The organism is Pseudomonas sp. Z5-35 (assembly GCF_051131945.1).
Lineage (GTDB): Bacteria > Pseudomonadota > Gammaproteobacteria > Pseudomonadales > Pseudomonadaceae > Aquipseudomonas > Aquipseudomonas marvdashtae.
In genome coordinates this window covers 1,223,674-1,280,991 of record NZ_CP071640.1, presented here as the reverse complement: position 1 = coordinate 1,280,991, position 57,318 = coordinate 1,223,674, and the positions used below count along the sequence as shown (strand labels likewise).

The 57,318-nt window shown below is 61.2% G+C and carries 51 protein-coding genes and 1 pseudogene (2 of these 52 cut by a window edge); 21 read left to right on the top strand and 31 right to left on the bottom strand.

The features are described from left to right. On the top strand, nt 1-1,314 hold the end of the coding sequence (locus J3P95_RS06025) for a transglycosylase domain-containing protein (RefSeq protein ID WP_434578301.1). The gene continues 1,794 nt to the left of window position 1, outside the view; the window shows 1,314 of its 3,108 coding nt (coding positions 1,795-3,108); the start codon falls outside the window, past its left edge; it ends in the stop codon at nt 1,312-1,314. A gap of 24 nt (nt 1,315-1,338) precedes the next feature. Here J3P95_RS06025 and J3P95_RS06020 read toward each other — a convergent pair whose 3' ends face one another. The 8 genes from J3P95_RS06020 to J3P95_RS05985 all read right to left on the bottom strand — a co-directional run bounded on the left by J3P95_RS06020 (nt 1,339) and on the right by J3P95_RS05985 (nt 9,672). After that, nucleotides 1,339-1,836 carry a CS1 type fimbrial major subunit gene (locus J3P95_RS06020; protein WP_434561479.1) on the bottom strand — a complete coding sequence of 166 codons (498 nt, stop codon included), beginning with the start codon at nt 1,834-1,836 and terminating at the stop codon, nt 1,339-1,341. A gap of 77 nt (nt 1,837-1,913) precedes the next feature. Continuing rightward, nucleotides 1,914-2,405, bottom strand: a complete 492-nt coding sequence (locus J3P95_RS06015; RefSeq protein ID WP_434563726.1) for a CS1 type fimbrial major subunit — start codon at nt 2,403-2,405, stop codon at nt 1,914-1,916. A gap of 86 nt (nt 2,406-2,491) precedes the next feature. Beyond that, nucleotides 2,492-2,974: a CS1 type fimbrial major subunit gene (locus tag J3P95_RS06010; RefSeq protein ID WP_434561477.1), complete on the bottom strand. Its 483-nt coding sequence runs from the start codon at nt 2,972-2,974 to the stop codon at nt 2,492-2,494. A 44-nt stretch (nt 2,975-3,018) separates the two neighbouring features. Next, a complete protein-coding gene (locus tag J3P95_RS06005; RefSeq protein ID WP_434561475.1) occupies nt 3,019-3,762 on the bottom strand; it encodes a molecular chaperone in 744 nt (247 codons plus the stop codon). A gap of 59 nt (nt 3,763-3,821) precedes the next feature. Next, nucleotides 3,822-5,069, bottom strand: a complete 1,248-nt coding sequence (locus J3P95_RS06000; RefSeq protein WP_434578304.1) for a hypothetical protein — start codon at nt 5,067-5,069, stop codon at nt 3,822-3,824. 44 nt (nt 5,070-5,113) lie between these two features. Next, on the bottom strand, nt 5,114-6,370 hold the full coding sequence (locus tag J3P95_RS05995) for a hypothetical protein (RefSeq protein ID WP_434561471.1): 1,257 nt from the start codon (nt 6,368-6,370) through the stop codon (nt 5,114-5,116). A 155-nt stretch (nt 6,371-6,525) separates the two neighbouring features. After that, nucleotides 6,526-9,060 carry a CS1-pili formation C-terminal domain-containing protein gene (locus tag J3P95_RS05990; RefSeq protein WP_434578306.1) on the bottom strand — a complete coding sequence of 845 codons (2,535 nt, stop codon included), beginning with the start codon at nt 9,058-9,060 and terminating at the stop codon, nt 6,526-6,528. Between the two features lie 126 nt (nt 9,061-9,186). Continuing rightward, complete coding sequence (locus tag J3P95_RS05985) at nt 9,187-9,672, bottom strand: CS1 type fimbrial major subunit (protein WP_434561467.1); 486 nt, start codon at nt 9,670-9,672, stop codon at nt 9,187-9,189. Nucleotides 9,673-10,186: 514 nt separating this feature from the next. Here J3P95_RS05985 and J3P95_RS05980 point away from each other — a divergent pair. The 3 genes from J3P95_RS05980 to purT all read left to right on the top strand — a co-directional run bounded on the left by J3P95_RS05980 (nt 10,187) and on the right by purT (nt 12,938). After that, nucleotides 10,187-10,978 (top strand): siderophore-interacting protein, encoded by a 792-nt coding sequence (locus J3P95_RS05980; RefSeq protein ID WP_434578308.1) that lies wholly within the window; start codon nt 10,187-10,189, stop codon nt 10,976-10,978. 221 nt (nt 10,979-11,199) lie between these two features. Beyond that, complete coding sequence (locus J3P95_RS05975) at nt 11,200-11,667, top strand: preQ0 transporter (RefSeq protein ID WP_434578310.1); 468 nt, start codon at nt 11,200-11,202, stop codon at nt 11,665-11,667. Nucleotides 11,668-11,756: 89 nt separating this feature from the next. Next, on the top strand, nt 11,757-12,938 hold the full coding sequence (gene purT / locus J3P95_RS05970) for a formate-dependent phosphoribosylglycinamide formyltransferase (protein WP_434561461.1): 1,182 nt from the start codon (nt 11,757-11,759) through the stop codon (nt 12,936-12,938). Nucleotides 12,939-13,169: 231 nt separating this feature from the next. Here purT and J3P95_RS05965 read toward each other — a convergent pair whose 3' ends face one another. Beyond that, entirely contained in the window at nt 13,170-15,584 is a 2,415-nt protein-coding gene (locus J3P95_RS05965) for a glucose/quinate/shikimate family membrane-bound PQQ-dependent dehydrogenase (protein ID WP_434561459.1), read from the bottom strand. A 439-nt stretch (nt 15,585-16,023) separates the two neighbouring features. Here J3P95_RS05965 and J3P95_RS05960 point away from each other — a divergent pair, with 439 nt between their 5' ends. Beyond that, nucleotides 16,024-16,254, top strand: coding sequence for a VF530 family DNA-binding protein (locus J3P95_RS05960; RefSeq protein WP_003205228.1), 231 nt, complete (start codon nt 16,024-16,026; stop codon nt 16,252-16,254). A 24-nt stretch (nt 16,255-16,278) separates the two neighbouring features. Further along, nucleotides 16,279-16,893: a Pr6Pr family membrane protein gene (locus J3P95_RS05955; protein WP_434581282.1), complete on the top strand. Its 615-nt coding sequence runs from the start codon at nt 16,279-16,281 to the stop codon at nt 16,891-16,893. Between the two features lie 165 nt (nt 16,894-17,058). Here J3P95_RS05955 and J3P95_RS05950 read toward each other — a convergent pair whose 3' ends face one another. Genes J3P95_RS05950 through J3P95_RS05940 form a run of 3 tightly spaced genes read right to left on the bottom strand, consistent with a single transcriptional unit; the run spans nt 17,059 to nt 18,411 of the window. Next, nucleotides 17,059-17,274: a DUF1289 domain-containing protein gene (locus J3P95_RS05950; protein ID WP_434578312.1), complete on the bottom strand. Its 216-nt coding sequence runs from the start codon at nt 17,272-17,274 to the stop codon at nt 17,059-17,061. After that, complete coding sequence (locus J3P95_RS05945) at nt 17,271-17,795, bottom strand: gamma carbonic anhydrase family protein (RefSeq protein WP_434578314.1); 525 nt, start codon at nt 17,793-17,795, stop codon at nt 17,271-17,273. Before J3P95_RS05945 ends, J3P95_RS05950 begins: the two co-directional genes overlap by 4 nt. Nucleotides 17,796-17,811: 16 nt before the next feature. Beyond that, on the bottom strand, nt 17,812-18,411 hold the full coding sequence (locus tag J3P95_RS05940) for a CoA pyrophosphatase (RefSeq protein WP_186640912.1): 600 nt from the start codon (nt 18,409-18,411) through the stop codon (nt 17,812-17,814). A 147-nt stretch (nt 18,412-18,558) separates the two neighbouring features. Here J3P95_RS05940 and J3P95_RS05935 point away from each other — a divergent pair, with 147 nt between their 5' ends. Next, nucleotides 18,559-19,110, top strand: a complete 552-nt coding sequence (locus J3P95_RS05935; RefSeq protein ID WP_434561455.1) for an NUDIX hydrolase — start codon at nt 18,559-18,561, stop codon at nt 19,108-19,110. A 42-nt stretch (nt 19,111-19,152) separates the two neighbouring features. Further along, nucleotides 19,153-19,659 carry a L,D-transpeptidase family protein gene (locus J3P95_RS05930; protein ID WP_053124801.1) on the top strand — a complete coding sequence of 169 codons (507 nt, stop codon included), beginning with the start codon at nt 19,153-19,155 and terminating at the stop codon, nt 19,657-19,659. Between the two features lie 190 nt (nt 19,660-19,849). Here J3P95_RS05930 and J3P95_RS05925 read toward each other — a convergent pair whose 3' ends face one another. From J3P95_RS05925 to J3P95_RS05915, 3 genes are all read right to left on the bottom strand, one after another. Next, nucleotides 19,850-20,224 carry a DUF6124 family protein gene (locus J3P95_RS05925; RefSeq protein ID WP_434626641.1) on the bottom strand — a complete coding sequence of 125 codons (375 nt, stop codon included), beginning with the start codon at nt 20,222-20,224 and terminating at the stop codon, nt 19,850-19,852. Nucleotides 20,225-20,445: 221 nt separating this feature from the next. Continuing rightward, nucleotides 20,446-20,898, bottom strand: a complete 453-nt coding sequence (locus J3P95_RS05920) for a hypothetical protein (protein ID WP_434578317.1) — start codon at nt 20,896-20,898, stop codon at nt 20,446-20,448. Further along, the gene (locus tag J3P95_RS05915) at nt 20,882-21,520 is read right to left on the bottom strand and encodes a DUF6036 family nucleotidyltransferase (protein WP_434578319.1); all 639 of its coding nucleotides are present in this window, start codon (nt 21,518-21,520) and stop codon (nt 20,882-20,884) included. The genes J3P95_RS05920 and J3P95_RS05915 overlap by 17 nt, the downstream gene beginning before the upstream one ends. Nucleotides 21,521-22,052: 532 nt before the next feature. Here J3P95_RS05915 and J3P95_RS05910 point away from each other — a divergent pair. Genes J3P95_RS05910 through nagE form a run of 5 tightly spaced genes read left to right on the top strand, consistent with a single transcriptional unit; the run spans nt 22,053 to nt 29,237 of the window. After that, entirely contained in the window at nt 22,053-22,784 is a 732-nt protein-coding gene (locus J3P95_RS05910; protein WP_186643569.1) for a GntR family transcriptional regulator, read from the top strand. Between the two features lie 17 nt (nt 22,785-22,801). Next, entirely contained in the window at nt 22,802-23,908 is a 1,107-nt protein-coding gene (nagA, locus tag J3P95_RS05905; RefSeq protein ID WP_434578321.1) for an N-acetylglucosamine-6-phosphate deacetylase, read from the top strand. After that, the gene (locus J3P95_RS05900) at nt 23,889-24,911 is read left to right on the top strand and encodes an SIS domain-containing protein (RefSeq protein ID WP_434578323.1); all 1,023 of its coding nucleotides are present in this window, start codon (nt 23,889-23,891) and stop codon (nt 24,909-24,911) included. The genes nagA and J3P95_RS05900 overlap by 20 nt, the downstream gene beginning before the upstream one ends. A 54-nt stretch (nt 24,912-24,965) precedes the next feature. Further along, nucleotides 24,966-27,479 carry a phosphoenolpyruvate--protein phosphotransferase gene (gene ptsP, locus J3P95_RS05895; RefSeq protein WP_434578325.1) on the top strand — a complete coding sequence of 838 codons (2,514 nt, stop codon included), beginning with the start codon at nt 24,966-24,968 and terminating at the stop codon, nt 27,477-27,479. Between the two features lie 33 nt (nt 27,480-27,512). Further along, the gene (nagE, locus tag J3P95_RS05890) at nt 27,513-29,237 is read left to right on the top strand and encodes an N-acetylglucosamine-specific PTS transporter subunit IIBC (protein ID WP_434578327.1); all 1,725 of its coding nucleotides are present in this window, start codon (nt 27,513-27,515) and stop codon (nt 29,235-29,237) included. A gap of 187 nt (nt 29,238-29,424) precedes the next feature. On the opposite strand, the gene J3P95_RS05885 is transcribed toward nagE, so the two are convergent. Together J3P95_RS05885 and purL are read right to left on the bottom strand one after the other, a co-directional pair. Next, nucleotides 29,425-29,736 carry an NGG1p interacting factor NIF3 gene (locus J3P95_RS05885; protein WP_434561443.1) on the bottom strand — a complete coding sequence of 104 codons (312 nt, stop codon included), beginning with the start codon at nt 29,734-29,736 and terminating at the stop codon, nt 29,425-29,427. Between the two features lie 4 nt (nt 29,737-29,740). Beyond that, on the bottom strand, nt 29,741-33,637 hold the full coding sequence (gene purL / locus J3P95_RS05880; RefSeq protein WP_434578329.1) for a phosphoribosylformylglycinamidine synthase: 3,897 nt from the start codon (nt 33,635-33,637) through the stop codon (nt 29,741-29,743). A 287-nt stretch (nt 33,638-33,924) separates the two neighbouring features. Here purL and mltF point away from each other — a divergent pair, with 287 nt between their 5' ends. Beyond that, nucleotides 33,925-35,385: a membrane-bound lytic murein transglycosylase MltF gene (gene mltF, locus J3P95_RS05875; RefSeq protein ID WP_434561439.1), complete on the top strand. Its 1,461-nt coding sequence runs from the start codon at nt 33,925-33,927 to the stop codon at nt 35,383-35,385. A 215-nt stretch (nt 35,386-35,600) separates the two neighbouring features. On the opposite strand, the gene pdxJ is transcribed toward mltF, so the two are convergent. The 8 genes from pdxJ to lptF form a co-directional block, all read right to left on the bottom strand. Continuing rightward, nucleotides 35,601-36,344 carry a pyridoxine 5'-phosphate synthase gene (pdxJ, locus tag J3P95_RS05870; protein ID WP_434578331.1) on the bottom strand — a complete coding sequence of 248 codons (744 nt, stop codon included), beginning with the start codon at nt 36,342-36,344 and terminating at the stop codon, nt 35,601-35,603. A 49-nt stretch (nt 36,345-36,393) separates the two neighbouring features. Beyond that, a complete protein-coding gene (gene recO, locus J3P95_RS05865) occupies nt 36,394-37,083 on the bottom strand; it encodes a DNA repair protein RecO (protein ID WP_434578333.1) in 690 nt (229 codons plus the stop codon). A 77-nt stretch (nt 37,084-37,160) separates the two neighbouring features. After that, complete coding sequence (gene era / locus J3P95_RS05860; RefSeq protein ID WP_186610934.1) at nt 37,161-38,063, bottom strand: GTPase Era; 903 nt, start codon at nt 38,061-38,063, stop codon at nt 37,161-37,163. After that, nucleotides 38,056-38,745, bottom strand: coding sequence for a ribonuclease III (gene rnc / locus J3P95_RS05855; RefSeq protein ID WP_186610935.1), 690 nt, complete (start codon nt 38,743-38,745; stop codon nt 38,056-38,058). The genes era and rnc overlap by 8 nt, the downstream gene beginning before the upstream one ends. A 183-nt stretch (nt 38,746-38,928) precedes the next feature. Beyond that, entirely contained in the window at nt 38,929-39,783 is an 855-nt protein-coding gene (gene lepB, locus J3P95_RS05850) for a signal peptidase I (protein WP_186610936.1), read from the bottom strand. Between the two features lie 5 nt (nt 39,784-39,788). Continuing rightward, nucleotides 39,789-41,588 (bottom strand): translation elongation factor 4, encoded by a 1,800-nt coding sequence (lepA, locus tag J3P95_RS05845; protein ID WP_186640887.1) that lies wholly within the window; start codon nt 41,586-41,588, stop codon nt 39,789-39,791. A 188-nt stretch (nt 41,589-41,776) separates the two neighbouring features. Next, nucleotides 41,777-42,838, bottom strand: a complete 1,062-nt coding sequence (gene lptG, locus J3P95_RS05840; protein WP_434578336.1) for an LPS export ABC transporter permease LptG — start codon at nt 42,836-42,838, stop codon at nt 41,777-41,779. Beyond that, nucleotides 42,831-43,952 (bottom strand): LPS export ABC transporter permease LptF, encoded by a 1,122-nt coding sequence (lptF, locus tag J3P95_RS05835; RefSeq protein WP_434561433.1) that lies wholly within the window; start codon nt 43,950-43,952, stop codon nt 42,831-42,833. The genes lptG and lptF overlap by 8 nt, the downstream gene beginning before the upstream one ends. Before the next feature lie 412 nt (nt 43,953-44,364). On the opposite strand from lptF, the gene J3P95_RS05830 reads away from it, so the two are divergent. The 5 genes from J3P95_RS05830 to rlmF all read left to right on the top strand — a co-directional run bounded on the left by J3P95_RS05830 (nt 44,365) and on the right by rlmF (nt 50,883). Next, a complete protein-coding gene (locus tag J3P95_RS05830; protein ID WP_434561431.1) occupies nt 44,365-45,855 on the top strand; it encodes a leucyl aminopeptidase in 1,491 nt (496 codons plus the stop codon). A gap of 60 nt (nt 45,856-45,915) precedes the next feature. Then, a complete protein-coding gene (locus J3P95_RS05825; protein ID WP_434578339.1) occupies nt 45,916-46,344 on the top strand; it encodes a DNA polymerase III subunit chi in 429 nt (142 codons plus the stop codon). A gap of 7 nt (nt 46,345-46,351) precedes the next feature. Beyond that, nucleotides 46,352-46,726, top strand: coding sequence for a DNA polymerase III subunit chi (locus J3P95_RS05820; protein WP_434561427.1), 375 nt, complete (start codon nt 46,352-46,354; stop codon nt 46,724-46,726). 126 nt (nt 46,727-46,852) lie between these two features. Then, nucleotides 46,853-49,699 (top strand): valine--tRNA ligase, encoded by a 2,847-nt coding sequence (locus J3P95_RS05815; RefSeq protein ID WP_434578341.1) that lies wholly within the window; start codon nt 46,853-46,855, stop codon nt 49,697-49,699. A 164-nt stretch (nt 49,700-49,863) separates the two neighbouring features. Beyond that, complete coding sequence (gene rlmF, locus J3P95_RS05810; protein WP_434626383.1) at nt 49,864-50,883, top strand: 23S rRNA (adenine(1618)-N(6))-methyltransferase RlmF; 1,020 nt, start codon at nt 49,864-49,866, stop codon at nt 50,881-50,883. A gap of 72 nt (nt 50,884-50,955) precedes the next feature. Here the strand turns inward: rlmF and J3P95_RS05805 are convergent, their stop codons facing one another. Continuing rightward, nucleotides 50,956-51,237 (bottom strand): HU family DNA-binding protein, encoded by a 282-nt coding sequence (locus J3P95_RS05805; RefSeq protein WP_186640872.1) that lies wholly within the window; start codon nt 51,235-51,237, stop codon nt 50,956-50,958. A 395-nt stretch (nt 51,238-51,632) separates the two neighbouring features. On the opposite strand from J3P95_RS05805, the gene yejK reads away from it, so the two are divergent. Next, complete coding sequence (gene yejK / locus J3P95_RS05800; protein ID WP_434578345.1) at nt 51,633-52,637, top strand: nucleoid-associated protein YejK; 1,005 nt, start codon at nt 51,633-51,635, stop codon at nt 52,635-52,637. 57 nt (nt 52,638-52,694) lie between these two features. On the opposite strand, the gene J3P95_RS05795 is transcribed toward yejK, so the two are convergent. The 4 genes from J3P95_RS05795 to J3P95_RS05780 form a co-directional block, all read right to left on the bottom strand. Then, nucleotides 52,695-53,630, bottom strand: a complete 936-nt coding sequence (locus J3P95_RS05795) for a glutathione S-transferase family protein (RefSeq protein ID WP_434578346.1) — start codon at nt 53,628-53,630, stop codon at nt 52,695-52,697. A 79-nt stretch (nt 53,631-53,709) separates the two neighbouring features. Beyond that, nucleotides 53,710-54,030 (bottom strand): GIY-YIG nuclease family protein, encoded by a 321-nt coding sequence (locus J3P95_RS05790; RefSeq protein WP_434578348.1) that lies wholly within the window; start codon nt 54,028-54,030, stop codon nt 53,710-53,712. Nucleotides 54,031-54,074: 44 nt separating this feature from the next. Beyond that, nucleotides 54,075-54,545, bottom strand: a complete 471-nt coding sequence (locus J3P95_RS05785; RefSeq protein WP_434561415.1) for a nuclear transport factor 2 family protein — start codon at nt 54,543-54,545, stop codon at nt 54,075-54,077. Between the two features lie 84 nt (nt 54,546-54,629). After that, nucleotides 54,630-55,934: a CynX/NimT family MFS transporter gene (locus J3P95_RS05780; RefSeq protein WP_434561413.1), complete on the bottom strand. Its 1,305-nt coding sequence runs from the start codon at nt 55,932-55,934 to the stop codon at nt 54,630-54,632. A 265-nt stretch (nt 55,935-56,199) separates the two neighbouring features. On the opposite strand from J3P95_RS05780, the pseudogene J3P95_RS05775 reads away from it, so the two are divergent. Continuing rightward, a pseudogene (locus tag J3P95_RS05775) lies at nt 56,200-56,634 on the top strand (type II toxin-antitoxin system MqsA family antitoxin); the annotation flags it as partial. A gap of 59 nt (nt 56,635-56,693) precedes the next feature. Here the strand turns inward: J3P95_RS05775 and J3P95_RS05770 are convergent. Continuing rightward, nucleotides 56,694-57,318, bottom strand: partial view of an amino acid ABC transporter ATP-binding protein gene (locus J3P95_RS05770; protein ID WP_003178331.1) — the 3' portion only. 140 nt of this gene lie beyond the right edge of the window; 625 of the gene's 765 nt are visible here — the last part of the coding sequence; its start codon lies beyond the right edge, outside the window; its stop codon occupies nt 56,694-56,696.

The window sequence follows — 57,318 nt, the reverse complement described above, 5'->3', positions numbered from 1 at the left end:
CACACCTTCCACAACTTTCGCAAGGAAGACGACGGCCGCATACCCACGCTGCGTGACTCTTTGCGAGAATCCATCAACCTGCCCTTCATCCGCCTAATGCGCGACCTGGTGCGCTACGCCACCTACGCCGGCCCCAACAACAGTTCCGAATTGCTCAAGGACGACAAGGACCCGCGCCGCCAGGAATACCTGGCCCAGTTCGCCGACCGCGAAGGCACGTCGTTCCTGCTCAGGTTCTGGAAGAAATACCAGAAAAAGGACACCGCACAGCGCCTGGAAACCTTCCTCGACGGCATGCGCCCTACCGCAATCCGCCTCGCCGCCGTGCACCGTTATTTCTTTCCCAACGACAGCCAGGAAAGCTTCAACCGCTTCGTGCGCGCGCATCTGAAGTCGGCCAAGAGCGCCGAAAAACTCACCGACGAACGCCTGGAACGGCTTTATCAAAGTTACGGCCCCGGCGCCTATGACCTGCCTGACCAAGGCTTCATCGCCAAGGTCCACCCGTTGGACTTGTGGTTGATGGGTTACCTGCTGAACAACCCCGACGCCAAGTTCAGCCAGATCGTCAAGGCCAGCCAGTTCGAGCGTCAGGAAGTCTACAGTTGGCTGTTCAAGAGCCGGCACAAGAGCGCCCGCGACAGCCGTATCCGCACCATGCTAGAGATCGAAGCTTTCCTGGATATCCACCAGCGCTGGCAGCAAGTCGGCTATCCGTTCGACCACCTGGTGCCATCGCTGGCCACCGCCATCGGCAGCTCCGGTGATCGCCCCGCCGCGCTCGCGGAGCTGGTGGGTACGATCCTCAACGACGGCGTCCGCCGGCCGGCGCTGCGCGTCGACAGCTTGCAGTTCGCCGTCGGTACGCCTTATGAAACGCGATTGGTCAGTAACCCGGACAACGGCAAGCGCGTGATGCCAGTGGAAGTGGCCCGGGCCTTGCGCGGTGCGCTGTCCCAGGTGGTGGATGCCGGCACCGCGAAACGGGTGGCAGGCAGTTTCAAGTTGGCCGACGATACGCCACTGGCCATGGGTGGCAAGACCGGCACCGGTGACAACCGTATCGAAGCGGTCGGTTCCGGTGGGCGGGTGATCAGTTCCAAATCGATCAACCGCACCGCCACGTTCGTGTTCTACATCGGCGACAGCCATTTCGGCACGCTGACGGCATTCGTCCCCGGCGCGTCGGCCCAGAACTTCAAGTTCACCTCGGCCTTGCCGGTGCAAGTGCTCAAGGGCATGGCGCCGTTTCTGTCGGCCTATTTGCAGCCGGGCAGTCAAACCCAGTGCAAGCCGTTGGTGGCCGGCCCATGAGCGACCGCACCGCCGTGCGGTGAGCTAAATCGCTACCCGAGGCACCGCGTCGAAGATCACGGTAAAGCTGCCGATATACACCCCTGGATCGCGATCGGCAGGCATGCCATCGGCAAAGATGACCATTTCAGCCTGGGTGCCTGGTGTGGACGAGGCATCATCCACCACTTCCAGGGGCGTACCTCGCAGACGTACATCATTGAACGTGACACCCAGCTCAATCGCAGTCCTCCCGTTGCTCAACCAAGGCCGGTGGCCTTCCAGAATGTAGGCATGGACCGAGCCGTCGGTGTTTTTCACATCATACGTATGACGTATGCGGCTCATCCACTGGGTCACTTCGTTGTAGAGCATGACCTCGTTCTTACCGAACTCGGGGTCACGAGGCTGCACGTGGAATTGCTTGTTGGGAATATTCGCGGTGATGTGAATCGAGGTGCGTGCATCATCAGCTGCCAATACCGGCGAAGAGCCCAGGACGGCGGCCGCCAGTACGACCAGGGAGACCATTTGCTTGAACATGGTTGATACCTTTTTACAGAACCAAATGCAGACCGTCCCGCGACAAGGGCACTAGCCGCCGCCGGATCAGGCTGTCGTTAGAGAGTTACACGAGGCACCGCATCGAAGATGACAGTGAAGTTCCCGGTATACAGTCCAGGCAGGCGATGGATGCCCCAATTAACCGGGTTGATGACCATCTCCGCCTGGGTACCTGGCGTGGATGTGGCGTCATCTACGACTTCTTGAGGCTCATAGGACAACTGTACGTCGTTGAACCAAACACGCACAGGAATGATCACGCTGCCATTAGACAGGTCAGGGCGCCCCTCAAGGTAGGCATGAACCGAGCCGTCGGTATTCTTCACATCAAAGGTATGGCGTATGGAGCTCAACTCGTAGCTCACAGGGTTGTAATGCATGTACTCATCTTTTCCGAAATCCGGATTACGCGGCTGCACATGGAACTGCTTGTTGGGAATATTCGCGGTGATGTGGATGGACGAGCGTGCATCATCGGCAGCGAAGGCCGCCGGGCAAGCCAGGGCGACAGCGCCCAGCACCGTACTGGATATGATTTTTTTAAACATGGGTGTAGCTCCTTTTTCATTGTGGTTCATCAATAGCCCCTCCTTGGACGAGCAAGCCGGATTGCTCCGACAAAACATCCAGCCTCTTATGGCGCAACGGCATCGAACACCATGTGAACGGTGCCGTAGTAATCACCGGGCCTGTAGTTATCGCCGGGCTTGATGGCGGCGATTTCCAAGGGCACTTGCCGCCCCGGCCGGGCCTCGGTGGCCGACACGACCAGGGTCGAATCGAGGCTCAATTCAACGTTGTTGAAGCTCACCCGCAAATCAATGCGATCACGGCCGTTGGACAAGTAGGCCTCTTCGCCCAGGCGCGCGCCGATGGCGCCGGTGGTGTTCTTCACCTCGTAGGTCGCCCGCAACGGGCTGAGGTCGTTCGTGATGGAGCTGAACGGCAAGCGTTGCTCGCGCTGGACCAACTGCGGATCGAGCGGCAGCACATAGAAATCAACCGTCGGGATGGTCACATAGAGCTCGAACGTTTCCCGCTCCACGGCCGCCCAGGCCGCAGGCCAGGGCAACATCAGCGTGGTCAGTGCGAGGGGGCTTGCAAGTGTCTTGAGCATGGTCATTACCTGTGGCGTCAGCGACGGTTCGGCGACAGCAATCGTCAACCCTTGATTTCGACGGACTTCGTCTCGCCGCCTTCGATCAGCGTGAAGCGGTACTCACGCCCCGACTCCTTTTCAAAGAAAAACGTGCGACCTGCCATGACGTGGTGCTTGGTGGTGGGTCGGCAGTCGTTTTCCTTCTGCGCGTCACAGTCCTTGAATTCGTCGATGACCACGACGCTGTTGCCGTTGTTGCGCATCAGGTATCGGCTGGCGTTGTCATCGATCACCGTCTCGAAACGGGTGTTCTTGGGTCGCACGAAAAACACCGTGCCGTAGCCCGCCAGGACCTTGACCCCCGCCGCGACCCGGTCCTTCTTGTATTGCTCGCGTTCTTCCTGGCTGATGGCAAATTCGTCCTCCGCCTCGGGCACCACGGGCACGAAACGGACCCGGAAGTAACGCTCCTTGTCGCGGTTGCCCATGAACACCAGCCGCGTGCCCTGCATGCCGTTGGCCGGTACGATCAGGCGCGCCGGACTGGCCATCAGGCCGTCCTTGGCCTGGGCGCTGACCTGGTTCTGCAGCGGCACCTCCTGGTAAGTGCCGTCCTCGTTGTAGATGATTTCCAGGATGTTGACCTTGACGAACGCCGTCGACGTTCCGCCATTGAACACCCGCTTCATGTAGGTGCTCTTGTCACCGTCCAGGTAGTCGTAGACCACCCCGACCCCAATCTGCGGCCCGGCCTGGGCCACACTGCTGAACAGAAAAAAACCAATCCATGCCACTAACCGTTTCATCGTTTCTTCAACCTCATGCACTAAAGCAACTCACTGGACACTGCTGGTCGCAGGCCCATTCAAACTTCCGAATCCCAGATCACCGTGACGTTGCCGGTGTAGGTCCTGGCGCCACCGACCAGCATGTCGTCGACGTCACCCTGGGCGATTTCGAATGACAGGCTGGCCGCTCGACGATCGATATAAACGCTCGGCTGGAACAGCTCGGTGCCGCTGCCGTCACGCAGCACCCGGCGACGGTTGACCGGCTGCCCGTTGGCGTCGGTCAGGCCGGCGGGCAGCGTCACGCTGACATCCACCGGAACGGCATGAACGGAGCCGACCTCCGCGACAGCGCAGGTATTACCGTTGGGGTACTGGCACTCCAGCGACATCTTGAAGCGCGAGGACGTGGAAATATGGAACCGCTGATCCCGAAACAACCGCGTCGGCTTGCGCCCGCTGTTCAACCACCCTTGCCAGCCCTCCTGGGGCACCAGCTCTACCTGGTTGCCACCGGGGGGCACGTCGATCTTGAGGGCGTGATCGACCTGAAGATCGAAATTGAGCGTGAGCACCGAGTCATCCGCGACCATGACATCGCCCATGTCCAGGTCCAGCCCTGGCCCGATGGTGTAGGTCAGCGACCCGGTGTAATGCCCGGCCGACATTTTCAGCGGGTTGGGCGTGCGCAGTTCGTAGGCAAAATCCATTGAGTAATAACTCATCTGGGGAATCGGGTAATGAGCCGTCTTGGCACACACGCCTTCTGTCGGGGTCTTCCAGAAAAAGTCGTAAGTCACTCTGGAATAAAACCCCAGGCCGCTGTATTGGCAGGGTGATGGGGCCTCGTCCCAGGCCGCACCGCCCCACAACATCCGGTGTGCGAGAGCGAGGTTCGGCTCGCCACCGACCAAGGTGTCGACGCCGTCGGGAAGGCGCTGTTGCGCGCCAATACCCGACCAGCGCACCTCGACGGTTTCCGTCTCCCCCGTGCCCGAATGAGTCACCAGCACCGGGCGCCAGCTGGCGGGCACCTTGAACATCGCACCCTGCCGAGCATCTGCATGATTGGCCTGGATAGGCCGGCTCAAGTTGACCGTGATAGGCAACGAGATACTGAACATGCCCGAAGCCCTGCATTGCTCCGGATAACGCTGGCAGTAGCCGCTGACCGGGGTGGTGTTGACGAATGTGCTTTGCTGAGGCTTCGACGGGTCGGGCCTGAACACTGCGCTGATGTCCCGGGTTAGCGCACTGGCCATGGGGGCGCCGGCAGCCAGAAACGTTGAAACCACACAGCCTGCTAGTACTGGTGATCCTTTCATGGGTACGACCTCATTCAAATCCGTTGAATAGACCAAGCTTTTTCTTAGACTTCCGAATCCCATATCACCGTGACACTCCCGCTATAGGCCTTGGCGCCGCTGTCCAGCATCTGCTCGACACTGTTGCGGCCGATTTCGAAGTGCAGGGTTCCCGGCCCGCGATCGATATACTGGCCCGGTTGGAACAGTTCGGTGCCGCTGCCATCGCGCAGCAGCCGACGGCGGTTGACCGGCTGGCCGGAACCGTCGGTCAAGCCGTTGGGCAGGCTCACGCTGATGTCGACCGGCACGGTATGGCCAGAACCGGTTTCAGAAACCGCGCAGGTATTGCCACTGATTTGTTGGCATTCGAGTGCCATCTTGAAACGCGACGAGGCTGAGATATGGAAGCGCTGGTCACGGAATAACCGTGATGGTTTCCGGCCGCTGTTCAGCCAGGATTGCCAACCCTCCTGGGGAACCAGCTCGACCCGGTTGCCGCCGGGGGGGACTTCGACTTTGAGGGTGTGTTCGACAGTCAACTTGAAATCAAGGGTGAGTATCGCATCGGAAGGAATCATGACATCGCCCATGTCGAGATCCTGGCCCGGTCCAACGCTATAGGTCAGCGATCCCGTGTAGAGACCGCTCGACATTTTCAGGGGGTTTGGGGTGCGCAACTCGTAGGCAAATTCCAGATATTGGTAGGTAAAGCTCGGGATCAAAAAGCTCGCCTTTTTGGAGCACGCTGCTTCGACCCGGGTTTTCCAGAAAAAACGGTATGAAGTCGCGTTAAAGCCCCCACGACCGGTATATCCGCAAGGTGAGCCGGGATTCACCCAGCTATTACCATACCCACCCCATAACCGGTTATGTGCCAGCGAAAGGCTAATGTCCGGATTACCAATGAGGTTCAGCACGCTCGTTGGTAGTTGATACCTCGAGCCGATTCCTGAAAAACGCACTTCAACGGTTTCGGTTTCACCCGTCACCGCATGAGTCACGTGTGCGGTACGCCAATTGGCGGGCACCTTGAACGTTGCGCCTTGCCGATAGTCGGTATGATTCGCCTGGATAGGGCGGCTCGAATTGAAGGTGATAGGCAACTGAATGCTGAAGATCTTCGTCGCTGCGCAATCCGCCGGGAAGTCGGTGCAGTAACCAGAAATAGGCGTGGTATTGGTAAATTGATTCAGGTTTGGCTTCGAAGCATCGGGCCTGAATATGGCGGTGATATCCCGGCTCACGGCATTGGCCGCAGGCACGCACGCAAACAACAACACCGAGACGACGCTGCGTACTGCAACCGATAAGGGTTTCATTTATACAACCTCATACAATCAAGACAAATCGCCGCAAAATAAGTAGGTGGGCCATTCACTTGTGGGAGCAAGACTTGCCCGCGATGCAGGCGCCCCCTCTCTTCAGGTGAACCTGCGTTATCGTTAAATCGCGAGCAAGCTTTGCTCCCACGGCCTCACGAGCGTTGTTTCGCACTGCCAGCCTCGGCCACCGTCGTGTCGGCCAGGGTATCCGGGGTGCAGCGCAGATCGCCGATCATCAACACGTCCCCTTCGCGGCTCGCGCTGTCGGGATCGAGACGGAAACGGCAGAACAATTCATTGCCGTAGCGCACTTCCAGGGTCGGGTTGCCGGCATTCATTTCCATCGAGAAGAACCCGTCCACTTCGCTGATCCCGCGACTGGCGTGGTTGATCACGTGATGGCCCTTGAGCGGCTGCCCCTGTTCGTCGAGCAGGCGACCCAATACAGTCACGGTGCGCATCACAGCGATCCTGCGGTAGTCCACGCCGCCCTTGTTCAAGTGATAACGGGTGCGGGAAGGCTCGATGTTCGCCGCCGGCGGATGCAGACCCTCGAAATCGAAGGTCACCATGCTGTTTTTGTAAGCGGTGATCGGCACGAAGTTACGGCCCGGACGCAGCACAGTGCTGCCGCCGGTCAAGTCGTCGGCGCGCAAGGCGATTTCGTCCAGGTCGGTTTCCACATCGACGATCATTCCCGCGCCGCGCCCTTGGGGCACGCCGGTGAACGCGGCTTTCGTGCCGCCCACGGCCACCGTGCTGCTCAGGTTCAAGCCGCCGGTGAGGTTGTCGTTATAGGACGAACGCTGGAGGAAACCGTCGCCGTAAAGCGAATCGGTCTGGAAACTGGCGAGGCCGGACAGGCCCACGCCATAGGTGTCGGCCAGCACCGTGCCGGAGACGCTTTGCAGGACGTGATCTTCCAGATTGCGGCGATACGACAGCGACGCGTTGTTGTCCCGCTCGCCATCGCGCGAGGTGCGGGTACCGACGCTGCCCGACCAGTACTCACCCGGCCCACCCAAGGCCACGCTGAGACTCAGGTCCAGGCCACGGTTGCGCTTGTCGGCGGTGCTGGAAGTGCCCGGGCGGTCAAACACCGACAGCCGCCAGTTGGCATCGCTGCCGCGCAGCTTGGCGCGCTGGGTCCAGCCCAGGTCCAGGCCGGTGCCCTGGACATTGCCTTCGCTGTAGGCGAGCCGGCCGTTGAGGGAGGTCTTGTTGCTCAGGCGATGGTTGACCGACAGCGATGAGTTGCTGGTATGGCCGACGAACACATTGCGCTGGCGGATACGGGTGCCGTCCGGCAGGGTTTCATAGGTGTTGCGGGTGTCCAGCCAGCTGCGATTGTGGCTGGCCACGATGCTGCCCTGGCCGTAGCTGTACAGGCCTTGCAGGTCCATGCCGTTGCCGTACCGCTCGGTCTGGTAGACGTTGGCATACAGGCTGGTGTTGCTGGCAAGCGTCCAGTCCACCGAGGTGCCGACTTGCAGTTTGTCCTGCACTTGGCGCGTGGAAGCCCCCAGGATCACCCGAGGATGCAACAGGTAGTTGAGGCCGATCCCCGCGGTGTTGAAACCCGAGGGTTGGTCTTCCCAATTGCTCCAGAGCCGGGTTTCCCGTCCGGCGAACAGGTTGTAGCGCCAGCGGTCTTCGGTGCTGTTCCAATTGTTGGGCTTATAGACCAGCTCTTGGCTGGTGGCGGTGGTTTGCCCGTCCTCGACCAACCGTACTTCTACTTCATAAATGCCGCCGGGCAAGGGCCGGGTGTCCAGGCTTTGCAAGCCGGCGCTGACCGCCTGGGTATTGATCAACAGGCCATTGCGATAGATTTCCACCGCAGCCTGGCGACTGGCGGTGACATAAATGGGGTAGACGCTGGGCTTGGGATTGTCGATGACCAGGCTGTCGGAACTGCCGTACATCACCCCCAGCGCGGTGTCCGGGTTAGCGCCAAACGCGCGGATCTGCCGGTTCAAGCCATCGGAGCTGGGCGTGAAATAACCCAGGCGGAAAAAATTTCCTTCCATCTCTCGTTGGGTGTAGAGCTCATGGACGGCGTGATAGACCTTGTCGTCCGGCCCACCCAGGCGTGAGAGCTGGAGATCGAGCGACTGGCTCCAGTTGCCGAGGCTGGAACCGGCATTGAGACCATAGCGACCGCCCGTATCCTGCTCCTGGCCGCCATTGATGTTGAGTTGGTTATTGAGGATCAGGCCGAAGCTGCCGCCTTCCGGTTGATCGTAATAACGCTTGGTTTCGGTGCCGCGCTCCACATCGCGGGTGAGGATCGACACCAACGAATTTTCAAGACTGTAATGCACAGCGAGCAGGCCTGACGAACAATTGGCTTCGCAGGCACCCAGTGCTACGCCTTGTTTGAGAAGGTGTTCCCATTGATCGCGCTCGACCGCCTTCAGGGTACTTTCCTGAGTGTCGGTAAATTCGAGCAGGGTAATACGATCATCCCGCGTCAAGACCACCATGGCTTCACCGAGATACTGTTGATTGAGTTCAACACGAACCGCCAGTGGTACGTCGAAGAAGTGCGCTTCAAACTCTGCCGGCAAACCCTTGGCCAGTGACAACAGACTGGTGGGCGTCGTACCGGGGGCAGTCGGCGCGGCCAATGCATTCGCGCACAGCAACAGCGCGAGCGCACCCGCGATGGGTGTCATTGGATACATCAACGGATTCTCATAATCAGCGAGCTATCGGGTTGTTCCAGGTGCGGGCCGACCGGCTGGGGAGAACCGGCCGACCTGCGATAACGCCCGTGGTGACGGGATGAACTCACCGGGCGTTAAATGGCATCACGGACGCGGCACGGCATCGAAGATCACGGTCATGTCAGCGGTGTACAGGCCGTTCTGGGTGTCCAGAGGACGAGCCGGGGTGATGGTCATGTCAGCCTGGGTACCCGGTGTCGACGTTGCGTCGTCCACCACTTCCTGAGGCGTGGCGGTCAAGGTGACGCCATTGAACGCGGTGGTCAGGGCGATGGCATCACGACCATTGAACAGCGAAGCCGGGCCACCTTCGATGTAGGCATTGACCGAACCGTCGGTATTCTTCACATCAAAGGTCTGGCGCAGCGAAGTCAGGGTGCCGGTCACCGTGTTGTAGCTCATGACTTCATCCTTACCGAAGTCCGGGTTGCGAGGCTGCACATGGAACTGCTGGGTCGGAATGTTCGCGGTGATGTGGATGGAGGAGCGCGCGTCATCGGCAGCGAACGCCAGCGAAGAACTCAAGGTAACGGCAGTCAGGGAAGCGGCGGTTACGAGTGGTTTGAGCATGTCTAACACCTGTTCATAGCAAATAAAGAGAGAGAGGTTGGGTTCCAGGCCACCAGCAACTTGGCGTGTCACCTCAACGCCGGAGCATGATCGTCTCCCTTTAATTAAAAATAAGCAGGCCGTTTCCTATAGACGCGTAGTAAAAGCGGTACTCGAAAAGAAGAAAAAGTTGCGATTTTATTTAATTGATGTTTTTGGATGTAAGAAACTCCCTACGTATAGCTTTAGATCCACCTAAAAACAGACCTTGATATTCTTCCGGTCAACTTTTTGGCAAAGCGCTTATTCCATTTAACTAGAGGGCCAAGATTACATGCCCGCCACGGCACAGGACGCGGCTGAAATGAAAGAAAACGCTACAGCCTGACCGCTGCCATACGTCTATTCATAGAAGCGCGACCGTCGTGCGGGATGAGGCAAGGCAGCCTATTGACGCGAGCAGACGTAGACTGCTGTCTGTATCGCCAAAGCCACCCTCGACGGCCCGACCGTCCACCTGTTTTGGAGTCATGCAATGACCGAAGTCGATCCGAACACCATTCACCGTGTCAGCCACGAGATCAAGCGGCGCCGCCTGCAAGTGCTGCGGGTGGCCGACCTGACCCCGCGCATGCGCCGCATCACCGTCGGCGGGCCGGAGCTGGCCGGGTTCGTCAGCCTGGGCACGGACGATCATGTGAAGCTGCTGTTCCCGCAGAACGCCGAGGAACAGGCTGCCCTGGAAAACTTCAGCCCCAGCCCCAGCACCGACAAGGCCCAGGGGCCGATGCCCCCGATGCGCGACTACACCCCGCGTCGCTATGACCTGGACACCCTGGAGCTGGACATCGATTTCGTGCTCCACGGCGACGGCCCGGCCGCGACCTGGGCGGCCCAAGCGGCGCCAGGGCAATACCTCAACATCGCCGGGCCCCGGGGCTCGATGATCGTGCCGGACATCTTCGACAGCTATTTACTGATCGGCGACGAAACCGCCCTGCCCGCCATCGCCCGCCGCCTCGAAGGCCTGGCGCCCAATCGGCGGGCCCTGGTGGTGGTGGAAGTGGAAAACGGCGCCGAGCAGCAGGTGCTCCAGAGCCCGGCGCAGGTGCATGTGATCTGGGTGTTGCGCGAGGGTCGCCAGGACAACCTGCTCCGTACCGTGCAACAGCTGGAAATGCCCGGCGGCAAGCTGTACGCCTGGGTCGCGACCGAGAGCAAGGTGTCCCGGCAGATTCGCAAGGTTTTGCTGGAGGAGAAAGGGTTGGGCCAGGATTTTGTGAAGACAGTGGGGTATTGGAAGGCCGAGGGCAGCGAGGAAGATTGAGGGACTGCTTGCTGCTGAAGTAACCTTCTGACACTAATGACCCTTGTGGCGAGGGAGCTTGCTCCCGCTGGGCTGCGCAGCAGCCCCCCCAAAGCAGCCACCTCGACCTATCTGATCCACCGAGTTGCCAGGTTTTGGGTCTGCTTCGCAGCCCAGCGGGAGCAAGCTCCCTCGCCACGGTCGTTTCGCCCTGCATCCCAACCCACCAGGTACCCCGCCCCATGCTTTTCCTGATCGCGTACATCGGCAGCGTCGTGCTGATCAACTTCGCATTCTCGGCCGCGCCGCACCTGGACATCATCTGGTCGGCCTGGGGCGGGCTGGTGTTTATCCTGCGGGACATGGTGCAGACCCGCTTCGGCCATGGCGCCATCGTGGCGATGCTGGCGGCGCTGGTGTTGTCCTACGTCACCTCGGACCCGACCATCGCCTTGGCGAGCGCCACGGCGTTCGCGGTATCCGAATGCATCGACTGGCTGGTGTTCACGGTCACCAAGCGCCCGCTTCATGACCGGTTGTGGATCAGTTCGGCCCTGAGCATCCCCATCGACACGTTCATTTTCTTTGGAATGATCGACGCCTTGACCCCAGCCGTGGTGATCACCGCCCTGTTCTCGAAATTCGCCGGGGTTACGGCCGTCTGGCTGATCATGGCCTGGCGTCTGCGCAAACAGCCCGTCGCCGGCTGACGCGGTTCATGTAAAATGCCGCGCTTTCTCCCATGGGAAGCTCGCCCGGCGCGCCCCCCGATGATCCGCTCCTGTTTGAGGACCTTCAGATGACCCGTATCGGAACCCCATTGTCGCCCACCGCGACCCGCGTTTTGTTGTGTGGCAGCGGTGAGCTGGGCAAGGAAGTGGTAATCGAACTGCAGCGCCTGGGCGTTGAAGTGATTGCCGTGGATCGCTACGCCAACGCACCGGCCATGCAAGTGGCCCACCGCAGCCATGTGATCAATATGCTCGACGGCGCCGCCCTGCGCGCGGTGATCGAAGCCGAGAAACCGCACTACATCGTGCCGGAAATCGAAGCCATCGCCACCGCCACCCTGGTGGAACTGGAGGCCGAAGGCTTCACCGTGATCCCTACGGCTCGCGCCGCGCAGTTGACCATGAACCGCGAAGGCATCCGCCGCCTGGCCGCCGAAGAACTGGGTCTGCCGACCTCGCCATACTTCTTCGCCGACACCATCGAAGACTACCGCAAGGCCGTCGAGACCCTGGGCTTCCCGTGCGTAGTGAAGCCGGTGATGAGCTCATCGGGCAAGGGCCAAAGCCTGCTGCGCGGCACCGATGACGTGCAGAAAGCCTGGGATTACGCCCAGGAAGGCGGCCGTGCCGGCAAGGGCCGGGTGATCATCGAAGGGTTCATCGACTTCGACTACGAAATCACCCTGCTCACCGTGCGTCACGTCGGCGGCACGACCTTCTGCGCACCGGTCGGCCACCGGCAGGAAAAAGGCGACTATCAGGAATCCTGGCAGCCACAAGCCATGAGCCCAGCGGCCTTGGCCGAATCCGAGCGCGTCGCCAAAGCCGTGACCGAGGCCTTGGGCGGTCGTGGACTGTTTGGCGTCGAACTGTTCATCAAGGGTGACCAGGTGTGGTTCAGCGAAGTCTCGCCGCGCCCACACGACACCGGCCTGGTGACGCTGATTTCCCAGGACCTGTCGCAATTCGCCTTGCACGCCCGGGCCATTCTCGGCCTGCCGATCCCACTGATCCGCCAGTTCGGCCCATCGGCCTCGGCGGTGATTTTGGTGGAAGGCCAGTCGACCCAGACCGCCTTCGCCAACCTCGGCGCCGCCCTGGGCGAGCCGGACACCGCCCTGCGCCTGTTCGGCAAACCGGAAGTCAACGGCCAGCGCCGCTTGGGCGTGGCCCTGGCGCGCGATGAGTCGATCGAAGCCGCCCGCGCCAAGGCGACCCGAGCTTCCCAAGCGGTCAAGATCGAGCTCTAAGACCTCGTACACAAAACCCCGTGGCGAGGGAGCTTGCTCCCGCTGGGTTGCGAAGCAGCCCCCTTGCTTTGTCAGCCATCACACCGCAGGGGATGCTGACGCATCCAGCGGGAGCAAGCTCCCTCGCCACAAAAGCAGAAGCTAAAAGGCCTGCGTTCACAAAGACTCCGCGCGGCACAAAAAAAGGCGACACCCGCAAGGGTGTCGCCTTTTTCTTGGGCGCGGTTCTGCTTAATCCGGCAGCTTGTAGGCAATCACATAGTCACCCTGCTTGGTGCCCAGCGAGCCATGACCACCGGCAACAACCAGCACGTATTGTTTGCCGTCCTTGCCGGTGTAGGTCATCGGCGTGGTCTGGGCGCCGGCGGGCAGGCGGCCTTCCCACAGTTGCTTGCCGTTCTTCACATCATAGGCACGCAGGTACTGGTCGAGCGTACCGCTAAGGAATGCCAGGCCACTGGCGGTGGTGAACGGGCCGCCCAGGCTCGGTACGCCCATGCTCAGCGGGATCGGAACCGGCGAGCTGTCGCGCACGGTGCCGTTCTTGTGCTTCCACAGGGTCTTGTTGTTGGTCAGGTCCACGGCTGCCACGTAACCCCAGGCAGGCGCCTGGCACGGCAGGCCCATGGGCGAGAGCAGCGCTTCGAGGATCACGCCATACGGCGCGCCCTTGTTCGGCTGCACGCCTTCGGTTTCGCTTTTGCGCCCCGGACCGCCAGCGACTTCCGCCGCCGGCACCAGTTTTGACTTGAACGCCATGTAGCTCGGGTTGACGAAGGCGATCTGGCGCACCGGGTCCACTGAAATGCCACCCCAGTCGAATACGCCGAAGTTGCCTGGGTAGACGATCGAGCCTTGCAGCGACGGCGGCGTGAACATGCCGTCATAGCGCAGCGACTTGAAGTCGATCCGGCACAGCATCTGGTCGAACGGGGTCACGCCCCACATGTCGCGTTCCTTGAGGACCGGCGGCACGAAGTTCAGGTCGGACATCGGTTGGGTCGGCGAGGTGAAGTCGCCTTCCACCGCGCCTTGCGGCACCGGGATCTCCTTGATCGGCACGATCGGCTGGCCGTTGCTGCGATCCAGCACGTAGATGCTGCCCTGTTTGGTCGAGGCCAGGACGGCGGGTTTCACGCCATCGGCGGTCTTCAGGTCCATCAGGGTCGGTTGACCGCCAACGTCCATGTCCCACAGGTCGTGGTGGGTGAACTGGAAGTACCAGCGCACCTTGCCGGTGGCGATGTCCAGGGCGGTCAGGCCGGCGGCGTATTTTTCCGATTCCGGTGTGCGGAATCCGCCGAACTGGTCGGGAGTCTGGTTGCCCATCGGCAGATAGAGCATCCCGAGTTTTTCATCGACGCTGAACATAGACCACATGTTCGGCGAGTTGCGGGTGTAGGTCTGGCCTTCGGCAATCGGCGTGGTGTCGTCCGGGTTGCCGCTGTCCCAGTTCCACACCAGTTTGCCGGTGTGCACGTCGTAGGCACGGATGACACCGCTCGGCTCATCGGTGGAGACGTTATCGGTGACGTGGCCGCCGATCACCACCAGGTTCTGGGTGACTGCCGGCGGCGAGGTGGAGTAATAACCGCCCGCCGTGAAGCCGCCGATATTGGCGGTCAGGTCGACCTGGCCCTTGTCACCGAAGTCTTCGCACATCTTGCCGGTGTCGGCATTGAGGGCGATCAGGCGGGTGTCGGCGGTCGGCAGGAAAATCCGCCGTGGGCAAACGCTGCTGGCTGGCGTAGCACTGGCCATGCCGGTCGGGCTCTGCTCGGCGGATGCGTACACGGCGTCATCGTGGTAGGTCACGCCACGGCAAGTCATGTGGGCCCAACCCTTGAAGTTCTCCGCTTTTTGCGTGGAAAGCTTCGGATCGAAACGCCAGATTTCCTTACCGGTTTCAGGCTCCAGGGCAATCACCTGGCTGTGAGGCGTGCACACATAGAGCATACCGTTGACCTTCAACGGGGTATTTTCGGCAGTGGTTTCACCCGGGTCGTTCGGCCCTGGCAGATCGCCGGTGCGATAGGACCAGGCTTCCTTCAACTTGCCGACGTTCTCAGGGGTGATCTGCGCCAGCGGGGAATAGCGGTCGCCATGGGCGCTGCGCCCGTAGGAGTTCCAATCGCCGTCCGGCATGGCCGGTGCGGTGTTGGTCATCCCCGGCACACTGTCGCGGTCCAGTTGGCCCTTGATCTCGCCCGGGTTGGTGAACTGACTGGCCAGCGCGGCGATACCGGCGATGACCACGGCGGCGCCCAAGGCACGGGTGCCCATCGGCGAAGCGTCGGCGGTCAGTAGCGGACGGCGGAACCATGGCAGGAGCATGACGATGCCCAAGGCAAACAGCATCGCCAGGCGCGGCACCAACTGCCACCAGTCCAGGCCAACTTCCCACAGCGCCCAGACCGTACTGGCGAACAACACCAATGCGTACAGCCCCAGCGCCGCACGACGGGCCATGATCAATAGCACGCCGGTCAGCGCCAGGCCGATACCAGCGAGCAGGTAATACAGCGAGCCGCCGAGCGTGCTCAGCTTGATTCCCCCGGCCAGCAGGGCCAGGCCCATCAATAGAAGCAGAATGCCGAGCAGGCTCGGTAACAGACGGCTTCGACTCAAAGCACCCTCAGTGCTCATAGCGTGTTTCTCCGTGACGTTTAAAAAAAGTCCCGCGCAAGTTGTCACTTTAGATGACGATCCTTCGGGGGCATGGTTCAGTTAAAAAAAGCAAATTCCACTGCCACGCTCATCTGGGAGAACGAGAGCCCCGACGGCCCCTCACGCAGAGACAGCGCTGTCTATCCTGGCGCCAGAGCGCGGGAGTTGGTGGATCCAGTAGGGATGCGTGGGATGCGGAGGCTCTGGCGCGCAAGAAGAAACGTTTCAGCAGGCGGCGCAAGGATAATGGCCTGTCATAAATAGAGAAAGATCTTTTATTGACATGGAGCCTTTCGGTTTCGGTAACAGTGTGCCAAGCGGCTACCCCACTCAGGCGAGCGGATGAAGGCAACGCTTCCCCCCAAAGAGCACCTCGGCTAAGGTGCGCGGCTTTACAGCCTTTTCGCGCAGGCCTGCCATGACCGAACCGAACAACAACCCGCTGCACGGCGTCACGCTGGAGCAGATCCTCAACGCCCTCGTGCAGCACTACGAATGGTCGGGCCTGGCCGAACGCATCGACATCCGTTGCTTCAAGAGCGACCCGAGCATCAAGTCGAGCCTGACTTTCCTGCGCAAGACGCCTTGGGCGCGGGAGAAAGTCGAGCGTCTTTACATCAAGCTGATGCGTACCAAGCGGCCCGTCTGAATCGTGAGCGGGCGAACCGGTTTCGTGGCGACGCAGGCCTTGCTTGGCTGGACGGGATTGAGCATCCAGCTTTACCTGATCCTGCTGGGGCGCTGGGAACTGGGCGCGAGCCTGCTGGGTGGGCTGGTGAGTTTCCTCAGTTTTTTCACGGTACTGACCAACTTGTTGGTGGCGGTGGTCCTGACCTGGGAACTGACCCAGCGCCCCTCCGCGGCCCGACGCTGGTTCCTGCTGCCCAGCGTACGCAGCGGCATCGCGGTGAGCATCGCCCTGGTCGGCCTGGCCTATAACCTGCTGCTGCGCCACCTCTGGCAACCCGAAGGCTGGCAATTCGTCGCCGACGAATTGCTGCACGACGTGATGCCTGCGCTGTTCCTCATCTATTGGTGGCGGTGTGTGCCCAAAGGCACCCTGCGCCTGGGCCATATCGGGCTTTGGGTGATTTATCCGCTGGTGTACTTCGGCTACGTCCTGTTGCGCGGGGATTTACTCGCGGCCTATCCCTACCCCTTCATCGACGTGGCGAACCTGGGTTATCCACAGGTGTTCGTCAATGCCGGGGGGATATTGGCGGGGTTTATCGCGATTGCGCTGGGGGTGGTGGGGCTGGATCGGTGGTTGGGGCGACGATCGTACTGACGGGACTGCGGATAAAAAGCTTTTGTGGCGAGGGAGCTTGCTCCCGCTGGGTTGCGCAGCAGCCCTGAACCCGACAACCCGGTGTGTCAGGCAGATTAAGTCGCCTGCTTTGGGGTCGCTACGCGACCCAGCGGGAGCAAGCTCCCTCGCCACAGGGGAACGTATTCACAATCCGCGCTTTGCCGGCAACATCCACACCAATCCACTGGCCTTGGCCCGCTCATGACACAGCGCCAGGACCCCACGCCGTTCATCGTTATCCATGCGGCTCCAGAGGGTGATCTCCGCCACGGTGCGCTGGCAGCCGGTGCAGATGTCGTCATCGTCCAGCGCGCAGATGTTTACGCAGGGCGAAGGCACAGGGCGTTCGGGCGTGTTCATTGTTCCTGCTCGGCCAAGTCGCGGGCATAGCGCTGCGAATTGTGCACATAGTGCGCCGCGCTGGCCATGAGCATGTTCTTCTGGGCCTCGGTCAGTTCCCGCACGACCTTGCCCGGCGAGCCCATCACCAGCGAACCGTCGGGAATCTCCTTGCCTTCGCCGATCAGCGAGTTGGCGCCGATGATGCAATGCTTGCCAATCTTCGCGCCGTTGAGAATCACCGCGTTGATGCCGATAAGGCTGTAGTCGCCCACCGTGCAGCCGTGAAGCATGGCGTTGTGGCCGATGGTCACGCCGGTGCCGAGGGTCAGCGGATAGCCCATGTCCGTGTGCATTACGGTGCCGTCCTGCACGTTGCTGTTCTTGCCGATCAGGATCAATTCGTTGTCGCCACGCAGCACGGCGTTGAACCAGACATTGGCGCCCTCTTCGAGGCGGACCTTGCCCACCAACGTGGCGTTGGGTGCAACCCAACTTTGCGGGTGAGTTTCGACACGGGCATCGCCCAGGCGGTATTTCATGAAAGTCCTCGGGGCGTCAGGTATTGATGAAGCTCTTGGGTGGCGTGTGCAAGTCGATATCGGCGTCGTACAGCAGGTTGACCAGTTCCACGATCATGATTGCAGTCAGGCCCCAGATCTTGTATTCGCCGAACCGGTAGCTGGGTACGTACCAACTGCATCCCTGATAATCGATGCGGTGGGTGTGTTCTCGCGGATCCTTGCGGAAGAACTCCAGCGGCACACTGAACACCGCAGCGATCTCGGCGTCGTTGGCCTGGTACTCGACGTAATCCGGAATCACGCCGACGTACGGCGTGACTTTGATTCCGTGCAGGGAAATCAGCGGGCTGAGGGGGCCAATCACTTCCACCAGGCCGGGCGGCAGACCGATCTCTTCCTCGGCTTCGCGCAGGGCTGTGAAGATCAGGTCAGGGTCTTCCGGATCCCGGCGTCCGCCGGGGAACGCCACTTCGCCGCCATGGGTCGATAACCCGCTGGCGCGCAACGTGAGGACCAGTTCCGGCTCGCCGCTGCGGGTAATCGGCACCAGCACCGCTGCTTCCGGGAAGCGCCGATCGGTCTCCAGATCGCGTGGGGTATGGTTGCTTACTCGATGCAGTAGCTCGTCCAGCATGAGACTTCTCGATTTATTCGCTACCTTGCATCATGCACCAATCACGCAAGCGGCCCAAGCCCCGAAACGGCGTCATGTCGCGAAACGACAACTTGCCGATACCCGTGCGCACACGCCAAGATAGGCGCAGCCTCCAGGAATCCAAGCATGAAATTCTGCAGCCAGTGCGGTAACCCGGTGACCCAGCGCATACCCGAGGGCGACTCGCGCCTGCGCTTTGTCTGCGACACCTGTCACACCATTCACTACCAGAACCCCAACATCGTGGCCGGTTGCGTACCGACTTGGGGCAGCAAGGTGCTTTTATGTCGACGCGCCATCGAACCGCGACGCGGCTATTGGACCTTGCCGGCCGGTTTTATGGAGAACGGCGAAACCGTCGAACAGGCCGCCGTCCGTGAAACCGCCGAGGAGGCCTGCGCCAGGGTCCGAAACTTGAACATCTATACGCTGATCGACGTACCGCACATCAGCCAGGTGCATGTATTCTTCCGCGCCGAACTGGTGGATGTGGATTTCGCCGCCGGGCCCGAGAGCCTGGAAGTGCAATTGTTCGAAGAAGCCGACATTCCGTGGGACGAGCTGGCTTTCCGCACGGTGGGCCGTACCCTAGAATGCTTCTACGCTGACCGGCGAGCCGAGGATTACCCGGTGCGATCCGAGTCGATACCGCCGCTTGCTCAGCCTGCCAACACTTGAAAAATCCAATATAGCCGCGACACCTCTAGGGATATCGTTTCAATGCGCTGGTTGCTTGTCCTGTTCTGCCTGTCGTTCACCGCTGTGTCCCAAGCCGCTGCCGTGGGGACCTACAACGGCAAGGTCATCGAAAAAGTCCTGGTGCTCAAGTCCGCCCATCAATTGCAATTGATCAACGACGGCAAGCCCCTCAAGACGTATCGCATCTCCCTGGGCAAGGGCGCCAAGAAAGGCCCCAAGTTGATAGAAGGCGACAAGCGTACCCCCGAGGGTTTCTATTGGCTGGACTGGCGCAAGACCAGCGACCGGTTCTATTTGTCGATGCACATTTCCTACCCCAACATCAGCGACGCCGCCCGCGCCCGCCGCGAAGGCGTGGAGCCGGGGGGCATGATCATGATCCACGGCACGCCTGATTCGGAAGAGAACCCAGAGCAGTTGTTCCATACCCTGGACTGGACCGATGGCTGCATCGCCATGCGTAATGTGGACATGCGCGAGGTGTGGAACCTGGTGCCGGATGGGACGATGATCGAGATTCGTCCGTAGCCCCTTCTCTTGCGGCAAGGAGCTCCTGTGGATAGGAGCTCTTGTGGCGAGGGAGCTTGCTCCCGCTGGGTTGCGCAGCAACCCCAAGGCAGGGCAACTCAATCTGCCTGACACTCCGGGTTGTCAGGTTTTAGGGCTGCTTCGCAACCCAGCGGGAGCAAGCTCCCTCGCCACACAGATTACTTTGGTATCAAGTCCTGAGTTCGACCCGATCCAAGGCCTTGTTCGCCAATAACTCCCCCAACTCAATCATCTGCGCCACCCCCAATGCCACCCGTCGTCGAGAACCTTCCAGGCCGAATGCGAGTTCGCTGAGCATTGCGTTGGCCGAGGCCAGGGTTTCGCTGAGGTTGGCTAGCAGGGCTTCGGTGTCGATGTTGTCCGATACGGTGAACAACTGCACCGAGGGCTGGGGGTCTGGTTCGTCATCGGGCTTGAGGTAGTGGTCCATTGCGCGATCGGCGGCTTCTTTCAGTTTTTCGGGAGCGTAGTCGCCGTAGGGGAAGGTTGAGGCGGGTTTGGGGATGTCAGAATTATTTTTCAATTGAAGCTCCTTTAATTTCATGGAGCCCAGGACAAAACGTCCGGGCCTGTTGCCCCTTGATTTATTCGGACGGTCAAACCCGGTCGCTGAATTGGCAGCGACACCCAAAGGCTAGAGCCCTCGCTTCCTAGGGACAACCTTAAAAACATGTCGGAAACTTCGGGGCGTCTGACAGACCAAGCGATGATCATTCGCACAACAAAAAACCGGCCTAAGCCGGTTTTCGTTGGTGACATCTGGGTTCAAACAAACGCTGCGCGCTGCTCAGCCTCATAGTGCCGAGTCTGAAAAGGCAAGAGGGTTTGTACCTTCAAGCCAAGACCTGCATTCAGTCCCCAAGAGAGAGCGAGCTCATCACGGCGTTTTCGAAGCGCAACAGCAGCCTTCGAGGTTATGGCTTGCTTGGGTGTCGAGCGTAAAAATAGCTCAAGGGCCTGGAAGACTTCCAATGCACGACTGTCTGTGACACACGAAAATCGGGTGAGTCGTTCGAGCAGATATCCTGCACGACGCAGCTCGACCTCATCAGTGTGTTGACTCAGAAAAACTTGAGCCGCGCTTATCAAGTCCAGATTGGAGTACCAGACAGCTTCGGCTACGCTCACAAGCGCAACATCATCTGCGTGATCCAACGGGCTTTTGACCAATGTGTCCAGAGCGGCTGAGAGGACGTGGCCGCTAGCAGGCTTCGTCATCTGTATTCTCCAAATAATTTTGCAAAATAGCGGTAAGCACAGAGGTTGGAGGCTCTTTGTTGCCAACATATACATCAATCGCCTGCAATGCCAGTCGACGCAGCTCGGCGGTCAACATGAATCCAGCCCTCAGAAGCGCCATGATATCGCCAATGTCTTGATCCGTTGCTCTGCCCAGCTTTGAAATTGCAATATCGACAGGGGCAGCAATGTGAACGTGCAGAGGAGACTCAACCGGAAACTCCTCAAGGGGAAGGCTTCGAGCCCAATAATCCTCGTGAATCGGACCGAAGCTGGTGTTGTATTGGAGGTCGTAGTTTAGCTCCAACAATCGTCCGGATCTTTCGTCAACAAATTGCTCGGGCACCTGCGCAAGTAACGTTCGAAGATGAAAGCCCTTCGGGGGGCTGGCCTCATAAATTTCTGCGTCAACGTCCGTCGAGACACGATGGTTTGTATAAAGGTGCACTGCGCACCCACCAAAAACGATGACTTTGACCATCCCAGGCGCTGCATTCTCAGACGTCAACTCCGCTTCGACAGACTTGAACATTGAAACCAAAGCCTGTCCTAGCGCGGTAGTTGTATTGAGGCGGGGGGTGATCCTATCCGGCAATTCCATGTTTAACCTCAGAGGCTGTTATTGCTCCTTGAAACCTGGATCCACCACTTAGCCCTCACGAAGGCGAGTAAGCGAATCCTTGGAGATTTGAGCCACGAAAGCTAGAGTCCCCGCTTCCGAGGGACAACCTTAAAAACATGTCGGAAAGTTCAGTACATCTGACAGACCGCATTTGATCAGTGACATTTCGCACAAATTTCAGGAAGGGTTTTTTTGGGCGGGATTCGGGTAACCATTGCTGCCGCAACGGTTATACACACCGACCTAAAAGAACAGCCCCACCACCAGTCGTCTAAAAAAATAATTTCAAGCTCATACCCACCGGTGCGTGCATACCACTGCGCCTCCAAAACGAAAGCCCAGCGCTGTAACTCCGCTGTCGATCCTTCAACCATTAATACCACTTAAAGCCGGCCCCCTCGAATCTCGCAGGAATCAGTCAGAACCACCGTTGACATGGTATTCAAGTGGTATTAGCTTCCCACCCACTCACCGAGCGAAAATTCCTACAGCAGCATCGGACACAGCTCACATGAACGACATCCTGGCCCTGCGTCCCGACGACACCCAACCCACGCCGCTGTACCTGCAACTGGCCCGCAACCTGGAGGCCGCCATCCACGCCGGCCAATGGAAAGCCGAGCAAGCGATGCCGTCCGAGCGCAGCTTGAGCGAGCAACTGGGCATTTCTCGGGTGACCGCTCGCAAAGCGTTGGAAGTGCTGTTCGAACAAGGTCTGATCCGCCGCAACCAAGGCTCGGGCACATTCATCACCCCGCGCCTCGAACAGCCGCTCTCGCGCCTCAGCGGGTTCAGCGAAATGCTCCGGCTCAAGGGCTTCGTGCCTGGGTCGCAGTGGCTGGAGCGAGAGATCACCCCGCCAACCCACGAAGAATTGATCCGCCTGGGCCTGTCGCCCAATGACAAAGTCGCCCGGCTCAAACGGCTGCGCAAGGCCGATGACACGGTCATGGCCATCGAAATGAGCACCCTGCCCGCCTCGATCATTCCCAAGCCGCAGGCGGTGGGCGATTCGCTTTATGAATTCCTCGATGGCATCGGCAAACCGGTCGTGCGCGCGCTGCAACACATCCAGGCGATCAACGCCTCGGACGAATTCGCCGCCCTGGTGGGCATCGCCCCCGGCACCGCAATGCTGCTGATGACGCGGGTCGGCTACCTGGAAGACAACACGCCCATCGAAGTCACCGACACCTACTGCCGCAACGACTACTACGACTTTGTCGCGGAACTGCGGCGCTAGACGACCAGAGAATCCCCATGTCCGAAGACAACATCCTCACCGCCAACGGCTGGATACGCGGCCGTCTCTTGCATGAACACGGCAAGATCGTGTCCATCGAAGGCCAGCCCTGCGATCCGGCGGACAATGACTTGCCTTATCTGTTGCCCGGGTTCATCGACCTGCATGTGCACGGCGGTGGCGGCAAGGACATCATGGAAGGCGCGCCTGCATTCGAGATCATCGCTCGCACTCATGTGCGCTTCGGCACCACCTCGCTGCTGGCCACGACCATGACCGCGCCGAGCGAGGAAATCGCCGGCGTGCTCAGGGCCCTCGGCGAATTTTGCGAACAGCGGCCCAGCGGCACTGCCCGTGTCCTGGGCGTGCACTTGGAAGGCCCCTACATCAACCCCGGCAAACTCGGCGCTCAACCAAATTTCGCCCACACGGCATTGATGGCCGAGGTGGAAGCGTACCTGGCCCTGGCACCGATCCGGGTGATCACCATCGCGCCGGAAATCGCCGGCCACGACGCCTTGATTCGCGCACTCAGTTCCCGCGGGGTGCGCATGCAAATCGGTCATACGCTGGGCAGCTATGAGGAAGGCGTCGCGGCGCTGGCGGCCGGGGCCAGCAGCTTTACCCACTTGTACAACGCCATGAGCCCGTTGCATCACCGCGAGCCAGGCATCGTCGGCGCGGCGCTGGCCCACGCGCAATATGCCGAGTTGATCCCGGACCTGTTGCACGTGCACCCCGGCGCTATCCGCGTGGCGTTGCGCTCGATCCCGTGCCTGTATTGCGTCACCGATTCCACGGCCGCCGCCGGCATGCCCGACGGTGAATACAAGCTGGGCAGCCACACCGTGACCAAATGCCTGGGCGGCGTGCGCCTGGCCGACGGCACCCTGGCCGGCAGCACGCTGACGATGGATCAGGCCCTGCGCAACCTGGTGAAGATTGGCTTGCCCCTTGCCGAAGCCTCGCAGCGCTTGTCGCAATTCCCCGCTGACTACCTCGGCCTGCCCGAACGCGGACGCCTGCACCCGGGTGCCTGGGCCGATTGCGTGCGCCTGGACCGTTCCATGAACTTGACCGACGTGATGGTCGAAGGAGAAGCCATTGTCTTCAAAAATGCTTGAAGAGGCCCTGGCCTCGTCCGAGGCCGTCGAGCGCCAATTGCGCCAATTGGACCCCGCCCTGCAGGAGATTGCCGGACGCTTGCGCCGACAACCGCCGCAAGTGGCGATGACCGTGGCCCGTGGCAGCTCCGACCACGCCGCTAGCTACTTTGCCTACCTGACCATGCAACAACTGGGTTTGCCGGTGGCATCGTTGCCGATGTCGGTGGTGACCATGCAACAGGCGCCGCTGAAGGTCAGCGGCCAGGTGGCGTTCGCGTTCTCCCAATCTGGGCAGAGCCCGGACCTGGTGAACAGCTTGCGGCTGTTGCGCAAGCGCGGTGCCTTGAGCGTGGCCCTGGTGAATGCCGCCGATTCGCCCTTGGAAGCGGCGTGTGAGTTCAGCGTGCCGCTGTGCGCAGGCATCGAAAGCAGTGTCGCCGCCACCAAGAGTTTCATCGCCACCCTCAGCGCCAGCGCGCGCCTGGTCGCCCACTGGAAAGACGACGGCGAGTTGCTCGAAGCCGGCATTGCGCTGCCCGAAGGCCTGCGCGAGGCCGCGAGCCAGGATTGGAGCGCTGCCGTCGAGACGCTCCGTGACAGCCAGCGGTTGATGGTGATCGGCCGTGGTGCCGGGTTCGCCATCGCCCAGGAAGCGGCGCTCAAATTCAAGGAGACCTCGGCGATCCAGGCCGAAGCCTTCAGTAGCGCCGAGGTCCGCCACGGGCCGATGGCGCTGATCGACGAGGACTATCCGCTACTGGTTTTTGCCCCACGCGGCGCTGAGCAGGCTGGCGTGTTGAGCCTGGCTGCCGATATGCGCCAGCGCGGCGCCCGGGTGCTGCTGGCCGCACCTGATGACATCGCCGAACGCGACCTGACGCTGAGCCGCGCCGAGCATCCGGCCCTGGACCCGATCCTGGCGATCCAGAGCTTTTATGGCATGGCCGCGACCCTGGCCGTGGCCCGGGGCCTGGACCCGGACCAGCCACGGCACTTGAGCAAGGTTACCCGGACCCACTGAACCGCCGGCCCTCTTCCATCGAGGGCCAATGAGATTTCAAGAGAGAGCGAGCCCATGCCCAACAACAATAAAGAGCTGATCCTCAGCGCCCCGCTCAGCGGTCCGGTGCTCACCCTCGCCAACGTTCCTGACGCGGTATTCGCCAGCGGCGCCATGGGTGACGGGATCGCCATCGATCCGTTGAACGACACCCTCTATGCGCCCTGTGACGGCGAGGTGATCCACGTCGCCCGCACCGGCCACGCCGTGACCCTGCGGGCCGACAACGGCGCCGAACTGCTCCTGCACCTGGGGCTGGACACCGTCGAACTGCAGGGCGATGGGTTTTCCATGCTGGTCAAGGAGGGCGCGCGGGTCAGCAACGGCCAGGCACTGCTGCGCTATGACCTGGACAGCGTGGCACGGCGCTGCAAAAGCCTGGTCAGCCTGTTGATCATCACTAACGGCGAGCATTTCCAGGCACGGCCCATCACGCTTAAAGGGGTCAAGGTCGGCGAACCGTTGCTGCACATCGTCAGCAAGGCACCGGGTGAACCGCGCGACGATGAAGCGGACGTCGGCATCGAAGTGTTCGGCCAGATCCGTATCGCCCACCGTGGCGGCCTGCACGCGCGGCCGGCCGCCTTGGTGCGCCAGACTGCGCAAGGCTTCAAGAGCCGCTCGCACCTGCACTTTGGCGGCCGGTCGGCGTCCTGCGACAGCGTCATGGGCTTGATGGGCCTGGCAATCAACGAGCAGGCCGAAGTGCACGTCAGTTGCCGTGGCAGCGACGCCAAAGCGGCGCTGCAAGCCTTGCTCGCAACGTTATCCACAGCCCTGGCCGAAAACGACCATGCCCAGGCCCCGCCGGTAAAAGCGCCCAGTCGGGCCGCTGAAGACGGCGTGCTCCAAGGAGTCTGCGCCGCGCCCGGCCTGGTGGCCGGACCGTTGGTTCGGTTGGATGGCTTGAAGTTGCCCGAGGATGACGGTGGTCACGATATCGAAGAGCAGCGGCAACGGTTGCGCCAAGCCCTGGAGCACGTCAGTGGCGACATCCGCCTGACGTTGGAAAATGCCAAGGCCCGACGTTACGACAATGAGCAGGCGATCTTCAGCGCCCATCTGGCATTGCTAGAAGACCCGGCCTTGCTGGACGCCGCCTACGTGTCCATCGACCAGGGCGATGCCGCCACCCACGCCTGGAGCCGATCCATCGACGCGCAGTGCCAGGTCCTGCGTCAGTTAGGCAGCCCGCTGCTGGCCGAGCGCGCCAACGATTTACGCGACCTGCGCCAGCGAGTCCTGCGAGCGTTGCTGGGTGAGGCTTGGCAATTCGACGTGCCGGCAGGCTCCATTGTCGCCGCACAGGAGTTGACCCCGTCGGACCTGCTGCACCTCAGCGCCCAAGGCGTGGCCGGTGTGTGCATGGCCGAGGGCGGCGCGACGTCCCATGTGGCAATCCTGGCCCGAGGCAAAGGCGTGCCCTGCCTGGTGGCGTTGGGCGATGCCTTGCTTGCGCAGGCGCTGGGGCAGCCCGTGGTGCTGGATGCCGACGGCGGACGCCTCGAACTGGCGCCAACCGCCGAGCGCCTGACGCAGGTTCAGCAAGCACAAGCCCGACGCGCAGCCCTGCGCGCCCAACAACAGTCGCTCGCCCACGCGCCGGCGCGGACCATTGACGGAGTCGGGATTGAAATCGCCGCAAACGTGGCGTCGAGCGCCGAAGCAAGCCAGGCCTTTGCCTACGGCGCCGACGGCGTCGGTTTGTTGCGCACCGAATTTCTTTTCGTCGACCGCCGTACCGCCCCCGATGAACAGGAACAGCGCCAGGCCTATCAGGCGGTGCTCGATGCCATGGGCGAAAAACCGGTGATCATCCGCACCATCGACGTCGGCGGCGACAAGCAATTGGACTACCTGCCACTGCCGGCCGAAGCCAACCCGGTGCTCGGCCTGCGGGGCATTCGCCTGGCCCAGGTGCGCCCGGAACTGTTGGATCAACAACTGCGCGCCCTGCTGCAAACCCGCCCGCTGCAGCGCTGCCGGATCTTGTTGCCGATGGTCACAGAGGTCGACGAGCTGCTGCACATCCGCCAGCGCCTCGATGCGCTGGGCGCCGAACTGGGCCTGAGCGAACGTCCGCAACTGGGGGTGATGATCGAAGTGCCGGCCGCCGCCTTGCTGGCCGAACAACTGGCCGAGCACGCGGACTTCCTGTCCATCGGCACCAATGACCTGTCCCAGTACACCCTCGCCATGGACCGCGACCATGCAGGTCTCGCCGCCCGGGTCGATGCCTTGCACCCGGCACTGTTGCGGCTGATCGCCCAAACCTGCGCTGGCGCGGCAAAGCACAGGCGTTGGGTCGGCGTGTGCGGCGCCCTGGCTTCGGATCCCCTGGCGACGCCGGTGCTGATCGGGCTGGGCGTCCGGGAGCTGTCGGTCAGCTCGCCGCAAATCGGCGAAATCAAGGACCGCGTGCGTCACCTCGACGCCGCCCAGTGCCGCCGCGTCAGTACCGATTTGCTGAACCTGGCCAGCGCCGCCGCCGTGCGCCAGGCCTGTCACCAACACTGGCCTTTGGGCTGAGCCACGTCGAAGAACAATAAAAGGAGAGACGCCATGTATCAGCATTTCATTGAAGGGTTACAACGTCTCGGCCGGGCGCTGATGTTGCCCATCGCGATCCTGCCGATTGCCGGCCTGCTGCTGCGTCTGGGCGACACGGACTTGTTGAACATCGCGATCATCCACGACGCCGGCGAAGCGATTTTCGCCAATCTGCCGATGATCTTCGCCATTGGTATCGCCGTGGGCTTCGCCCGGGACAACAACGGCACGGCCGGGCTGGCCGGGGCCATCGGCTACCTGGTGATGATCGCGACACTGAAGGTACTCGACGCGACCATCAACATGGGCATGCTCGCCGGGATCATCAGCGGTCTGTTGGCCGGCGCGCTGTACAACCGGTTCAAGGACATCAAGCTGCCGGAATACCTGGCGTTCTTTGGCGGCCGACGCTTCGTACCGATTGTCACCGGTTTCAGTGCCGTCGGCCTGGGCCTGGTGTTCGGCCTGATCTGGCCGCCGATCCAGCACGGCATCAACAGCTTTGGCGAGCTGCTGATGGCCAGCGGCAGCTTCGGCGCGTTCGTCTTCGGGGTGTTCAACCGGTTGCTGATCGTCACCGGCCTGCACCACATCCTCAATAACATGGCCTGGTTCATCTTCGGCAGTTTCACCGACCCGCAAACCGGCATGGTGGTCACCGGTGACCTGACCCGTTATTTCGCCGGCGACCCCAAGGGCGGCCAGTTCATGACCGGCATGTTCCCGGTGATGCTGTTCGGCCTGCCCGCCGCTTGCCTGGCGATGTACCGCAACGCCCTGCCCCAGCGGCGCAAAGTCATGGGCGGGATCTTGCTGTCGATGGCACTGACCTCGTTTCTGACCGGCGTCACCGAACCGATCGAATTCGCCTTCATGTTCCTCGCGCCACTGTTGTACCTGGTCCACGCGCTGCTCACCGGGCTGTCGATGGCGGTGACCAATCTATTGGACATTCACCTGGGCTTTACCTTCTCGGGTGGTTTCATTGACATGGTCTTGGGCTGGGGTAAATCCACCAACGGTTGGTTGGTTGTCCCGGTAGGCCTGGCGTATGCACTGATTTACTACGTGGTGTTCGACTTCTGCATCCGCCGCTTCGACCTCAAGACCCCAGGTCGGGAAGAGGTGCCGGCGGGCGACAAGCCGGTCATCGCCGAAAACCAGCGCGCCGCTGCCTATATCCAGGCGCTGGGCGGTGCCGAGAACATGATCACGATTGGCGCCTGCACCACGCGTCTGCGACTGGACATGGTGGATCGCAACAAGGCGTCCGACGCCCAGCTCAAGGCCCTCGGCGCCATGGCCGTGGTTCGCCCTGGCAACGGCGGCAGCTTGCAGGTGGTGGTGGGGCCGATGGCCGACAGCATCGCCGATGAAATTCGCCAGGCGTTGCCATCTTCGGAACGAGCCGCCAGCGCGCCCGCAACCGCCGTGATCGAGCCTGCCCTACCGACTGACGTCTGCGAGACCGAGGCGCAACAGTGGCTCAATGCCCTGGGCGGTGGAGAGAATGTGTTGCAACTTGATTGCGTGGCGACGAGCCGTCTGCGCGTGCAATTGGCCGATGGCAAGGGGATATCGGAAAGCCAGCTCAAGGCGCTTGGCTGTCAGGGGGTTAGCTCGCTGGAAGGTGGCGTGTGGCACTTGCTGCTGGGCGAGAAAGCGCCGGGGGTGTGGCGGGCGTTGGCGATGGTCGTGAATCGGGATGGGGCCAAGGCTAAAACCTTCAGTGGCTGACACACCAATCCCGTGGCGAGGGAGCTTGCTCCCGCTGGGTCGCGCAGCGGCCCCAAGCTTTGGCGGTTGCTACGCAACCGAGCGGGAGCAAGCTCCCTCGCCACAAGGAGTTCGTGTACCCAGAATTGGGGACAATAAAAAACCCGCTGAATCAATCAGCGGGTTTTTTATTGTTGCAGCAGGAGGATCAGAAATCTTCCAACCGCCACACTTCATACGCCGGTGTCTCGTAGGGATGGCTGTGTTTCAGCGCCTCCACCACTGTGCGGATCAACCCGTCGGCAACTACCAGCTCCACCTTCCATTCCTCGACTTGTTCGAGCTGCCCCACCTCACCGATGAACGGCTGGCTGCCGTCCAACGGGCGAAACTGGCCCAGGCCCAGCACTTGCCAAGCGCAGTGGTCATAGTCGCCGATTCGCCCGCCACCGGCGGCGAATACGGCGCTTTTGACCTCGTCGACATGGCTGGCCGGGACGAAGAAGCAGAGCTTGTACACCGTCTTAGTTCACCCAGACGCGTGCGTTGCGGAACATGCGCATCCATGGCGCGTCTTCGTTCCAGTCGTCCGAACGCCACGAGTTCTGCACCGCACGGAAGACTCGCTCAGGGTGCGGCATCATGATCGTGACGCGGCCGTCGCGGCTGGTCAGGCCGGTGATCCCGCGCGGCGAGCCGTTCGGGTTGGCCGGGTAGGTTTCGGTGACCTTGCCATGGTTGTCGACAAAACGCAGCGACACACAACCCGACAGATCGGCTTCCAGCAGTGCCTCTTCGCTTTCGAACTCCGCATGGCCTTCGCCGTGGGCGATGGCGATCGGCATGCGCGAACCGGCCATGCCTTGCAGGAAGATCGAGTTCGACTCCTGGACCTGGACCATCGCGACGCGGGCTTCGAACTGCTCGGAACGGTTACGCACGAAGTGCGGCCAGAACTCGCTGCCCGGGATCAGCTCGTGCAGGTTGGACATCATCTGGCAACCGTTGCACACGCCGAGGGTGAAGCTGTCGGTGCGTTCGAAGAAGCCCTGGAATGCATCACGGGCGCGGCTGTTGAACAGCGCCGACTTGGCCCAGCCTTCACCGGCCCCGAGCACGTCGCCGTAGGAGAAACCGCCGCAGGCGACCATGCCCTTGAAGTCGTTCAGGTCGACACGGCCGGCGAGGATGTCGCTCATGTGCACGTCGATCGCGTTGAAACCGGCGCGGTCGAACGCTGCCGCCATCTCCACCTGACCGTTGACGCCCTGCTCGCGCAGGACCGCCACTTGTGGGCGAATGCCTTTCTTGATGTAGGGCGCGGCGACGTTTTCGTTGACGTCGTAGCTGAGCTTGGCGCTCAGACCCGGGTTGTCTTCTTCCAGCAGCGCGTCGAATTCCTGCTCGGCGCAGTCGGCGTTGTCGCGCAGGCGCTGGATCTGGTAGCTGGTCTCGGCCCACTGGCGCTGCAACACGCGACGCTGGCCTTCGAAGACGGTGTCGCCGTTGAAGGTGATATTGATGTGGGCGTTGTTGATCGGCTGGCCGATCACCGAGACGCACTCGGCCAGGCCGGCGGCGCTGAACTGGGCGAGGATGTCCGGGGTAGCGTCCTGGCGAACCTGGATCACCGCACCGAGTTCTTCGTTGAACAGGATGGCCGGGATTTCAGCGGCGGATTCGGCGACGCTGTCCAGGGTCAGGTTCAAGCCGCAATGACCGGCGAAGGCCATTTCCACCACGGTGGTCAGCAAGCCGCCATCGGAACGGTCATGGTAGGCCAGCAAGTGACCGTCGGCGTTGAGGCCCTGGATCACCGCGAAAAAGGCTTTCAGGTCTTCGGCATCATCGACGTCCGGCGCTTGCGAGCCGAGCTTGCCATGCACCTGGGCCAGGATCGAGGCGCCCATGCGGTTCTGGCCACGGCCCAGGTCGATCAGGATCAGGTCGGTGGTGCCCTTGTCCATGCGCAGTTGCGGGGTCAGGGTCTGGCGGATGTCGGTGACTGGGGCGAAACCGGTCACGATCAACGACAGCGGCGAGGTCACGCTCTTGTCCACGCCTTCGTCGTTCCAGCGCGTGGCCATGGACATGGAGTCCTTGCCCACCGGAATGGTGATGCCCAGTTCCGGGCACAGCTCCATGCCGACCGCCTTGACGGTGTCGTACAGGCGGGCGTCTTCGCCCGGATGACCGGCGGCGGACATCCAGTTGGCCGACAGCTTGATGTCGGACATCTTGCCGATGCGCGAGGCCGCGATGTTGGTCAGGGTCTCGCCGATCGCCATGCGGCCCGACGCCGGGGCGTCCAGCAGCGCCAGCGGCGTGCGCTCGCCCATGGCCATGGCTTCGCCGGTGTAGACGTCGAAGCTGGTGGCGGTCACGGCCACGTCGGCCACCGGCACTTGCCATGGGCCGACCATCTGGTCGCGGGCCACAAGGCCGGTGATGGTACGGTCGCCGATGGTGATCAGGAAGCTCTTGCTCGCCACGGCCGGGTGATGCAGCACACGCTCGATGGAGTCGGCGATGTCGAGGATCGATGGATCGAAATCGTCGCCCAGCTCGGCTTCGCGAACGGCCGAACGGTGCATCCGCGGGGCCTTGCCCAACAGCACTTCCAGCGGCATGTCCACCGGGCTGTTGCCGAAGTGGCTGTCGGTGACGGTCAGTTGCGGCTCGGCGGTGGCCTCGCCGACGACCGCGAACGGGCAGCGCTCACGCTCGCAGATCGCCTGGAAGCGCTCGAAGTCGGCCGGGCCGACCGCCAGGACGTAACGCTCCTGGGATTCGTTGCTCCAGATTTCGTGCGGGGCCATGCCCGGCTCGTCGTTCGGAATGTTGCGCAGTTCGAAGCGGCCGCCGCGGCCACCGTCGTTGACCAGTTCCGGGAACGCGTTGGACAGGCCGCCCGCGCCGACATCGTGGATGAAGCTGATGGGGTTCTGCTCGCCCAACTGCCAGCAGCGGTCGATGACTTCCTGGCAACGGCGTTCCATTTCCGGGTTTTCCCGCTGGACCGAAGCGAAGTCCAGGTCGGCCGAGCTGGTGCCAGTGGCCATGGACGAAGCCGCGCCGCCACCCAGGCCGATCAACATGGCCGGGCCGCCGAGAACGATCAGCTTGGAGCCGACCACGATCTCGCCTTTCTGCACGTGTTCGGCGCGGATGTTGCCCATGCCGCCAGCGAGCATGATCGGCTTGTGGTAACCACGGACTTCCTCACCACGGGGGGTGGTGATGGACTGTTCGAAGGTACGGAAGTAACCGGTCAGGGCCGGACGGCCGAATTCGTTGTTGAACGCCGCGCCGCCCAGCGGACCTTCGATCATGATGTCGAGGGCGGTGACGATGCGCTCAGGCTTGCCGTAGGGCTTTTCCCACGGTTGTTCAAAGCCAGGAATCCGCAGGTTCGACACGGTGAAACCGGTCAGGCCGGCCTTGGGCTTGGCACCGCGTCCGGTGGCGCCTTCGTCGCGGATCTCACCACCGGAACCGGTGGACGCGCCCGGGAACGGGGCAATGGCGGTCGGGTGGTTGTGGGTCTCGACCTTCATCAGGATGTGCACCGGCTCCTGGACCGCACCGTACTGGCGGGTCTCGGGGTTCGGGTAGAAACGGCCAGCCACATTGCCGACGATGACCGCGGCGTTGTCCTTGTAGGCCGACAGCACACCTTCGTTATGCATCTGGTAGGTGTTCTTGATCATGCCGAACAGGCTTTTTTCCTGGCTCTGGCCGTCAATGTCCCAACTGGCGTTGAAGATCTTGTGACGGCAGTGCTCGGAGTTGGCCTGGGCGAACATCATCAGTTCGATGTCGTGCGGGTTGCGCTTCAAGCCCTGGAAGGCGTCGACCAGGTAATCGATCTCATCTTCGGCCAGGGCCAGGCCCAGCTCGGCGTTGGCTTTTTCCAGCGCGGCACGGCCGCCGCCCAGTACGTCGATGGCGGTCAGCGGCTTGGGCTCGGCGTGGCTGAACAGGCCGGCGGCCTGCTCAAGGTTGCCCAGTACGACTTGGGTCATGCGGTCATGCAAGCCGTCGGCGATCAGTTGGGCCTCGGCCTCGCTGAACTGACCGGCGACATAAAAGGCAATGCCGCGCTCCAGGCGCTGGATCTTCGCCAGGCCGCAGTTGCGGGCGATGTCGCTGGCCTTGCTCGACCACGGCGAAATGGTGCCGAAACGTGGCAACACCAGGAACAGCCGACCGGTCGGCTCCTGGACGGGAACACTGGGACCGTACTTCAGAAGGCGCGCGAGCACCTGCTGTTCGTCGCCGGTCAAACCGCCGGTGACTTCGGCGAAGTGAGCGAATTCAGCATACAAGCCACTGACAGCCGGTACTTTCTGGCTCAGTTGCTCAAGAAGTTTGCTGTGGCGAAAGGCAGAAAGGGCAGGAGCGCCGCGCAGGATCAACATCTTCGGGACAGCCTCGGGAAGGGGTGTGCTTTGAGGCCGTGCATTCTAGCCTAAACCGCTGGCGACGGCATCCGAAACGGTAGGGACAATGCCAGCCGAACGTCGGTCGTGGCGCAGACGGCTTGGTCGCGCCGCTGTTGCGAGAACCCGATGGAGTTATTTTTTACCGACATAAAACCCGCCGCGCGCCGGCCCGCCTGTGTTGCGGACACGTTTTGCAACCTCTAGCAGACTGGCCTTTCACTGTCGATATATGGCGGCCGAGGCCGTTTGCGTATACTGCGCAGATGTTTTCCCCAACGGCTTTGCGTCCGCGGTACGCCAGATGGCTGATCGCAACCGGACTCTTCCTGGTGCTCAGTGGTTGTGTTGAGAAACCCAACACACTGGAGCGCGTAAAGGAGGATGGCGTGCTGCGGGTCGTCACTCGTAACAGCCCCGCCACCTACTTCCAGGATCGCAACGGTGAAACCGGCTTCGAATACGAGCTGGTGAAGCGCTTCGCCGAGGATTTGGGCGTCGAACTGAAAATCGAGACCGCCGACAATCTCGACGACCTCTTCGGCCAGGTCGGCAAGCCCAACGGCCCGGTGCTGGCCGCCGCAGGCCTGGTCAGCAGCGAACAGCGCAAGAAACAGGTACGGTTTTCCCATCCTTATCTGGAAGTCACCCCCCAGATCATCTACCGCAACGGCCAGTCGCGCCCTACCGACGCGGCAGCCCTGGCCGGCAAGAAGATCATGGTGCTCAAGGGCAGCTCCCACGCCGAACAACTGGCGCAGTTGAAACAGCAATACCCGGGCATCGAATACGAAGAGTCCGACGCGGTTGAGGTCGTCGACCTGCTGCGCATGGTCGATGAAGGCCAGATCGACCTGACCCTGGTGGATTCCAACGAAGTGGCAATGAACCAGGTGTACTTCCCCAACGTACGCGTGGCGTTTGACCTGGGCGATGCCCGCAGCCAAAGCTGGGCGGTGGGCCCGGGCGAAGACCACAGCCTGCTCAACGAGATCAATGCGTATTTGGACAAGGTGCAGAAAAACGGCACGCTGCAGCGCCTCAAGGATCGCTACTACGGCCACGTCGACGTCCTCGGCTACATGGGCGCCACCACGTTCGCCCAGCATCTGCAGCAACGCCTACCCAAATACGAACAGCACTTCAAGGCCTACGCCAAGAAAGAAAAGGTCGATTGGCGGCTGCTGGCGGCGATCGGCTATCAGGAATCGCTCTGGCAACCGACGGTCACGTCCAAGACCGGCGTGCGCGGCCTGATGATGCTGACCCAGAACACCGCGCAGGCCATGGGCGTGTCCAATCGCCTGGATCCGAAGCAAAGCATCATGGGCGGCGCCAAGTACCTGGCTTATATGAAGGAGCAACTGGACGAGAGCATTGAAGAGCCAGACCGCACCTGGTTCGCGCTCGCCGCCTATAACGTAGGCAGCGGCCACCTGGACGACGCGCGCAAGCTCGCCGCCAAGGAAGGCCTGAACCCGAACAAGTGGCTGGATGTGAAAAAGATCCTGCCGCGCCTGTCGCAGAAACAGTGGTACAGCAAGACCCGCTATGGCTACGCTCGGGGCGGCGAACCTGTGCACTTCGTGGCGAACATCCGCCGCTACTACGACATCCTGACCTGGGTGACCCAGCCGCAGCTTGAAGGCAACCAGGTGGCCGAGGGCAATCTGCACGTGCCGGGTGTCGACAAGAGCAAGCCGAACCAGGAATCCCCGCAGTTATAAGCTGTAACCAACTTCCAATGTTGTGATGAACCTGTGGCGAGGGGATTTATCCCCGCTGGGCTGCGCAGCAGTCCCCAAAGCATTCAACTCAATCTGCCTGACACACCGAGGCGCCAGATTTTAGGGCTGCTACGCAGCCCAGCGGGGATAAATCCCCTCGCCACAATAGAATTTGCAAGCTCAAGTGAGCAGGCACATTGGGTTATGGGACGGGCTCAGGACTTGGCTGCAGCCAGAATCAACGCTTTCATCTCCGCCACCGCCGACTTGAACCCAACAAACATCGCATGCGCTACCAGCGCGTGGCCAATGTTCAGCTCGTTGATGCCCTTGATGGCCGCGACGGCTTCAACATTATGGTAGTGCAGGCCATGGCCGGCATTGACGATCAACCCTTGGGCCAGGCCAAAGGTGACGCCATCGGCGACCCGTTGCAGCTCATCGGCCACGTCCGTCGGCGTTTCGGCATCGGCATAACGACCGGTATGCAACTCGATGGCCGGTGCGCCGACACGCTTGGCGGCCTCGATCTGCCGCTCGTCGGCGTCGATGAACAGCGACACCTCGGCGCCGAGTTTCGACAAGCGCTCCACCGCCAGGCTGATCCGCGACTCCTGCCCCGCTACGTCCAGGCCGCCCTCGGTGGTCAGCTCCTGGCGCGTCTCCGGTACCAGGCAGATGTGCGCCGGACGGATGCGTTCGGCGAACGCCATCATTTCCTCGGTCACGCCCATTTCAAAGTTCATGCGGGTCTGCAGCACGTCCTTGAGCAGCAGCACGTCACGCTCCTGGATGTGACGGCGGTCTTCACGCAAGTGCACGGTGATGCCGTCGGCCCCCGCTTCTTCCGCGTCCAGCGCGGCCTTGACCGGATCCGGGTAACGCGTACCGCGGGCCTGACGCAGGGTGGCGACATGGTCGATGTTCACGCCGAGAAGAATGCGATTGCTGGTGCTCACGAAAGCGCTCCTGAATGGACAGAGATTCGGCCCACAGCATACGGGTAGATCAGGGCTTGCGAAACAGCTCGCGACTGACCAGCGGCCGACCACCCAAATGAACCGCCAAGGCTTGGCGCATCAAACGCTTGGCCGCCGCCAAGGCGCCCGGTGCGGTCCAGTCGGCCTCGGCCATCGCCAGCAACTCAACGCCATTGAACAGGCCGGGCTGCAATTGATAGACCTGCTCCAGGCCCGCATCCACTTGCAAGCGGTACAGACCGTCCGCGGCGATGGGTTGACCGTGCAGGTCGGTGTCCAGGGCAAAACCGTAGCCCAGGTCGTCCAGCAGGCGCCACTCGAATGAACGCAGCAGCGGCTCCAGCGGGCGCCCCTCGGCCAAGGCTTGCAGCGTGGCGGCGTAGTGGTCGAAAACGGCGGGATGAGGATCTTCGGCCGGGAGCAGGCGAATCAGCAACTCGTTAAGGTACAAGCCACTGAACAGCGCCTCGCCGTTGAGCCAGGCCGCCACGCCATTACTTTCCATGCGCCCGACGTTTTTCAACTCGCCCCGCCCGCGGAATTCGACTTCCAGCGGCACGAACGGCCGCGCCAGCGTTCCGGCCTTGCCCCGCGCCCCACGCAACACCGCCCGCAACCGCCCTTGTGGCGTGAGGAAATCCACCAGGGCGCTGCTTTCGCGGTAGGCACGCGAGTGCAGGACGTAGGCGGATTGAGCGATGGGTTGGGTGGGCGGCATCGGGGGCCTGAATATCAATAAGATATCAATGGATGAACAGATCTTGTGGCGAGGGAGCCCGCCCCCAGCCAATCAGATTACAGGTCGCCGTAACCCAATGAACGCAATGCACGCTCGTCGTCGGACCAGCCGCCCTTCACCTTGACCCACAGGTTGAGCATGATCTTGGAGTCGAACAGCAACTCCATGTCCTTGCGCGCCTCGGTGCCGATGCGCTTGATACGCTCGCCCTTGTCGCCAATGATGATTTTCTTCTGGCCGTCACGCTCGACGAGGATCAAGGCGTGAATATGCAAGGTCTTCCCTTGCTGCTTGAATTCTTCAATCTCGACCGTGATCTGGTACGGCAGCTCGGCGCCCATCTGGCGCATGATTTTCTCGCGCACCAGCTCGGCGGCGAGGAAACGGCTGCTACGGTCGGTGATCTGGTCTTCGGGGAAGAAATGATCGTTTTCCGGCAGGTGGTCGGCAATCACCCGTTCCAGCGCGTCGAGGTTATGGCCGTGCTGGGCAGAGATCGGGATGATCTGGGCATTGGGCAACTGCTCCTGCAACCAGCTCAGGTGCGGCATCAGCTCGGCCTTGTCTTCGATGCGATCGGTCTTGTTCAGCGCCACGATCAAGGGGCCGGTCACGTACTGGACGCGTTCGAGGACCATCTGGTCTTCGTCGGTCCACTTGGTCCGGTCGACCACGAAGATCACCACGTCGACGTCTTTCAACGCCGCCGAGGCGGTCTTGTTCATGTAGCGGTTCAGGGCCTTTTCGCCGCCCTTGTGCATGCCCGGGGTGTCGACATAGATCGCCTGGACGGCGCCTTCGGTCTTGATGCCGAGCATATTATGGCGGGTGGTCTGGGGCTTGCGCGAGGTGATCGCCAGCTTCTGGCCGAGGATGTGGTTCAGCAACGTGGACTTGCCCACGTTCGGCCGTCCGACAATGGCAACATAGCCGCAGCGGGTGACGGTTGTATCAGTCATTGCCATTCTCCACGCCCAAGGCGATCAGTGCTGCGGCAGCCGCTACCTGTTCGGCAATACGACGACTCACACCCTGGCCTCGGCTTTTTTCATTCAATAAGACCACTTCGCATTCGACGAAGAAGGTTCGGCAATGCGGCTCACCTTGGATATCCACCACTTCGTAGCGCGGCAGATCGCAGCTGCGCGATTGCAGGAATTCCTGTAAGCGGGTCTTCGGATCCTTGTTGGTGTCCACCAGCGTCAAGCTGTCGATCTCGGAAGTCAGCCAGGCCAGCACACGCTCACGCGCCATTTCCATGCCCGCGTCCAGGTAAATCGCCCCGATCAATGCTTCCAGGGCGTCCGCCAGGATCGACTCGCGACGGAAACCGCCACTTTTCAATTCACCCGAGCCCAAGCGCAAGTATTCGCCCAGGTCGAAACCGCGGGCGAGTACCGCCAGGGTCTCACCTTTCACCAATCGTGCGCGCAAACGCGACAACTGGCCTTCGCGAGCCAGGGGAAAGCGTTCGAACAACGCCTCGCCGGCCACGAAATTGAGAATGGCATCGCCAAGGAATTCCAGGCGTTCATTGTTGCGCCCGGCAAAACTGCGGTGAGTGAGGGCCAGGAGCATCAGTTCCTGATCCTTGAAAGTGTAGCCGAGCTGGCGCTCGAGACGACTTAGAGAAACGCTCACGGTTTACCCACGCTGAGTTCGTGGCTGGATTCCACCGCCACGGCGGCGAGGCGCCGTTGACTTGGGACAATTAACGCTGTGTTCAAAAATGACGTCCTGACTATCGTTGGCTTCATGCCTTCGGGAACCTTGTTCAGGTTCCAGAAATGCATTCGGCGCTGTGTTCAACAGCGCCGTGTGTGATTACTTGATCAGGCCAACCCGCGAGAAATTCGGCAGGTGACTGAGTTTGGGTTCCGGCCAGCTCATCCAGACCGCAAAGGCCTTGCCGACGATATTGCGGTCGGGGACCATGCCCAGCATGTCCTTGGGAATGTTCGGATCATCCCAATACCGGCTGTCGTTGGAGTTGTCGCGGTTGTCGCCCATCATGAAATAGTGCCCAGCCGGCACGGTCCACGAATGGTCCGGCGTGGCGCGGTAGCGGCTCATTTCCTTGCGGATCAGGTGTTCGGCTTCGCCGAGTTTTTCCTTGTACAGCTCGGCGCTGCCCAGGGTGCCCGGTTCGGAACCGATCAACTGCTCGGCCACCAGCTCGCCGTTGACAAACAGGCGCTTGTCGGCGGTGTAGCGGATCTTGTCGCCCGGCAGGCCGACCACGCGCTTGATGTAGTTGACGTTAGGGTCGCTCGGGAAGCGAAACACCATGACATCGCCGCGTTGCGGGTCGCCGATCTCGATGACTTTCTTGTCGATCACCGGCAGCCGGATCCCGTAGGAGAACTTGTTCACCAGGATGAAATCGCCAACGTCCAGGGTCGGCTTCATCGAACCGGACGGAATCTGGAACGGTTCCACCAGGAACGAGCGCAGCACGAGCACAATGAACAGCACAGGGAAGAACGACTTGCCGTATTCGACCAGCAGCGGTTCCTTGTTGAGCTTTTCGATGACCACGCCATCAGGCTGGCTGACGCTGCCCTGATAAGAGGCAATCGCGGCCCGGCGCCGAGGCGCCAGGAACAACAGATCAAGCAACGCCAACAAGCCGCAGACGAACACGGCGATAACCAGCAACAGCGGGAAATTTAGCGACATAGGACCTAACTATCCAACCTGAGCACCGCAAGGAAGGCTTCCTGTGGAATTTCCACGTTGCCGACCTGCTTCATGCGTTTTTTACCGGCCTTCTGCTTTTCCAACAGCTTGCGCTTACGGCTAACGTCACCGCCGTAGCATTTGGCCAATACGTTCTTTCTGAGCGCCTTGACGGTTGTGCGCGCCACAATCTGCCCGCCAATGGCGGCCTGGATTGCCACGTCGAACATCTGCCGCGGAATCAGTTCCTTCATCTTCTCGGTCAATGCGCGACCTTTGTAGTGCGCGTTGTCACGGTGCACGATCAATGCCAGGGCATCGACTTTCTCGCCGTTGATCAGCACATCCAGCTTCACCAGATTAGCCGATTGGTAGCGATCGAAATGATAGTCCAGCGAAGCATAGCCGCGGCTGGTCGATTTCAGGCGATCGAAGAAGTCCAGCACCACTTCGTTCATCGGAAGGTCGTAGGTCACCTGGACCTGCGTACCGAGGAACAGCATGTCGTGCTGCACGCCACGCTTTTCAATGCACAGGGTAATGACGTTGCCCAGATGCTCCTGAGGCACAAGGATGTTGGCGCGCACGATCGGCTCGCGCATATCCTCGATGGCCGACAGGTCCGGTAGCTTGGACGGGTTATCGACGTAGATCGTCTCGCCGCTCTTGAGCAGCAGCTCGAAGATCACCGTCGGCGCCGTAGTGATCAGGTCCAGGTCATACTCGCGCTCCAGGCGCTCCTGGATGATTTCCATGTGCAGCATGCCCAGGAATCCACAACGGAAGCCGAAGCCCAGGGCGTCGGAGCTTTCCGGGGTGTATTGCAGGGACGAGTCGTTCAGGGTCAGCTTCTGCAGGGCTTCGCGGAAGTCTTCGAAGTCGTCGGAGCTGACCGGGAACAGGCCGGCATAGACCTGCGGCTGGATGCGCTTGAAACCTGGCAGCACATCGACATCGGGGGTGGAGCTCAAGGTCAGGGTGTCGCCGACTGGCGCACCGTGGATGTCCTTGATACCGGCGATGATGAAGCCTACTTCACCGGCCTTCAGGTCGACGGTGGCGGAGTGTTTAGGGTTGAAGACACCGACGCTGTCCACCAGGTGGATCTTGCCGGTTGACTTGACCAGGATCTTGTCGCCTTTCTTCACGCGGCCATGGCGCACGCGAACCAGGGACACAACGCCCAGGTAGTTGTCGAACCAGGAGTCGATGATCAACGCTTGCAGCGGATCTTCGATGTTGCCGGTCGGCGCGGGGATGGTGGCGACCAGGCGCTCTAGCACTTCGTCGACGCCCAGGCCGGTCTTGGCGCTGCACGTGACCGCGTCGGTGGCATCGATGCCGATGATTTTTTCGATTTCTTCCTTTACCCGGTCCGGATCGGCCTGGGGCAGGTCGATTTTGTTAAGCACCGGCATGACCTCAAGACCCTGCTCGATGGCCGTGTAGCAGTTGGCAACCGATTGGGCCTCGACGCCCTGGCCGGCATCGACCACGAGCAATGCACCTTCACAGGCCGCCAGCGACCGGCTGACTTCATAGGTGAAGTCGACGTGGCCCGGGGTGTCGATGAAGTTGAGCTGGTAGGTGATGCCGTCTTTGGCCTTGTAATAGAGGGTAACGCTGTGGGCCTTGATGGTGATCCCGCGCTCACGCTCCAGGTCCATGGAATCCAGGACCTGGGCTTCCATTTCACGCTCGGCCAGGCCGCCGCACATCTGGATAAACCGATCAGCCAGCGTCGACTTGCCATGGTCAATGTGGGCGATGATGGAGAAATTGCGGATATGACTCAAATCACTCACTGATCAACACTCAAAAAGGCTGCAGGCATGGCCCGCGGAAAAATAGCCGGGAATTGTACCTGATCCATCGAGCAAGCGTCACGCTCGCCTGTCGATGAGCTTTTGTGGAATAAGAACAAGGGCCGCTTCGCGACCCAGCGGGAGCAAGCTCCCTCGCCACAAAAGCGCCATTGCCACAAGGGCGCCGGTCAACCGGCCCGGCGCAGCAGCCAGAGGCCGGCCAGCGCGCAGACACCGGCCGGCACCAGCACCGCGAACAGCGGCGAGAAACCGAACACCAGGCTCGATGGCCCCAGCAAATCCTGGGCGATGCGGAAGGTGAAGCCCACCAGCACACCGGTGAATACCCGTTGGCCAAGGGTCACCGAACGCAGCGGACCGAAGATGAAGGAAATCGCCATCAGTACCAGGGCAGCGGTCACCAGCGGCTGCAACACCTTGACCCAAAAAGCCAGCCAGTAGCGACCATTGTTCAGGCCCTGGTCCGCCAGATAGTGGATATACCCCCACAGTCCGGTAATCGACAAGGAGTCCGGCGCCATCACCACGGTGCTGAGCAATTGCGGGCTCAGGGCCACGTCCCAACGCTCTTCATGGGCAGTGACCACTTCGGTGCGCTTGTCATGGAACAGGGTAGTGGTGACCTCCGTCAGTTGCCAATGATCCTCGGTAAATTTGCCGCGTTTGGCGAAGCTCGACGACAGCATGTGACGCTCGTCATCGAAGCGATATCGCGTCACGCCATACAGCGTTCCGTTGGGCTGGACCGAGTTGATATGAATGAATTCGGCGCCCTGGCGGTGCCAGAGGCCATGCTTGGCGCTTTGCGCATCACCACCGCCCTGGGCCAGGGAGCGATTGGCCTGCGCAGTGTTTTCAGTCGCCGGGGCGACGTACTCACCGATCAGCACACCTACCAGCATCAGCACCAGCATCGGCTTCATTACCGCCCAGACGATCCGACCGATGGACACGCCAGCGGCGCGCATGATGGTCAGTTCGCTGTTGCTCGCCAAGCTGCCCAGGCCGATCAAGCAGCCGATCAACGCGGCCATCGGCAACATGTCGTAAAGCCGTCGCGGCGCCGTCAGCAGGACGTAGCTCGCCACGTCCAGCAGCGTATAGGTATCGCTGACGTCGCCCATTTCATCGATGAACGCGAACAAGGTCGCCAGGCCAAGAATGATCCCCAGGACAGCAAGGATCGCCATGAATACGCTGCTGCCGATGTAGCGGTCGAGTTTAACCACGGGCCACCTCCAGCGCGCTGCGACGACTGGCCAGTTTCAGGCGCAGCGGCTCCCAGTAGAGCAACCCCAGGCCAATGACGAGGAAGATCGAATGCACCCACCACAGGCCCAGGGCCGGCGGGATCTTGCCTTTTTCCAGGGCGCTGCGGGCGGAAATCAGGATGGTCAGGTAAGCCATATACAAAAGAATCGCCGGCAACAGCTTGAGGAAACGGCCCTGGCGCGGATTGACCCGCGACAGCGGGACCGCCATGAGCGTCACGATGAACACCAACAAGGGCAACGACAGGCGCCACTGCAGCTCGGTGCGGGCCCGAATGTCATCGTTGCCCAGCAGGCTGGCCGTAGGCATCGCATCGCGGTCGGTGACTTCGTCGCTGACCTCGGGCTTGGGCAGCAGCACCCCATAGGTGTCGTACTTGATAGCGCGGTAATCGGCCTGCCCCGGCTTGCCGTCATAGCGGTAGCCATTTTCGAGGATCAGGTAGCGGTTGCCGTCTGGGTTGATTTCCTGGCGTCCCTTCTCTGCTACCAGCACGGAGATGCCGCGATCCTTCTTGGTATCCGATGACAGGTTCTTTTGCGTAATGAAGACCCCGCCCAGGTTGACCCGGTCGTCCGAGAGCTGTTCGGTATAGGTGACACGCGTCCCGTCGCGCAGGGCCTGGAAGCGCCCCGGCACCAGGGTGTCGAATTCCGTCATGGCGTCCTGCTGATTGATCAGCAACTGGAACTGATTGGCGCCCTGGGGCGACAGGCTCAGGCTCAACCAGGCCACCACCAGCGCCACCAGGGTTGCCGGGAACAGGGTGATGCGAAACAGACGCTGCTGGCTCATGCCGGTGGCTGACAGCACGGTCATTTCACTGTCCAGGTACAGGCGACCGTAAGCCAGCAGGATACCGAGGAACAACCCCAGCGGCAGGATCAATTGCAGAAAGCCCGGCAAGCGGAACCCCATGATCAGGAACAGCGAGCCTGGGTCCAGGGCGCCGGAGGCCGCCTGGGCAAGGTACTTGATGAAACGCCCGCTCATGATGATGACCAGCAGCACCGCGCTTACAGCGCTCAGGGTCAGCAGGACTTCGCGGGATAAATAACGGAAGACGATCAAACCAGACACTCCAGGATTGTCAGGCTAAGGCGGCCAAACAAGACACGTATCGAGCCAGCCCATACGAGCGAGCCGCCGAAAAAAGAGCCGCATTATCCTGTGATTGGAGGCGCCTGTCACTGCGAACGCTTTAATGCAGACGCCTCAACGTCAAAAAGTTAACAACGCCGAGGGTTGTCAGGCTCGGGCGCCGGGGTTCAAACTGCGGCCTTCGTCGCCGGCATGCCCCGGCGCTTCTATAAGGTCAGCTGCAAGCGGCAAGCTCCAAGCGGCAAGTTCAGAGCAGTACGCGTACTGCTTCAGCTTGCCGCTTGAAGCTTGCCGCTCGAAGCTGCCTCATAGATAGAAGACAGCTGTCCAGCGCGCCACTGCCCGGCGCCTGCCTCTTGACCATTCACTCAGGGATCCGGACATGGAATTGGTTGTAAAAAGCGTCAGCCCAGAAACGTTGAAGACTGCCACGCTGGTGGTTGCCGTTGGTGAAAACCGCAAGCTTGGCGTCGTCGCCACCCAGCTCGACGCCATGAGCGGCGGCGCCATCAGCGCCGTGCTCAAGCGCGGCGACCTGGCTGGCAAGGTCGGTCAGAGCCTGTTGATGCACAGCCTGCCCAACCTCAAGGCCGAGCGCGTGCTGCTGGTGGGCGTGGGCAAGGACGCCGAGCTGGGCGACCGTCCGTTCCGTAAAATCATCGCCGGCGTGCTCGGCACCCTCAAAAGCCTGGGCGGCGGCGATGCCGCACTGGCATTGGACGAACTGGTGGTCAAGGGCCGCGACAGCTATGGCAAGAACCGCCTGCTGGCTGAAACCCTGGTGGATGGCGAATACCAGTTCGATCAATTCAAAAGCCAGAAAGCCGAACCCCGCGCCCTGAAGAAAATCACCCTGCTGACCATCAAGGCCGCCCAGGCTGAAGTCCAGCGCGCCGTGACCCACGCCACCGCAATCGCCAATGGCATGGCCTTCACTCGCGACCTGGGCAACCTGCCGCCGAATATCTGCCATCCGACCTTCATGGGCGAACAGGCCAAGGCGCTGGGCAAGGAGTTCAAGGGACTCAAGGTCGAAGTCTTCGATGAGAAGAAGATCAAGGACCTGGGCATGGGCTCGTTCTACGCCGTCGGCCAAGGCAGCGCCCAGCCGCCGCGCCTGATCGTCATGCAATACAACGGCGGCAAGAAATCCGAGAAGCCGTACGCACTGGTCGGCAAGGGCATTACCTTCGACACCGGTGGCATCAGCCTCAAGCCCGGTGCCGGCATGGATGAAATGAAGTACGACATGGGCGGCGCCGCGAGCGTGTTCGGTACCCTGCGCGCGGTGCTCGAACTGCAATTGCCGATCAACCTGGTGTGCATCCTCGCCTGCGCCGAGAACATGCCCAGCGGCACCGCCTCGCGTCCGGGCGATATCGTCACCACCATGAGCGGCCAGACCGTGGAAATCCTCAACACTGACGCCGAAGGCCGCTTGGTGCTGTGTGACGCCCTCACCTACTCCGAGCGCTTCAAGCCGCAAGCGGTGATCGATATCGCGACCCTGACCGGCGCTTGCGTCGTCGCCCTGGGCGCCCATACGTCGGGCTTGCTGGGCAACAACGACGAGCTGATCGGCCAACTGCTCAGCGCCGGCCAGCAAGCCGACGACCGTGCCTGGCAACTGCCGCTGTTCGATGAGTACCAGGAACAACTGGACAGCCCGTTCGCCGACATTGCCAACATCGGCGGCCCGAAAGCCGGGACCATCACGGCGGCGTGCTTCCTGTCGCGCTTCACCAAGAACCTGAACTGGGCGCACCTGGACATCGCCGGCACCGCCTGGACCAGCGGCGGCAAGGACAAGGGCGCCACCGGCCGTCCGGTGCCCCTGTTGACCCAGTACCTGCTGGACCGCGCCAAGGCCTGACACCGATGACCGTCGTTGGCGTCGCCCTCGGGTGGCGTCAGCGGCGGCTCAGGAACCGCAATGACCAAAGTCGATTTCTATATCCTGCCCAGCGCCGATCCGTCGGCGCGGCTGGATTTCGCCTGCAAGCTCACTGAAAAGGCCTGGCGCATGGGCCATCGCATCTACCTGCATTGCAGCGATACCGCCCAGCGCGACGACCTCGATGCGCGCCTCTGGGCCTTCAAGGGTGAAAGCTTCGTGCCCCATGGCCCGGCGGAAAGCGAGCCCGAGGGCTTGATTGTATTGGGGCTTGGGGAAGACTGCGGTCAGCACCAGGACCTGCTGGTCAACCTCGACCTGAAAGTGCCGGCCTTCGCCCAGCGCTTCGCCCGCGTGGCGGAAGTGGTGGTGGAAGACCCGGCCATCCGACAAGCCGCGCGGGAGAGTTTCCGCTTCTACCGCGAACAGGGCTATCCTCTGCAAGACCACCGTTTACAGCGACTCTGAGCCTTCGATGGACACTTCAAAACCGCAAAAACCCGCACAACTACTGGATGACCTTGAGTCGATCCGCCAGCTGCTCGGAGACGACAACCTGCAACCACCGCTGCTGACCGATACGGTCGAGCATGAACCCGTGCACGACGAACAGATCCCCCTGCTGTTCGATCCGATCAATGGACAGCCCGAACCCAAGCCAGCCCCCCAGGCCGAGCCCAAAGGCCCGGATGCCCTGCTGCACCTGGACCGCGAATTGCGCGCGGCCGCGCAATTGATCCTGCAAGACGTGATCGACGATTTCGCCCCGCACATCGAGACCGAGATCAAGCGCCGGCTGGATGCGAGGATGGAGCGGCTAGTCGCCGCAGCTGCGAGCGACAAGCTTTAAGCTGCAAGTAAAATCAAAAGCAAAAGCCGGATCCCGCTTGCAGCTTGTGGCTTGTGGCTTGTAGCTGCCCCCCCCGCTATACTTCCCGGCTTTTCCTGAATGAATGCCAATAGGGTCCCGCCGCGCATGGATAAGACCTACCAGCCGCACGCCATTGAAACTTCCTGGTACAACACCTGGGAGTCCGAGAATTATTTCGCTCCGCAAGGCGCGGGCGATTCCTACACCATCATGATCCCGCCGCCGAACGTCACCGGCAGCCTGCACATGGGCCACGGTTTCAACAACGCGATCATGGACGCCCTGATCCGTTTCCGTCGCATGCAAGGGCGCAACACCTTGTGGCAACCGGGCACCGACCACGCCGGTATCGCCACGCAAATGCTGGTGGAACGCCGTCTCGAAGCCCAGGGCCAGAGCCGTCATGACCTGGGTCGCGAAAAATTCCTCGAGAAAGTCTGGGAGTGGAAAGACGAGTCCGGCGGCAACATCAGCCGCCAGATCCGTCGCCTCGGCTCGTCCGTGGACTGGAGCCGCGAGCGCTTCACCATGGATGACGGCCTTTCGGAAGCGGTCAAGGAAGCCTTCGTGCGCCTGCATGAAGACGGGCTGATCTATCGTGGCAAGCGCCTGGTCAACTGGGACACCAAGTTGCACACGGCCATTTCCGACCTCGAAGTGGAGAACCACGACGAGAAAGGTTTCCTGTGGAACCTGAAGTACCCATTGGCCGACGGCGCCAAGACCGCCGAAGGCAAGGACTACCTGATCGTTGCCACCACGCGCCCGGAAACCATGCTGGGCGACTCCGCCGTGGCGGTGAACCCGAACGATGAGCGCTACCAGGCGCTGATCGGCAAGTTTGTCGAATTGCCCCTTGTTGGCCGTCGCATCCCGATCATCGGCGACGATTACTGCGACCCTGAATTCGGCACCGGCTGCGTGAAAATCACCCCGGCCCACGATTTCAACGATTACGAAGTTGGCAAGCGCCACAACCTGCCGCTGCTGAACATCTTCGACAAGAACGCCAACGTCTTGCCAGCAGCCCAGGTCTTCAACCTCGACGGCACACTGAACGAAAGCATCGATGGCCAGATCCCGGCCGAATACGCCGGTCTGGACCGCTTTGAAGCGCGCAAGCAGATCGTTGCCGCATTCGATGCCGTCGGCCTGCTGGTCAGCGTCGACGATCACGCCCTGAAAGTGCCGAAAGGTGACCGTTCCGGCACCATCATCGAACCGTGGTTGACCGACCAATGGTACGTGTCCACCAAACCGCTGGCCGAGCCGGCGATTGCCGCCGTGGAAGACGGCCGCATCCAGTTCGTGCCCAAGCAATACGAAAACATGTACTTCTCGTGGATGCGCGACATCCAGGATTGGTGCATCAGCCGTCAGCTGTGGTGGGGCCATCGCATCCCGGCCTGGTACGACGAGTCGGGCAAGGTCTATGTCGGCCGCGATGAAGCCGAAGTCCGCGCCAAGCACAACCTCGGTCCGGACGTGGCCCTGGCGCAGGACAACGACGTCCTCGACACCTGGTTCAGCTCGGGCCTGTGGACCTTCTCCACACTGGGCTGGCCGCAGCAGACCGAATTCCTGAAGAAATTCCATTCCACCGATGTGCTGGTCACCGGCTTCGATATCATTTTCTTCTGGGTCGCCCGGATGATCATGCTGACCATGCACTTGGTCAAAAATGAAGATGGCACGCCGCAGGTACCGTTCAAGACCGTGTACGTGCATGGCTTGGTGCGCGATGGCCAGGGCCAGAAGATGTCCAAGTCCAAGGGCAACGTCCTGGATCCGCTGGACATCATTGACGGCATCGACCTGGAAACCCTGGTGCAAAAACGCACTTCAGGCCTGATGCAGCCGAAACTGGCGAAGAAGATCGAGAAAGCCACCCGCGAAGAATTCGCCGAGGGCATCGCCAGCTACGGCACCGATGCGCTGCGCTTCACCTTCTGCTCGCTGGCGTCCACCGGTCGCGACATCAAGTTCGACATGGGCCGCGTCGAAGGCTATCGCAACTTCTGCAACAAGATCTGGAACGCTGCACGTTACGTGCTGGACAAGGGCGAAGACTGTGGCCAGAACGGCGAAGCCGTTGAACTGACCTTGGCCGATCGCTGGATTATTTCCCAGCTGCAACGCACCGAAGCCGAAGTGACCCGCCAGCTCGACCAGTTCCGTTTCGACCTGGCCGCGCAAGCCTTGTACGAGTTCATCTGGAACCAGTATTGCGACTGGTACCTGGAACTGTCCAAGCCGGTGCTGTGGGACGAGAACGCGCCGGTCGAACGTCAGCGCGGCACTCGTCGCACCCTGGTTCGGGTACTGGAAGTGGCCCTGCGCCTGGCGCATCCATTCATGCCGTTCATCACCGAGGAAATCTGGCAGCGCGTCGCACCGCTGGCCGGCGCCCAAGGCAAGACGATCATGCTGCAACCTTGGCCGGTGGCCAACGAAAGCCGCATCGATCCGGCAGCCGAAGACGACATCGAGTGGCTCAAGACCTTCATGCTCGGCCTGCGCAACATTCGCGCCGAAATGAACATCGGCCCGGGCAAGCCGCTGACCTTGTTCCTGAAGAACGCCAACGCCGAAGACCTGCGCCGCCTCAACGAAAACGAGGCGCTGCTCAAGAAGCTGGCGAAGCTCGAATCGGTGACCGTGCTGGCGGCTGGCGAGGAAGCGCCGCTGTCCGCCACCGCCCTGGTCGGCGAGATGGAAGTGCTGGTGCCGATGGCCGGCTTGATCGACAAGGCCGCCGAACTGGCGCGGCTGGACAAGGAAATCCTGCGCCTCAAAGGCGAAGTGCAGCGGGTCGGCGGCAAGCTGTCCAACGCCGGCTTCGTTGACAAGGCGCCGGCCGAGGTCATCGAGAAGGAACGAGCCAAGCTGGCCGAGGCTGAGCAGGCCTTGGGCAAATTGGCCGAGCAGCACGCGCGGATTGCCAGTTTGTAACGGCGGTTCGCAACAGAAGAAGGAGGCCCTGGTGGCCTCCTTTTTTCTGCCCGTCACTTTCCCTACCGTACTACTCGCACATTTAAATCGAGCAGTCATCACGACCAGGTTGGATGTGGGACAATGCCCGCCACTTTTTGAGCCAGCCCCGAATCGACCCGCCCATGACTGCCCCTCGCCCCCCCAAACCTGCCCGCCAGAAGCCCAAGCCCACCACTGAGGCCAAAGCGCCTCGGGAGAAGGCCAGCCTGCACCCGCGCAACCGCCACCAGGGCCGCTATGACTTCCCGGCGTTGATCAAGAGCACCCCGGAACTGGCGAAGTTCGTGATCATCAATCCTTACGGCAAGGAAAGCATCGACTTCGCCAGCCCCGACGCCGTGCGAGTGTTCAACCGGGCGCTGCTCAAATCTTTCTATGGCATCGCCCATTGGGACACTCCGGCAGACTACCTGTGCCCGCCGGTGCCCGGCCGTGCGGACTATGTGCACTTTCTCGCCGATCTGCTCGCCAGCCATAACGGCGGCGAGATCCCTCGTGGGGCGACGGTCAAGGTGCTGGACGTCGGCACCGGCGCCAACTGTGTTTATCCGCTGATCGGCCACAGCGATTACCGCTGGCACTTCCTCGGTTCTGAGATCGACCCGACGGCGATCGCTTCGGCCAAGGCCATCGTTCAATCCAATGGCTTGAACAAGGCCATCCAACTGCGCCAACAAACCAACCGCAAGCAGATCCTGCTGGGCCTTTTGGAAGACGCCGAGCGGTTTGACCTGACAATGTGCAATCCACCGTTCCACGCTTCCCTGGACGAAGCCACCAAGGGCAGCCAGCGCAAATGGCGTGCGCTGGGCAAGGCGGACCCGAAACGCAAGTTGCCGGTGCTGAATTTCGGCGGCCAGGCGGCGGAGTTGTGGTGCGAAGGTGGGGAAGTGCGCTTCGTGACCCAGCTGATCAGCGAGAGCGTACAAGTGGCCGGGCAAGTGCTGTGGTTCAGCACCCTGGTGTCGAAAGCCTCGAACCTGCCGGCAATTCATGCCGCCCTGAAAAAAGCCGGAGCACTGCACAGCAAGGTGGTGGAGATGTCCCAGGGCCAGAAGCAGAGTCGTTTCGTGGCTTGGACCTTCCAGACCGAGGCACAGCAGCAGGCGTGGCGCCAGTCGCGCTGGGTTCGCAAGGACTAAGCAGCACTTTTCCCAAGGCAACAAAAAACCGTGCCCGGATCACTCCGCGGCACGGTTTTTTATAAAACGGTCTTACTTGTTGACCGCGTCGGTCAGGCCTTTAGCCACAACCAGCTTGATCACTTTCTTGGCCGGGATTTCGATGGCTGCGCCAGTCGAAGGGTTGCGACCGGTACGGGCAGGACGCTCGGTGACTTTCAGCTTGCCAACACCTGGCAGGGTGATTTCGCCGCCGTTTTCCAGCTGATCAGCAACGACTTGGCCCAGTTGGTCCAGCAGAGCACGCACGGTAGCTTTTGGTGCGTCTACAGATTCAGCCAAATCAGCGATCAGTTGGTCTTTAGTAAGAGCCATGTAGTGTTCCTTCCCTATCAAATTCATATGGATTGCAGAGTGCAGTGTCAGCCATCGAGCCCGATCTATCTGATCAGCCGCCCTCGGTCATCACCACGACGGATCGGGGTAATAGATGCCGAAATCCGGGTTTGGTTCGACCTGACAAATGCTGAATGCACGCTTAACGCAGAGACTTCGCGTAAGACCGGGCAAAACTAGCACAACGCCTGTGAAATATCCGCCTCTACCTACCCATTTGGTCAGCTTTATTGCGCTAAATGGGTAAAAAAATGCTCCGTGAGTGTCGGACGGGTCTGAAAGAACCTTTGGCGCCTCCCAAAACCAGTGTTTGCGGTACACTGGGCCCTTTTTCGGGGAGCGCGCCCTCCTCCCTTTTGCCAGCCGAGAAAACCATGCCGATCCGTCATTGCATCGTCCACCTGATCGACAAAAAACCCGACGGCAGCCCTGCCGTGCTCCATGCTCGCGACTCCGAACTGGCGGAGTCCACGGCCATCGAGCACATGCTCGCCGACCTCAATGAAAGCTATAACGCCAAGCAAGGCAAGGCCTGGGGCTTTTTCCACGCCGAGTCCGGGGCGCATCCGTTCAGCGGCTGGCTGAAGGAGTACCTGGACGGCGGCAAGGATTTCACCGCGTTCAGTCGCGTGGCGGTGGAACACCTGCAAAAGCTGATGGAAGAGTCCAACCTATCGGTAGGTGGCCACGTGTTGTTCGCCCATTACCAACAGGGCATGACGGATTACCTGGCCATCGCCCTGCTGCACCACAGCGAAGGCGTGGCGGTGACCGACGAACTGGATGTCACGCCGTCCCGTCACCTGGACCTGGGCCAATTGCACCTGGCGGCGCGCATCAACGTGTCGGAGTGGCAGAACAACAAGCAGTCCAAACAATACATTTCGTTTATCAAGGGCAAGAACGGCAAGAAAGTCTCGGAGTATTTCCGTGACTTCATCGGCTGCCAGGAAGGCGTCGACGGCCCTGGCGAGACTCGCACCCTGCTCAAGGCATTCAGTGATTTCGTCGAAAGCGAAGACCTGCCCGAAGACGACGCCCGGGAAAAAACCAAGACCTTGGTGGATTACGCCAGCAGCCAGGCCAAGCTCGGCGAGCCGATGGGGCTGGCACAACTGTCCGAGCTGATCGACGAAGATCGCCCGAAAGCCTTCTACGACCACATCCGCAACAAGGACTACGGGTTGTCGCCGGAAATCCCCGCGGATAAGCGCACCCTCAACCAGTTCCGCCGCTTCACCGGCCGCGCCGAAGGCTTGTCCATCAGCTTCGAAGCGCACTTGCTGGGCTCCAAGATCGAGTATGACGAGGAGGCCGGTACCTTGATCATCAAGGGCTTGCCGACGTCGCTGACCGATCAGCTCAAGCGACGCAACTGACGGTCTTATCGCGAGCAGCCAGCTCGCGATAAACCCCCGTCACCGTCCTGGTGAGGATCAGGTGGCCTCGATACGAAACCCAAACCGCGGAAAGTGCACATGCACCACCCCGCCACGCGCGTCCTCTCGGCGCAGGATCAGCTCCTCGCTACCGGCAAACACCAACTCTCCAGCCACCGGGTCGACGCCATAGTCAGTCGCCGCGATGGTTACCTGTTGCCCCGCCACGAAGCCATTTGGGTCATTGAACGGTTCATCCGGCAACGCTGCCGGTGTGGCGTTCCGAGCCACGTCCAACGCCTCTTCGGAACTCATTTCCTTCGGCGCGCCATGGCCAAAACCCAATACCCGCGCGAGCCACGACGATACTGCTGGGTATTCGTCCACCAACGGCGAAGTGACGGGCGTGCCCTTGAGGAACCACAGCGGATGGGCCATGGCGAAGTCGGCAATCGACGGATCGCCCAGCAGGAAATCACCCTCTTCGCGCTGCAATTGTTGCTCCAGCCGCGCCATGATCGTCGGCCACTGGTGCTTGGCCTGCTCGGCAGACAAGCGCGTGGTCGTGCCGCCGCTGAACAATCCGGCACGATCGCTGACGAACGCCTTGATCGCTTCGGGCGATAGCTTGGCGAAACGCACCGCCACCGATTCAGGCTGGAACACCAAGCTCACCGCGTGCTGGAACACCACCGAATCGGCCCAGGCGGCAAAGGACGCGGCGATCATTTCCCGGCCTTCGGGGAACAGTGCCGGCGAGGCTTTTTCCTGCTCCAGCCGGCGGGCCATCAGCGACGTATCGCAATAGATGTCCGCGCCAATCTGCAATACCGGGGTCTTGCGGTAACCGCCCGTCAGTGCCGTCAGGTCAGGCTTGGGCATCATTGGCGGGATGTTCACCGAACGCCAGGACAAGCCCTTGAAGCCCAAGAGCAAACGGGCCTTTTCGGCAAACGGAGACGTCGGGTAATGATGAAGAATCAGCTCTGACATGAGATTCGCCACTGCAGGAATGAAGTCTTGCAGCTTAGCGCGCCTGACCGGACCAGCCTACCGGCCTGATAAAGGCCTATCAGCCAGGCTGATGAAGCGCCAGCGCACTGGCCACCAGGCATTCCTTGGCGCTTTTCCTGAGCTTTTTGATCAGCCGCTCCTGGCGCAGGGCCTCGCCCTTGTCGCGACAGGCTTCGGTGTACACGAGGGAAACTGCGGGGCTGGAGAGGAAGAAACGGGCGCCTTTGCCGCTTTGATGCTTGGCAAAGCGCCGGACCGGATCATCGCTGATGCCGCAGTACAGCGAGCCGTTGGCGGCCCGCACCAGATAGACGAACCAAGGTTTGCCGGGCTCGGCTGCCGTTGGCATAGACAGGTCGGAAGATTCGTTGGTGCTCATCACGAAACGTTCAGCAGGTACGTAGGAAACAAGCTGCGATCTTATCAGCGACTCGCCTGGAATGCCCGCAGCCCCTTGAGCGCCTGGGCTCTGACTGCGTTGCGCACCAGCGGCGTCCAGCCTAGCAGCAGGCCCTTGGTACCCAATGCCTGGCGGGACCAGCGCCACAAATCGAAACTGTCGTGATGCTCGCAAATCTTGCCGTCGCGAAACACGAAGCGCGCCTGGATATCGTTGACGACGGTATTGCCGGTTTGGCTGAACAGGTACGTCGCTACCCAGTGAGCGCCGCCGGCGTGCTCATCACTGCGCACGCTGTCGAAGGCCAGGGAGAAATCCTTGGCCCGTGTCGTCAGCATGCGCCACATGTCACCTGCATCACGGCCCCGCAGCTCACCAAAGGCCGGATCGCTGAACACCACGTCGTTGGTGTAGCAGGCGCTCATGGCTTCAGCATCCAGGCGCTGGAACGCCTCATAGAAGCGGGTCACCAGGGCGTTGTGGGTGTCACTCATGGAAGGCTCCGAAAAGATTTCAGTAGCTGGCACGATAATCTGCCTGCGCGAGGAAGACTATCGTCATTCGCCATGGAAATGACATCAGTGAAGATCGTCAACCCTTTCGCTGACGACGCCTACGTACAATGCCCGTCCGGCACCGACGCCGGCAATGATCGCCCCCAGGCCAATCAGGCCGAAGATCCAGCCCAACGCGCTCCAACCGCCGGTCCAGTCGTGGACCACGCCCACCGCAAATGGCCCCAATGACGCCAACGTGTAGCCAAAGCCCTGGGCCATGCTGGAAAGGTTCGCCGCCACATGGGCATCGCGTGATCGCAATACGATCAGGGTCAGCGCCAGGCTGAACGTCGCGCCCTGCCCCAACCCCAACAGGATTGCCCAGCCCCACAGACCGTCGAGAGGGGCGTACAGGCAACCGAACAGGCCGCCCAGAGCCATGACCATGACGATGACAATGGCCAGCCGTTGATCCTTGCCACGCGTGGCCAACCAAGGCGCCGCCAGGGAGCTGATCAACTGCACGAGCACCGAACCGGACAGCACCAGCCCGGCCTGGGTCGGCGTCAGTCCACGGCCGATGAGAATCGAGGGCAACCAGCCAAATACGATGTAGGCCAGGGACGATTGCAGCCCCATATACAGCGTTACCTGCCAGGCCAGTGGATCACGCAGCAAACCGCGAACCCGATAAGCCGCCTGGTGCGCGCCGTGCTGCTGGCCCACTTGTGGCAGCCAGAACACCGCCGCCACCAGCGCCGGAATCATCCAGAAACCCAGGCCCAGCGACCAGCTGTCGCCCAAGCGCTCGCTCAAAGGCACCGTCGAACCGGCCGCCATCGCGGCGCCCAGGCACAGTGCCATGGTGTAGACACCGGTCATGGCGCCGGCCTGCTTGGCGAAGTCGCGCTTGACGATGCCCGGCAACAGCACGCCGATCACGCCGATGCTCGCTCCGGCCAGGACGCTGCCGGCGAACAGCCCGAACTGGCCGAATGAGCTACGCAGCACGATCCCCCCGGCCAACGTCAGCAAGATCCCCAGTACCACGCGCTCGGCACCGAAGCGCCGAGCCAGCACCGGCGCCAACGGCGCGAACAACCCCAGGCAAAGCACAGGCAGCGTCGTCAGCAGACCGGCCTGGGCCGCCGACAGACCGAGGCTTTTTGAAACCTCGCTGAGCAACGGCGCCATGCTCGACAGCGCCGGACGCAGGTTCAGTGCCACCAGGATCAACCCAAGCAACAGCAGCCAGGGGCGGCGCACCAACGGATGGCGTTGCTGGGTTTGCTCATCGTCGGCTTCGGCGTCAATCAACAATTCTTCGAGTTCGGCGGCGCGCTTGTTCGGCGTCGCAGGGGTGAGGTCAAGCGGATCGCGGGACATGGAAAGCTCTGGGTTCAAGGTTCATTGATCAACGGTCGACAGAGGGCCTTGGCTCATTGCCGAACCTGTCGTTCCACAGCGTCGAGGATTCGAAGCGCGGATCGAATACAGGGTGATGGCGAGGACAAGTTTGAGGCTCTGGCGCAACTGCGCCGATGACGCAGGAGAAGCAGCGTTAACGTTCGCTGAGCGCAGGGGCTGGCAGCATGGGTCGAATTTTCTGACAGGTTAGTCAGCTTCTTGTAGGACGGCAACCACCTAAGGTGAGGGCCGCAGCTTTACCATCGACTACAAGCAGGTAGCACGGCAGGTGCACGACATCGCTGGATGGGAGTGCAGGAGCTGTGGTGAGATCGAATTTGATCACGACACCGACAGCGCGGAACGTTATTCGCGCGTGAGCGATCAGTTGCTCGAAGATTAGGCCCAGGCGATAGGGATAGAGATGAAACGCATCCGCCGCAAACTGCAGCTCACGCAAAAAGACGCGGTGAAACTGCTGTCTGGCGGCGGACACAACGCCTTTTCCCGTTACGAGCGGGGCGAAATTGCCCCACCGCAACCACTGTTCATGCTGATGCGTCTGCTTGATCGTCATCCACATCTGATGGCTGAGGTACGCGCACTGAGCGAGGGCACCGATTTGAAGCAGTTGTTGGCTATCTGCCATCCGGAGCAGGAAATCGTCCTGACACCCTGACCCCCAGAAAAAAACAAACCCGGACAAGTCCGGGTCTATTTTCACTGCCTAAGACTGGATCAATGCAAGATCTGGCTCAGGAACAGCTTGGTGCGGTCGTTCTGCGGGTTGTCGAAGAAGTCGTTCGGCGCGGCCTGTTCGACGATTTCACCTTTGTCCATGAAGATCACGCGGTTGGCCACGGTGCGGGCGAAGCCCATCTCGTGGGTCACGCAAAGCATGGTCATGCCGTCTTCGGCCAGGCCGATCATGGTATCCAGAACCTCTTTCACCATCTCTGGGTCGAGCGCCGAGGTCGGCTCGTCGAACAGCATGATTTTCGGCTTCATGCACAAGGCACGGGCAATCGCCACACGCTGCTGCTGGCCGCCGGAGAGCTGGCCCGGGTATTTATGCGCCTGCTCTGGAATGCGCACGCGCTCCAGATAATGCATGGCGATTTCCTCGGCCTTGCGCTTGGGCATCTTGCGCACCCACATCGGCGCCAGGGTGCAGTTCTGCAGGATGGTCAGGTGCGGGAACAGGTTGAAGTGCTGGAACACCATGCCGACTTCGCGGCGGATCGCTTCGATCTGCTTGAGGTCGTTGGTCAGTTCCACGCCGTCGACCACGATGCGGCCCTGCTGGTGCTCTTCCAGACGGTTGAGGCAACGGATGGTCGTCGACTTGCCGGAACCCGAAGGG

What these genes read in the sequence shown, in the direction of transcription:
- J3P95_RS06020 (WP_434561479.1), bottom strand. Translation starts at nt 1,836, where the DNA reads ATGTTCAAGCAAATGGTCTCCCTGGTCGTACTGGCGGCCGCCGTCCTG.
- J3P95_RS06015 (WP_434563726.1), bottom strand. Translation starts at nt 2,405, where the DNA reads ATGTTTAAAAAAATCATATCCAGTACGGTGCTGGGCGCTGTCGCCCTG.
- J3P95_RS06010 (WP_434561477.1), bottom strand. Translation starts at nt 2,974, where the DNA reads ATGCTCAAGACACTTGCAAGCCCCCTCGCACTGACCACGCTGATGTTG.
- J3P95_RS06005 (WP_434561475.1), bottom strand. Translation starts at nt 3,762, where the DNA reads ATGAAACGGTTAGTGGCATGGATTGGTTTTTTTCTGTTCAGCAGTGTG.
- J3P95_RS06000 (WP_434578304.1), bottom strand. Translation starts at nt 5,069, where the DNA reads ATGAAAGGATCACCAGTACTAGCAGGCTGTGTGGTTTCAACGTTTCTG.
- J3P95_RS05995 (WP_434561471.1), bottom strand. Translation starts at nt 6,370, where the DNA reads ATGAAACCCTTATCGGTTGCAGTACGCAGCGTCGTCTCGGTGTTGTTG.
- J3P95_RS05990 (WP_434578306.1), bottom strand. Translation starts at nt 9,060, where the DNA reads ATGTATCCAATGACACCCATCGCGGGTGCGCTCGCGCTGTTGCTGTGC.
- J3P95_RS05985 (WP_434561467.1), bottom strand. Translation starts at nt 9,672, where the DNA reads ATGCTCAAACCACTCGTAACCGCCGCTTCCCTGACTGCCGTTACCTTG.
- J3P95_RS05980 (WP_434578308.1), top strand. Translation starts at nt 10,187, where the DNA reads ATGACCGAAGTCGATCCGAACACCATTCACCGTGTCAGCCACGAGATC.
- J3P95_RS05975 (WP_434578310.1), top strand. Translation starts at nt 11,200, where the DNA reads ATGCTTTTCCTGATCGCGTACATCGGCAGCGTCGTGCTGATCAACTTC.
- purT (WP_434561461.1), top strand. Translation starts at nt 11,757, where the DNA reads ATGACCCGTATCGGAACCCCATTGTCGCCCACCGCGACCCGCGTTTTG.
- J3P95_RS05965 (WP_434561459.1), bottom strand. Translation starts at nt 15,584, where the DNA reads ATGAGCACTGAGGGTGCTTTGAGTCGAAGCCGTCTGTTACCGAGCCTG.
- J3P95_RS05960 (WP_003205228.1), top strand. Translation starts at nt 16,024, where the DNA reads ATGACCGAACCGAACAACAACCCGCTGCACGGCGTCACGCTGGAGCAG.
- J3P95_RS05950 (WP_434578312.1), bottom strand. Translation starts at nt 17,274, where the DNA reads ATGAACACGCCCGAACGCCCTGTGCCTTCGCCCTGCGTAAACATCTGC.
- J3P95_RS05945 (WP_434578314.1), bottom strand. Translation starts at nt 17,795, where the DNA reads ATGAAATACCGCCTGGGCGATGCCCGTGTCGAAACTCACCCGCAAAGT.
- J3P95_RS05940 (WP_186640912.1), bottom strand. Translation starts at nt 18,411, where the DNA reads ATGCTGGACGAGCTACTGCATCGAGTAAGCAACCATACCCCACGCGAT.
- J3P95_RS05935 (WP_434561455.1), top strand. Translation starts at nt 18,559, where the DNA reads ATGAAATTCTGCAGCCAGTGCGGTAACCCGGTGACCCAGCGCATACCC.
- J3P95_RS05930 (WP_053124801.1), top strand. Translation starts at nt 19,153, where the DNA reads ATGCGCTGGTTGCTTGTCCTGTTCTGCCTGTCGTTCACCGCTGTGTCC.
- J3P95_RS05925 (WP_434626641.1), bottom strand. Translation starts at nt 20,224, where the DNA reads ATGAAATTAAAGGAGCTTCAATTGAAAAATAATTCTGACATCCCCAAA.
- J3P95_RS05920 (WP_434578317.1), bottom strand. Translation starts at nt 20,898, where the DNA reads ATGACGAAGCCTGCTAGCGGCCACGTCCTCTCAGCCGCTCTGGACACA.
- J3P95_RS05915 (WP_434578319.1), bottom strand. Translation starts at nt 21,520, where the DNA reads ATGGAATTGCCGGATAGGATCACCCCCCGCCTCAATACAACTACCGCG.
- J3P95_RS05910 (WP_186643569.1), top strand. Translation starts at nt 22,053, where the DNA reads ATGAACGACATCCTGGCCCTGCGTCCCGACGACACCCAACCCACGCCG.
- nagA (WP_434578321.1), top strand. Translation starts at nt 22,802, where the DNA reads ATGTCCGAAGACAACATCCTCACCGCCAACGGCTGGATACGCGGCCGT.
- ptsP (WP_434578325.1), top strand. Translation starts at nt 24,966, where the DNA reads ATGCCCAACAACAATAAAGAGCTGATCCTCAGCGCCCCGCTCAGCGGT.
- nagE (WP_434578327.1), top strand. Translation starts at nt 27,513, where the DNA reads ATGTATCAGCATTTCATTGAAGGGTTACAACGTCTCGGCCGGGCGCTG.
- purL (WP_434578329.1), bottom strand. Translation starts at nt 33,637, where the DNA reads ATGTTGATCCTGCGCGGCGCTCCTGCCCTTTCTGCCTTTCGCCACAGC.
- mltF (WP_434561439.1), top strand. Translation starts at nt 33,925, where the DNA reads ATGTTTTCCCCAACGGCTTTGCGTCCGCGGTACGCCAGATGGCTGATC.
- recO (WP_434578333.1), bottom strand. Translation starts at nt 37,083, where the DNA reads ATGCCGCCCACCCAACCCATCGCTCAATCCGCCTACGTCCTGCACTCG.
- era (WP_186610934.1), bottom strand. Translation starts at nt 38,063, where the DNA reads ATGACTGATACAACCGTCACCCGCTGCGGCTATGTTGCCATTGTCGGA.
- lepB (WP_186610936.1), bottom strand. Translation starts at nt 39,783, where the DNA reads ATGTCGCTAAATTTCCCGCTGTTGCTGGTTATCGCCGTGTTCGTCTGC.
- J3P95_RS05830 (WP_434561431.1), top strand. Translation starts at nt 44,365, where the DNA reads ATGGAATTGGTTGTAAAAAGCGTCAGCCCAGAAACGTTGAAGACTGCC.
- J3P95_RS05825 (WP_434578339.1), top strand. Translation starts at nt 45,916, where the DNA reads ATGACCAAAGTCGATTTCTATATCCTGCCCAGCGCCGATCCGTCGGCG.
- J3P95_RS05820 (WP_434561427.1), top strand. Translation starts at nt 46,352, where the DNA reads ATGGACACTTCAAAACCGCAAAAACCCGCACAACTACTGGATGACCTT.
- J3P95_RS05815 (WP_434578341.1), top strand. Translation starts at nt 46,853, where the DNA reads ATGGATAAGACCTACCAGCCGCACGCCATTGAAACTTCCTGGTACAAC.
- rlmF (WP_434626383.1), top strand. Translation starts at nt 49,864, where the DNA reads ATGACTGCCCCTCGCCCCCCCAAACCTGCCCGCCAGAAGCCCAAGCCC.
- J3P95_RS05805 (WP_186640872.1), bottom strand. Translation starts at nt 51,237, where the DNA reads ATGGCTCTTACTAAAGACCAACTGATCGCTGATTTGGCTGAATCTGTA.
- yejK (WP_434578345.1), top strand. Translation starts at nt 51,633, where the DNA reads ATGCCGATCCGTCATTGCATCGTCCACCTGATCGACAAAAAACCCGAC.
- J3P95_RS05795 (WP_434578346.1), bottom strand. Translation starts at nt 53,630, where the DNA reads ATGTCAGAGCTGATTCTTCATCATTACCCGACGTCTCCGTTTGCCGAA.
- J3P95_RS05790 (WP_434578348.1), bottom strand. Translation starts at nt 54,030, where the DNA reads ATGAGCACCAACGAATCTTCCGACCTGTCTATGCCAACGGCAGCCGAG.
- J3P95_RS05785 (WP_434561415.1), bottom strand. Translation starts at nt 54,545, where the DNA reads ATGAGTGACACCCACAACGCCCTGGTGACCCGCTTCTATGAGGCGTTC.
- J3P95_RS05780 (WP_434561413.1), bottom strand. Translation starts at nt 55,934, where the DNA reads ATGTCCCGCGATCCGCTTGACCTCACCCCTGCGACGCCGAACAAGCGC.